The organism is Sphingorhabdus sp. Alg239-R122 (genome assembly GCF_900537065.1).
Taxonomy (GTDB): Bacteria; Pseudomonadota; Alphaproteobacteria; order Sphingomonadales; family Sphingomonadaceae; genus Alg239-R122.
In genome coordinates this window covers 66,849-122,991 of the sequence record NZ_UNRC01000006.1, presented here as the reverse complement: position 1 = coordinate 122,991, position 56,143 = coordinate 66,849, and the positions used below count along the sequence as shown (strand labels likewise).

Here is a 56,143-nt window from a genome sequence, read left to right as displayed (position 1 = left end):
AAGATGCGGCAAGGCGAAGTGGCCCCGCCCAAGGCCCATGCCGCAGCGCCCGCACCACCGCCCTCGCTCAAACCAATCCCGATGGAACTGGGCGATAGCCTGCGTGACATAGGTGATCCCGAACTGCTCGCCGTACTGGAATCGCTGGCACGCGGTATTGCCGATGAGGATGAGGACAGAAATAAGGATAGCGGACTGCCCAGGGTAAAATAGCGGGCAAAATGCCGTTTGAAGAAAAATGCTGGAAACGCAGGAAATGTGCGGATAAGGCAGGGACAGACAAGACAACAGATGAAGAGGACGATTATCCCCATGCGTAAATTATTTTCCATGTTCGGCGCGGCATTCGCGCTTACGCTCGCAAGCTGCAGTGGTGGCGGCGAAGAAGGCACTGCGGGCCTGTCAGGCGAAGTGATTGAAAATGTCGCCCCACCTGAAGGCCAGGAGTGGAACCAGGTGGTTACCAAAACCGAACAGGGCGGCTATCTGATGGGTAATCCAGACGCACCGATCAAACTGGTTGAATTCGCATCGCTCACCTGCCCGGCCTGCGGCGCTTTCGCCGAACAGGGTTATCCGCCGCTGCGCGACAATTACATCCCCTCTGGCCGTGTCAGCCTGGAATTCCGTAATTTCGTACGTGATCCAATCGACCTTAGCGCCACTATGCTAACGCAGTGCGGCACGGACAGCGCATTCTTCCCGCTTACCGAAGCAGTGTTTGCGGGTCAGCAGGAAATGCTCGGAAAAATGCAGAGCGAAGGCGCAAGGCTGCAGGCAGCGATCGACCTGCCTGAGGAGCAGCGCTATGCTGCACTCGCGGATACAGTCGGCCTGGTCGACCTGTTCGCAGCGCGCGGCATTTCGCGTGACCAGGCGACATCATGCCTCTCGGACCCTGCCAAGGCAAAACAGCTCGCCGAAAGCGTACAGAAAGCCGTCGAAGACTATAACGTATCCGGCACACCGACATTCCTGCTCAATGGCCAGACCATCAGCTATGGCGGCTGGACCTCGCTGGAAAATCAGTTGCAGGACCTGGGCGCGCGGTAAAGCGTAGCCAGGCAGGCCCGGGGGAGGCAATTTCACAATGCAGATAAAGCGGCTTAAACTTTCGGGTTTTAAGAGCTTTGTCGACCCCACTGACCTGCGTATTGAAAAAGGACTGACCGGTATTGTCGGCCCCAATGGCTGCGGCAAGTCCAATCTGCTCGAAGCCATTCGCTGGGTGATGGGGGAAAATTCCCCCAAATCCATGCGCGGCGGCGGCATGGAAGATGTGATCTTTGCGGGCACGGCCACGCGCGCTGAACGCAGCTTTGCCGAAGTGTCATTGCTCGCTGAAACCGAAAAGGGTGAGCATATTGCCACCATTGCCGGGGCAAATGACGCGGCGGATGATGATGAACTGGAAGTCATCCGCCGTATCGAACGCGGCGCGGGCAGTGCCTACCGTGTCAATGGCCGCGATGTGCGTGCCAAGGATATTGCGCTGATCTTTGCCGATGCCGCCACTGGCGCACATTCTCCCGCATTGGTGAGCCAGGGCAAGATCGCTGCCGTCATCGCCGCCAAGCCTACGGAACGCCGGCAGATGCTGGAAGAAGCGGCGGGTATTGCCGGATTGCACGTGCGGCGCAAGGATGCCGAACAGAAACTGCGCGCCGCCGAAAAAAACCTGGAACGCCTCGACACCATATTGGCCGATATGGACGCGCGATCCGCGCACCTCAGGCGGCAGGCCAAGGCAGCGGAGCGTTACAAAAAACTAAGCGCGCAGATCGGCATTACCGAAGCGCGGCTCGTTTATGCCCGCTGGCGTGATGCAGCTGCTGCTGCGAAAGCGGCAAAACAGGAAGCCGAAGAGGCGGAGGCACGCGTGACCAGCGCGCGCGCTGCACAGCAGGACGCACAGCAGGCGCAGGCCAGCGCCGCACAGAAGCTCGCTGATGCGCGCAGCGTGCTGCAGGAAAAACGCGACAATGTGAACTCGCTCAGCCATCAGATTGAGGCACTACAGGGGCAGCTTGATAATATCCATCAGCGGATCACGGACCTTGACCGGCAGTCTGCACGGCTCACCGATGACAGCGCGCGCGAAGATCAGCTCACCCATGACGCTGCCGCAGCCCTCACCCGGTTGGAACAGGAACAGGCACGCGTGGCCGCCGATACTGAAAAGCTGGAAAGCGAGCGCCCGGCACAGGAACGTGCCTATGACAATGCCGAACGTGCGGCGCGGGCCAACGAGGTGGAGCTTGCCAAGGCCGTGGCCGAACAGGCGCGCGTACAAGCCGAAATCCGTGTCGCCGATGCAGCGCTGTCGGCAGCGCAAACGCGTACCGACCGACTGACATCTGATCTGGAACGCACGCAGGCGCAATTACGCGAACAGGCCGCACCCGATGTTCTGGAAAAACAATGGACAGATGCCGAAGCGCGCAAGACAGGTGCGGAAAAACAGCTCACCGAAGCGCGTGGAACACTGGAAAAACTGGAAGCCGGGCGCATCGCCTCCACTAAGGCACGGGCGGTCGGGGAAGCCGATCTGTCGTCCGCAAAAGCCGATTCCGCTGCGCTCGAACGTGAACTTGCCGCACTTACCCGCGAGCTGGCGCAGCAGCAGGGTAGCGGCAAGGCGCTGGATGATGTCAGCGCGAACAAAGGTTATGAGACCGCACTCGCCGCCGCACTGGGCGATGACCTAAGTGCCGCAGTGGGCAAAGCCGATGGCGATGGCCGTTTCTGGACTGGCACCGCCATGGACGGGGATAGCAGCGGCAACCGCATAGATGCATCGCGGCTGGCGGACCATGTTTCAGCGCCCGAAGCACTGTCGTCGCGGCTCCGCCATATCTGGGTCATGGAAAAAGATGATGGCGCACCGCTCCGGCTGGGCGAGCGTTTGGTTACACTGTCTGGGCGGCTGCGCCGCTGGGACGGATTTGTGTCGCATGGCGATGGCGCTGCCACCGCTGAAAGGCTGGCCCGGCGTACCCGGCTGGAAGAATTGCAGAAGCTTGTACCTGCTGCTCTCACAGCCACCGAAGCGGCAGAGACTGTGCTCACAGCGCATGTTGAAAAGCTGAACGCCATACAGAATGATATCCGTTCGGCCCGCACCGCCATTGATACCGCCAGTGCCGAAGAGCGCGAAGCCCTGCGCGCTTTGGACCAGTGCGAATATGCACGCCGCCGCGCACGCGAACGGCGTGATGAACTGGAAACGCAGATCAAAGCTGTCGCAGGCGATCGGGAAGAAGCACAGGCTGAGCTGGATGCCGCACGCAAGACCCGCGCGGCGCTGCCCGATGGAGCAAAGCAGCAGGCGGAAACCGAGAAATTACAGGCGCAAAATGATGCCGCACGCAGCGCAATGCAAAGCGCGCAGGCCGCGGTGTCCGCACTCGATCAATCGCTGTCACAGGCACGTGAGCGCGGCGCTGTCATCAGCGCCGAAATCAAGGGTTGGCAGGCGCGCTCTTCCGAAGCGGCCACGCGGATGGCCGATATGGCGAAACGCATCGAAGAACTGGCCGAAGAGCGCGCAGTGCTGGCCGCCAGGCCAGAATCGCTGAAGGAGCAGGTCACAGCTAAAACCACACGCCACAGCGAGGAAGCCGCTAGCCTGGAAACGCTGGAAAATGCGGCGCGCGAGGCCGAGACCGAACTGCGCGCCCATGAAACCAGTCTGGCAACCACTGCCGAAGCATTGAGCAGCGCGCGAGAGGAGCGGGCTGGCGCCGTCGCCCGCGCTGAAAATCAGGATCTGCGCCGTGTGGAAATGGCCCGGATTTCGGGCGAGCGGTTTGAATGCCCGCCGCCCATGCTGCCCGAAAAAATGGAATTTGATGCCGACGCTATCCGTGACGCCGCCGCCGAAAGCACCGAGCATGAAAGGCTGAATACCGCCCGCGAGCGTATCGGCCCGGTCAATCTGGTAGCGGCGGATGAGTTGGAAGAAACGCAGGCGGAAATTGACAAGGGGCATGCAGAACATGCCGAACTGACCGAAGCCATCAACCGGTTACGCGGATCAATCGGCAGTCTGAACCGTGAAGGTCGCACACGGTTATTGGATGCGTTCGAAACCGTCGACCAGCATTTCCGCAAGCTGTTTGCCGAGCTGTTCAACGGCGGCAAGGCGCATCTGGAACTGGTCGACAGTGATGATCCGCTTCAGGCAGGTCTCGAAATCATGGCGCAGCCCCCGGGCAAGCGACTGTCTTCGCTCACTCTGTTATCGGGCGGTGAACAGGCGCTGACCGCCGTGGCGCTTATCTTTGCACTGTTCCTGACCAATCCCGCGCCGATCTGCGTTCTCGACGAGGTCGATGCGCCGCTTGATGATGCCAATATCGAACGGTTCTGCGATCTGCTCGACACGATGACACGTGAGACCAACACCCGCTACCTGATTGTCACCCACAATGCCGTGACCATGAGCCGCATGCACCGCCTGTTCGGTGTCACCATGATCGAACAGGGCATTTCACGGCTGGTATCAGTTGACCTGGGCGGCGCAGAAGAATTGCTGGCGGCGGAATAGGCCAGCAAAAACAGGAGGTAACCCCGTGCCAATTGAACCTGAAGGTGAAAAGCATGATGACCTGACGCGGTTCATCGAAGAAAATGAACGCCAACTGGACCATGAATCACTAGAGCTCGGCACCTCATTGCGACACCGTCTTGTTTTCTGGGCTATAAGATGGGCGCTGGCTTTTGCGGTTATCGGTCTTGCTACCCATTATTCCGGCAAGTTTCAGTGGCTATGGCCTGTCGCTGCCATCATCGCAGCAATATCCTTGCTGTTTCTCATCATCACGAATTATGTAGTTCAAAAGAAGATCAAGCGTGCGCAGCGAAGCCTGCAGGACCTCGCCGAACAGGATTTTGAGGATTAAACCCGCGTGATCCAGCTAATTCCCCAGCACCAGCCTTGGCCCCGATCCTTTCAGGCCCGCCCTGTCATCCGGATTATACAGTGCGCAGGTTTTCAAGCTCAGGCAACCGCAGCCGATACAGCCATCCAGCCGGTCGCGGGTGCGTTCCAGTTGTGCGATCTTTTCATCAATGCTTTTGCGCATCGCTCGGCTGATTTTGCGCCAGTCGGCAGCGGTCGGGTTGCGTCCCTGCGGCAATTTCGACAGCTCCGCCTCAATCTGGCCAATGGTCAGCCCCAGCTGCTGCGCGATCAGCACAAACGACAGCCGCCGGATATCACTGCGTAGAAAACGGCGCTGCCCGCCGCCAGTGCGCAGCGGCTCCACCAGCCCTTTTTCCTCGTAAAACCGAATAGCCGAAACGGATAGTCCCGTACGAGCCGCTAACTCACCAATCTGCAATAATTTGTGCTGCGCCATATCGCCTTCTTCGCCTGCCTGTACATATCATGAAATAATATCTTGACCTCAATTTAACTTGAGGTTGTAGAAATAGCAAACACGCTGATTCGTACCAGATCAAAGTACAATCAAAGCATTGATTTTAATATTTAACATTCAAAGGAACCGTAAAATGAGTACAACATCTGCCCGCATCGAACATGCCAACCTGACCGTCGCTGACCCACAGGCCTCCGCGCAGCTTATGCAGGGCCTGTTTGGCTGGCATATCCGGTGGGAGGGGCCATCCATGCTGGGCGGGTATACCATCCATGTGGGCAGCGATGATGATTATCTTGCGCTCTATGCCAGTGATGAGGTGAAAGCGGCGCAGCCAAAATTCACCAAGGGCGTGCCGCTCAACCATATCGGCATTGTCGTGGATGACCTGGATGCAGTGGAAGCGAAGGTGGTTGCTGCCGGACTGGAACCTTTCAGTCATGATGATTACGAACCGGGCCGCCGTTTTTATTTCTTCGATGCGAACGGCATAGAATTTGAGGTGGTGAGCTATAATTGATCAAGCTTGGCCATGTGTGTGGACGCCAAAGCCTATTTCTTGACGCGCCAGTCACGTGCATAGGTCGATTCTTCGCCATATTTCCGCTTCGCCGCAGCGGCCTGTTCATCAAGCTCGGCCTGTGTTGATGCACGCGCCATGCCCTGTTTAAGCAGCGTGTCACGGCGGATGGGAACAATTTGCGCAATGGGCGTACCGGCGGGCAGCATATAATCCCCCGGATCGCCGGTCCATGCAAAAGGCAGGTTGATGGTTGTATCAAACCGGTCACAGTCAACAAAGCCGCTAAAACAGCCGAACGGCAAGTCCGGGCGGCTGAATGGCTGGGTCAGCAGGACCGAATAACCCTGCGGTACCCGGATCCGCCACGGATTGATGAATTTAAGCGGCATCGTGCTCTGAAAAGGCGGCTCGGGCGCGCCGATCTGACCGGGATGATGCTGTTCAACAGGCTGGAATGGTGCATCCGGTGCCCAGCCCATCTGTACCGACACGCGGTCTTCGGGAATGTGGAACTGCACATCAAGCGGCAACGGGATCATGAAACCGAGCGAAAAAGCATCGGTCATGGGCAGGCAGGCCTTTGCAGTCAGCCCCGGCAGGCCATGCGCGTCTTTCATATCCATTTCACGCTCCAGCCGTTTGAACCAGTCGGGCGCGAAGCGTATGGCACGTTCCGGCGCGGGAATACGGCCCGCCAGCGCAGGATCGCAGAGGAATTCTATATCGGCAGCGGTGGCCGCATCATCTGCGGCACCGGGCTCTTTCTCCTGCGCATCCGCACCGTCATCCTGATCAAAGCTGAAATTGATCCTGAAATCACTCATGCCGCTCTCCCCCTCAAGTGCTTAGCCAGCAAGGCCCACGGTGGCGCAGGCCAGAAACATCAACAGCCCTGCGTCCCGGTTGCTGCGAAATTTGGCAAGTGCATCGCCGCCATCGCCGATTTTCAGTGTTGCCACCTGCCACAGTAAATGCAGCGCCATCGGCAGCAGCGCGGCCAGCGCCAGCCATTGCGGCCGCACTTGCCAAAAAGCAGCGGCCCATAATGCGATGGCGATAAAGTAAAATGCCGCGACACCCGGCTTGATATTCCCGCCCAATGCCCGCGCGCTGGAACGGATGCCGACCAGCGCATCATCCTCCACATCCTGCACAGCATAGATAGTGTCATAACCGATGACCCAGAAGATACTGCCCGCATAGAGCAGCAGCGCGGGCAGTGACAGATCGCCTTCACCCGCGGCCCATGCCACCAATGCACCCCAGCTGAACACCAGCCCTAGCCATGCCTGCGGCCACCATGTGATGCGTTTCATGAACGGATAGGCGGCCACCAGCGCAAGGCTGCTCAGCGCCACGCCCGCCGCCAGCCAGTTCAGCTGCAGCAGGACGACAAGACCAATGAGGCACAGGCTGAAAAGCCATATCCACGCGGCCTTTAGCGACACTGCCCCGCTTGCCAGCGGACGGTCACGCGTGCGTTCGACCTGTGCATCCAGGTCACGGTCGATAATATCGTTATAAACGCACCCCGCAGCGCGCATGGCAATCGCGCCTGCCAAAAACCAGAGCAGCAGATCCCAGCGCCGGATAACCTCCCCCGACAGCCCCGATCCCCAGGCGCAAGGCCAAAATAGCAGCCACCAGCCGATCGGCCGGTCAAACCGCGCCAGCAGCGCATAGGGCCGCACTCTTGCCGGTAGCAAGCCCATCAGGCCGCCTATCTGTGTATCGGGTACGCTTGCCTCGCTCATGCAAGCGCTGTAGCGATTAGATACGCAATTGTCTAAACATGCTGCGGCAAAAATTCACGAAAGGCCGAACATGCCCGCCACCCCTGCCTATCCGCCACATAGCGCGCCGCGCCTGTTTGTCGATGAGGTGCTGTCCGACGGCATAGAGCTTCGTCTTGGCGGACCACAGGCACATTATCTTGCTAATGTCATGCGGGCAAAGCCTGGGGATGCGATTGTCCTGTTCGATAACCGCACAGGTGAATATCTGGGCCAAGTGACACATGCCGCAAAACGCGCCGTCACTGTCTTACTCACGCAAAAGCTGCGCGAACGTGAAATCGTACCGGATCTATGGCTATGTGCCGCACCCATCAAGCGTGCGCGCTTTGATTGGATGGCGGAAAAGGCATGTGAGCTGGGTGTACGCCGGTTTGTGCCGGTGCGGACACAGCGCACGGTGGTGGACAAGATAAAGCCCGACCGCCTGCGCGCGCATATGATAGAAGCGGCAGAACAGTGCGAACGTTCCAGCCTGCCTGAACTGGGCGATCTCACAAAGCTGGCCGACCTGCTGGCAGAATGGCCGGAAGGCCGCCATATATTCTTTGCCGATGAACGCATTCATGCCAGCGGGGAAGGTTCGTTTCGCAAGGCATTGGTGGCGCATGATGGCCCGGCCGCGATATTAATCGGCCCTGAAGGCGGATTCAACGATGAAGAAGGCAATATGATCCGCGCCCACCCAAGTGCAGTGCCTGTTTCACTAGGTCCGCGCATATTACGCGCCGATACGGCAGCAGCTGCCGCAGTCAGCCTGTGGATGGCGGGCCGGGGTGACTGGAATTAACCATGAAAGGCGGTCACACGTTAACCAGAATTTTTCCAGCTTTCCTGCGGCTTGTAAAATAATATAACAGCGCAATACCGTCCCGAAAATTAACTTTAGCTTAGGGCTCTTTTGTTAGGGCGAAACGAGCAAAAAGTTAACGGGATAACAAGTGGTCACGCACGATACGCACTTACATGTTGTAAAAACGTGGTTTTTATTGGTCCTGCTGGTCCTGATGGCCGGCATGCCGCAATCCGTGCATGCGCAAACCACAACGGCGGACTGGACCAATCTGGGGTTGGGCAATTTCCAGGCCGTGCCCGATGGCGATACACTCACCGCCGGGGGTCGCACTATCACAGTCAACCAGACGAGTTCCACCGATGGCGGTACGTTTACACCCACATATTCGACCGGCTTTCTGTCCTATTATACTGGTAATATCAGTACGCAGACCGGGCCGCTGCTTTATAACTTTGATAATAGCGCCTATGATGCGGATGATAAGATCACCACAACCTACACGTTTGACGCCAATGTCACTGGCCTCACATTCCGCCTGCTGGATGTTGACCGGAATGTAAACGCTGCGCAGGATGCAGTCGAAGTCTATTATGACACAGGCAGCGGCGTATTCCAGAACGCGGCAAATACCGCCGCTTTCTATACCACGGGCACTACCAATTCGCGGGTCAGCAACGGGTATATGACCGGCTTTCTGGGCAACAGCTCTTCCAGTCTGTCCAGCACTGCGGGTGACGTCACCATCAATTTCGGTGCCACCGCGATCAAACGCGTGCGTATCGTCTATTTTTCCGGCCAGTCTCAGACGGGCGACCCCAGTGGTCCGAACCAGTATATCGGCCTGTCCGATTTCCAGTATGATACGCCTCCCAATGCCGACTTGTCACTTTCCAAGACAGTGAGCAATGCTACCCCCGCCAATGGAACGGCGGTCAGCTACACACTGTCTGTAAGCAATTCGGGTGCTTCCACTGGAACTGCCAATGGTGTGGAAGTAACTGACATATTGCCTGCAGGCTTCACCTTCGCCAGCGCCAGTGGTACGGGAAGCTATAATGATGTTACCGGTATATGGAATGTCGGGACAGTGCCGATAGGCGCCACCCGGTCAATCACCATTTCCGGCACTGTCGACGCAACATCGGGCGCGACAGTGACCAACACCGCCGAGATTACCGCGAGTTCGATTGTCGATATCGATTCCACCGTAAATAATGGTGTGGCAAGCGAAGATGATTATGCCTCTGTAAGCTTTACCGTGAGTGGCACGCGTGTCGCCGGCACACCGCCCACGCTTAGCTGCCCGGCAAGCAATACTCTGACCGACTGGAACGCCCGGACATGGGTATCGGGTACAACCAATAACAGCTATACCGTGCCCAATATCGGTAGCATCAACTATGCACTGACAACCGACGGCGCTTTTGCCAATGGTGCGCCTGCAATCACTTCTGACAACACAGGTGGTTTCGGCGCCACACAGGCCGGGCTGTACCAGTTTCTGGAATTTACCAACCGTTCGCAGACAGCAACAACAGTGATTACACTGCCAACAGCCGTCCCGGCACTGCAATTTGTCGTGCTTGATGTGGATTTTGGCAATAATGACTTTGCGGACAAAGTGACCATTACCGGCAGCTATAATGGCACGGCAGTGATGCCCACCTTGACCAACGGCATTGCCAATTATGTCGTTGGCAACACCGCCATTGGTGATGCTGGCGCGGCGGGCAACTCTGCAGACGGCAATGTCTGGGTCACATTCACCTCACCTGTCGATACGGTAACATTCGTCTATGGCAACCACACCACGGCGCCCGCCGACCCGGACGGCCAGGCAGCTACGCTGTTCGATTTCAATTATTGCAACCCTGAAACCACGCTGTCCGTGACCAAGTTAAGCTCTGTCGTCAGCGACCCCGCTAATGGTACCACCGATCCCAAGGCGATACCGGGCGCAGTCATCAATTACTGCATCCTGATCAACAATTCAGGTTCGGCGACGGCGGAAAATATTTCCGCTGTCGATAACCTGCCGGCCAATATCACTTATAATCCAGGGTCACTGCGCACCGGAACAGGCTGCAACGCGACGCCTGATACCGAAGATGACGATGCGACAGGTGCGGATGAAAGCGATCCATTCGGGGCCTCGATCAGCGGCACAACTATCGGCATGTCCGCCACCAACCTGGGCCCTGCCTCCACATTTGCCCTGACATTCCAGGCGACTGTCGACTGATCTAATCCCGTGCTGACGTCATAAACCTTCGGCGCTGACAGTCTTTTTACCGTTCTGGCTTTTTTACTGGTCTGGGTTTTTTACCGGCCTGGTTTTTTTTGCTGGCGTTGAAGGGCCTTGCTTTCTAAACCAGAGCGCATGAGCACGAAATCAGTTTCAGATCGCAATGATCCTGTCATCGAAAGCTTTGACCAGCTTTTACACCCCATGCAGTCCGGCGAAAAGCCGAAACATACATGGCGGATCGGGACCGAGCATGAAAAATTCGTCTATTGCACAGGCGACCATCACGCCCCCAGCTATACCGAAAAAGGCGGTATTCGCGACCTGCTCCACGCGCTCACCGAATTTGGTTGGGAACCGGTCGAGGAGAAATCCGAAGATGGCACAAGTAATGTCATTGCGCTGAAAGGCGCGGACGGAAATGTCAGCCTGGAACCTGCTGGACAGCTTGAACTCTCCGGCGCGCCGCTTTGCAATCTGCATCAGACCTGCGCCGAAACCGGCCGTCATCTGACCCAGGTAAAGGCGATTGGCGCAAAAACCGGCAAAGGCTTTCTGGGCCTCGGCATGTGGCCAGATAAAGCGCGCAGCGACCTGCCCGTCATGCCCAAGGGGCGCTATAAGATCATGATGAACCACATGCCGAAGGTCGGCAATCTGGGTCTCGACATGATGCTGCGCACCTGCACGATACAGGTCAATCTCGACTACAGCTCTGAGGCCGATATGGCACAGAAATTCCGCGTGGGGCTGGCACTACAGCCACTCGCCACCGCACTGTTCGCCAATTCGCCTTTCACCGAGGGCAAGCCCAATGGCTATTTAAGCTATCGCAGCCATATCTGGTCCGACACTGACGCAGCGCGCACCGGTATGTTACCGTTCGTGTTTGAGGATGGTTTCGGCTATCAACGCTATGCCGAATATATGCTCGATGTGCCGATGTACTTTGTCTACCGCGATGGCCAGTATCTGGATGCAGCTGGACTAAGCTTCCGGGATTTCCTGAAAGGTGAGCTCTCCATCCTGCCGGGCGAAAAACCCACAATGGACGATTGGAATGATCACCTGTCCACCGCCTTTCCCGAAGTGCGCCTGAAAAGCTTCCTGGAAATGCGCGGCGCGGATGGCGGGCCGTGGAACCGGATCTGCGCGCTGCCCGCTTTCTGGGTCGGACTGCTCTATGACCAGAGCGCACTGGACGCCGCATGGGACCTTGTCAAAGACTGGACGCTGGATGAACGGCAGGCGCTGCGTGACAATGTTCCGAAAATGGGCTTTGAAGCGCCTATTGCGGGTGGTGGCAAGCTGCTTGATATAGCGCGTGAAGTGCTTGATATCGCGTCGGCAGGCCTGACCGCACGCGGCGAGCTGAACAGTAGCGGCGATAATGAAAGTGGCTTCCTCGACCCGCTGCGCGAAATTGTCAGCAGCGGCAAGACCCCCGCCGAACACCTGCTGGAGCGCTATCACGGGGCATGGAACGGCGATGTCAGCCGGATTTATGATGAAATGAGTTTCTAGCCTTATAGCTTCTGGCACCAGATATAGTCATAAATACGTCACATATACGCAACACCATGTGGAGATATCGCAGAGAGCCAGCGCTCTTGCGTTGACGTGAGGTATGATATCGGCTTTGAACGCGCCAGCGAATAATCGATTCTTTAAAATATACATCGTCACGCTTCCACCGCCTTTTCAGGAGTTATTTCCGATGACTAAATCCCCGACAACCAGTATTTCACGCGCAGCCCTGGCCATCAGCCTTGCAAGCGCTTTTACCGCAACCCCCGTACTTGCACAGGACGCACAGGAAACCGCCGAGGCCGAAAGTGGCCTTGGCACAATCGTCGTGACCGCACAGCGGCGCGAGGAGAACCTGCAGGAAGTGCCCGTATCAGTTGCCACGCTGGGCGGTGATACGCTTGAAGCCGTAACCTCGACTGGCGCAGATGTGCGCGCACTGGCGGGCCGTGTGCCCAGCCTGAACGTCGAAAGCTCCTTCGGCCGTACATTCCCGCGGTTTTATATTCGCGGTCTGGGCAATAGCGATTTTGACCTGAACGCATCGCAGCCGGTAAGCGTCGTCTATGACGATGTTGTACTGGAAAACCCGATCCTCAAAGGCTTTCCGGTATTCGACCTTGACCGCATTGAAGTATTGCGTGGGCCGCAGGGCACACTGTTTGGCCGCAATACACCGGCTGGCATTGTCAAATTCGACACTACGAAACCGGGCGAAACGGCCGGCTTTGCCCGGGCCAGCTATGGCACATATGGCACGTCACAGGTCGAGCTGGGCGTTGGCGCGGCAGATGATAACGGCTTTTCCGTCCGCTTGTCCGGCCTGTACCAGCACCGTGACAACTGGATCGACAATCTGGATGCGCCGGGCGATGACAATCAGGGTGGCTATGACGACATTGCCGCAAGGTTGCAGCTACAATATGAATCAGGCGGTTTTACTGGACGCGTGGTTGGCCAGGTCCGCATCTATGATGGCAGCGCCGTTATCTTCCGTGCGAACACTTTTCAGACAGGCAACAATGACCTGAACGGCGCAGCCGGCCCCGGCACACCGTTCAAGCGCGATGAAGTGCGCGCTGACGGCCTGAATTTTCAAAAGCTCAACGTCTATAATGCCGGCCTGAACCTTGAATATGATTTCGGTGCAGCCACGCTCTATTCGATTACATCCTATTGGACAGGCGATCTCAGGAGCCGCGGCGATATTGATGGCGGTTTCGGTAATCAGTTTGCCCCTGATCAGGGTCCCGGCTTTATCCCTTTTTCTGCGCAGACACAGGATAATGTACCTTCACTCAGCCAGTTCACACAGGAAATCCGCGTCGCCTCTAACAATATCGGCGGCTTCGGTTATCAGGCTGGCTTTTTCTATTTTGACGAAGACCTGGAAATTGAAACGCTGGACTTTGGCACACCGACAGACGTGACCCCGGCTGCCATTGCCGTGCAGGATCAGCAGAGTGAAGCATTCGGTATTTTCGCATCGGTCAATTATGAATTTGAGGGTGGCCTGAAATTGCAAGCCGGCGCGCGTTATAATGATGACAAGCGCGACTTTACCGCGGCACGTCCGGTCGACAACCGCCCCGGCTTTCTTGGCTTTGGCGGCCCGGTTGCGCCAATCAGCACGAGCGTTAAGGACGATGTAATCACATGGGATGTCAGTCTTGGTTATCCCGTCAGCGATGACATCAACCTATTCGCGCGCGTTGCACGCGGTTACCGCGCACCATCCATTCAGGGGCGCCTGGCCTTTGGGCGCGACATCTCCGTCGCTAATTCAGAAAAAACCATGTCGTACGAAGCGGGTTTCAAAACCCAGCTGGCGGACAACCGTGTGCGCTTCAATCTGACCGGTTATCATTTCAGTACATCTGATCTGCAGCTGACTGCCGTAGGCGGAACAGCCAACTTTGCAACACTGATTAACGCAGCAAAAGTGGATGGTTACGGTGTTGAAGCGGAATTTGAAGCGGCACCGATTGATAACCTGCAACTTTCGTTGAGCGTCGGCTATAACGACACCGAAATCAACGATCCGAACCTGTTCACACAAGGCTGTGGTTCTGCCTGTACCGTGCTCGACCCGCAGCGCGCAGGCAGCCCGGGCATTTTCTCAATTGACGGCAATCAGCTGCCACAGTCCCCTAAATGGACCGTCAGCGGTTCGCTAGGCTATGGCGTTCCGGTGGGCAATGGTGAAATCTATGCCTTTACCGACTGGTATTACCGCTCTCGCATCCAGTTCTTCCTCTATAACTCGGTTGAATTCAGCGATGACAAACTGCTCGAAGGTGGCCTGCGTCTTGGCTATCGCACCGATGATGAGAAACTGGACATTGCCGCATTTGTCCGTAATATTACAAATGATAAAAGCGCAGTTGGCGGCATTGACTTCAACAACCTGACAGGTTTTGTCAACGAACCACGCATTTACGGTGTATCGATTGGCACGCGTTTTTAAAAAGTTCACGCTTGGGGAGTGAGAAACCCGGCAGTTCCATATGGAACTGCCGGGTTTTTATTGTTTGGCCTAAATGCTGAATATAGCAGATTCTATCTTATCGACCGTCTTTCTTCGCCACCGGCGGATTGTCACCCAGATCTTCAAACCATGCTTCAACAGGGCCGCTGAGTTTCAACGTCAATGGGTTACCCTTGCGGTCCATTGTCCGGCCCGCCTGAACGCGGATCCAGCCTTCGGAAATGCAATATTCCTCAACATTATTCTTTTCCACACCCTTGAAGCGGATGCCGATACCGCGCGACAGCAAGTCGCCGCCAAAATGCGGGCTGCGTGGGCTGATAGCCAGGCGGTCGGGCGGTGTATCCTGTTTCGTTTCGGTCATTATGTCTTCAAACTCCAAATATGATTTCGCCCTATTTGCCGCGGATGACGATAAAATCAAGGGGCGATGGCATTTGCCCAGTTATTCACTCCTGTCATCAACTGCCGGGGATATCGGGATCAATCATCCATTTTGCGACAAAAGCCGCGCACAACGCCCCCGCCAGCTGCGCGGCAATGAACATGGGCACATCGGCAGGCGCAATCCCGGCAAAACTGTCGGACAGGCTGCGCGCCACAGCTATAGCCGGATTGGCAAAGCTGGTAGAACTGGTGAACCAGTATCCCGCCGTAATGTAGAGGCCAACCGCAGGGGCGACCCATTCGCTGCGGAAACGCACACAACCCAATATAGTGAGAATCAAGCCGAATGTGGCCACAAACTCCCCGGCCCACTGGCCAACACCGGTGCGCGTTTTGGTGGAAAACTGCACAATGTCGAGATCAAACATCAGGTGTGCGGCGAAAATACCCAATATCCCTCCCGCCAGCTGTGACAGCACATATAGCAACCCTTCATGCGCGGGCAGTTCACGTCGCAACCATGCCACCATGGTAACCGCGGGGTTGAAATGCGCGCCGGAAATCGGGGCCAAAATGGTGATAAGCACGAATAGTATCGCCCCGGTGGCCAGTGTGTTGCCCAATAACGCAATGGCGACATTTCCCCCCGCCAGGTTTTCCGCCATAATGCCGGAACCGACCACGGCCGCGAAAAGGAAAAAACTCCCCAGAGCCTCAGCGGCCAGGCATCTGGCAAGGCCGCGCCTCATATGCCTGGATGACGAAACTGCATCGTTTGTCAGTTGTTCGCTCATACTGTCCCCTAATATACGTCGCAATAGACCTGCGTAATCAGACCGCGGCGGATGAACTGCTGGAAATAGGCAGCGGCATCATTCGCATTGCCAATGGCACCGGCCCGGCCAATTTCGTCCACATCGCCGCTCGCATCGACAAGTCTTTTAACCGCATTGGGATCGGTTGTTAATACCCGTCCGCGCCGGTCAGTCGAAGCGGAATTAATGCCCACAACCTGTCCATTCCGGTTGAAAGTGGGGCCGCCGCTAATCCCGCCCAGTGGATTGTTGTTCCGCGGGATGCGTGCAATTTCTGCCCATGCATATATCGGCTCGAACCGCCGGCTCGACAGCCCCCGCTGTGCCTGAGCCGCGCCGATGAAGCGCGATTGCACGACCACCGGCCGGCCGCCCGGATAACCCATATGATAGCCGCGATCGCCGCTGCGCGGGCGCGTGGTGGTAAGCGCGAAGGACGCGTTGCTCACCGGGCCATCACGGATGATTGAAGCGTCACTTTCGCGGCTTTCCAGGACGCGGGCAGCCAGCATTACCCGGCCATTTTTCAAAATCCCGATACGGTCACAGCCATGGGTGACATGCTCTGCGGTCAGCCACACTCCATCCGTATCCACGGAAAAAGCCGTGCCCTGGCTGTCACGCATGGGGCCCTGGTCCTGGATAATGTAACGCTCGGCACTACGCGGCATAGGCCGCCTTGGCCCCCGATCGTCCTCCGTCCATTCTTCGCCATCATATTGTTCGACATCAATACCCGGACCCTGCAGATCCTCTGCATCCAGCCACATCAGAAGTAGAATCAGCCCTAAAAAGAGGGGCAGGCAGCCCTTGCGCATTATCCCGAAACCGCCGCCGCATTGAGCGCGGCCACCGCGAATTTGCTCATCGCCAGAAATATGGCCGCTGCGCGCTCGTCATTTTCAATGCGCTTGGGCAGGTCTTTCAGCATGAAATCCAGCACGCGAAAGGCAATGAGCTGCAAAACCAGGATGACACTGCCCCAGATCAATATATCCCAGACATTGAGTGATGCGCGCAGGCAGAATGCGAGCGGCACTGCCAGCCCGATGGCAGCTCCGCCAAAGGAAATTGCCGCTGCCTCATTGCCCTCACGGATCAATGCAAGTTCACGGTGCGGTGTGATCCAGATATATAGCAGCAAAGCGCCCGCCCATACGGCGGTGGCACTGCCGAGGTGCAGCAAAAGTACAGGAAGCCCGGCTATAAGGCTCTGGATAATCGGTGTGGGATCGCTCATAGGCACTGCAATGGCGCGAAAAAGAGGCGAAATCAAGAAAAGCCGCTTAATTTTGCGATAACCATTTTCATTGCGGTTTTCCTTGAAAATAATCTGCAGAAAGACGATATATTGACTATCCGGCATTTATTCCAGAGTTTCAGCCGGGCAAAGGAGTTTGAATATTATGGCAAATTGGCCAGATCCCCGTTCCACTGATGCCCCGCGCACCAGCTTTGGCACGCAGGCGGGCACTGTTGATACAGCGGCCTATGACGCAGGCCTGCGTTCATACATGCTGTCCATCTATAACTATATGGCAAGCGGCGTACTGCTGACCGGTATTGTTGCCATGCTGTTTGCCAGTTCCGGCATGGCTGCGCAGGTATTTGGCGGCGGCGGTTTTCTGCCCTGGATCATCATCCTGTCGCCTCTGGCCATTGTTTTCGCGATGAGCTTTGGCGCACAGAAAATGTCCACATTCACACTGCAAGCGCTTTTCTGGGGCTTCGCGGTCCTGATGGGGCTTAGCCTGTCGACGATTTTCCTGCGCTATACAGGGTCTTCGATCGCGCAGACATTTTTTGCGACATCCGCTGCTTTTGCAGGGCTTAGCCTATGGGGCTACACCACCAAGAAAGACCTGTCCGGTTGGGGCAGCTTCCTGATTATGGGCGTGATCGGCCTGATTGTGGCCATGCTCATCAACATCTGGCTGCAGTCTCCAGCCATGCATTATGTGGTAAGCGCGATTGGCGTATTCATTTTCGCAGGCCTCACCGCCTATGATACACAGCGCCTCAAATCCATGTACAGCCATGTGGCGGGCACGGACATGATGGGCAAATATATCATCATGGGCGCGCTCAGCCTCTATCTGGACTTCATCAATATGTTCCAGTTCCTGCTCAGCTTCCTGGGCAGCAGCGAATAATATTTGCTTTATAGAAGATGTGGAAGGCCCAGCGGGAAACCGCCGGGCCTTTTGCTTTATTGCCCCCGTTAACCAGTATATGATTCAACCCGTCGTCCGCCGCGCACAGCACAGGCAATTTTTCGACAAACATGTTTTGCCTTTTCCGTTCATCGCGCTATCAGCATGGTTAATGTATAGGGTATATGCACAAGCAAATAATGGGGTTGGATTAGGATGTCGTTGAAAATTTTCGCTCGTTTTTCTGTTTTGGGCCTGCTGGCTGCATTGGCCGCATGCGCAAAACCTGCGCCGCCCCCAGTTGTTGTAGCCCCGCCTCCACCGCCGCCGCCGGTCGTTATTCCAGCCATGCCGACGCCCCCGCTTTATGCAACCACAAATATGGCAATTCCGCCCGTTGGTGTGGATGGCCGCCGTATAACGGTAAATACAGGCATAGGCGAACTGGAAACATTGTGGCATCTGCGCTCCGCGCTGAACGTGGCCGCGCTCAACTGTGTCGAGCCGAGACATTACCAGCTGGCCTCCGACTATAACACCTTTTTGAAAACACATAAGTCACAACTGAGCAAAGCGAACCGGGCCATAGAGAGCAAGTTCCGCCGCGAGAATGGATCCAATTATCGCCGCGTGCGCGACACGCACAGCACGCGGGTCTATAATTTTTTCTCGTTGCCGCCTGTGAAATCGGAATTTTGTAATGTGTCGATTGGCGTAGCGCGGCAACTGACACTGACGCCAAAAGACCAGCTGACAGGCTATGCCTATATCGGACTGACTGAAATAGAAGACGTGTTCAACCGCTTTTTTGCAGCCTATGACCAGTATAAGCGCGATCTGGCTGTGTGGAACCAGGCCTATGGACCCCGGCAGCCTACCAGCTCTTTTGCATCTGGCACGCAGGGATCACTTTATAATGGCACGACTTCAGTGCCCGCGGGTAATGCCGGAGTTATCAGTGGGCCGATCATTCCGCAGGGCGGCGAAGTGACAACAACCACCCTGCCTCCATCGGGTGTCAGCACGGCGCCCAGCTATGGCTATGTTCCCTCTGAAAAGCCGGAAGGATATGATTCCAATATGACGGTACAGCCGGTTCCAGGTGCCCCGGCGCCTGCGCGCGCCAACACCGCATCCACCATACCGGGATATACACCGTCCACGCCTGCATATGACCCGAACCTGACGGTACAGCCGATACCGGGCGTTGAAACTGCCAAGCCCGCCACAGCCGAGGAAAATGCCTCAGGGGAAAGCAGTGATGGCACGGAAACACCCTCACGCTAACCCCGCATCGCTGAAACGCATCATTTCACGACAAAAAACTGGCCAAGGCGGCATGGCGCGCCTAAATGCGTGGGATGCATTTTCTTGATCAGGCAAAAATATATCTGAAATCCGGTACCGGCGGCAATGGCGCGGTGAGTTTTCGCCGTGAAAAATATGTCCAATATGGCGGTCCCGATGGCGGCAATGGCGGCAAGGGCGGCGATATTGTGTTTGAAGCCGTTGAAGGGCTGAACACACTCATCGACTTTCGCTATGCCCAGCATTTTAAGGCGCCCCGCGGCACGGGCGGCATGGGTCGCAACCGCACGGGCGCGGGTGGCGATGAACTCGTCGTCAAAGTGCCGGTGGGCACACAAGTGCTAAGCGAGGATAAAGAAGAGATACTGGCCGACTTCACCCATACGGGACAGCGCGTCTCCATGCTGATCGGCGGTGACGGCGGACGGGGCAATATGAGCTATAAAAGCTCAACCAACCGTGCACCGCGCCAACATCAACCCGGCTTTCCCGGTGCGGAAATGTGGGTGTGGCTACGGCTTAAACTGATGGCAGATGTCGGCCTTGTTGGGCTTCCCAATGCGGGAAAGTCGACTTTTATCAATCGTATCACCAATACCAAGGCAAAGGTGGGTGATTATCCGTTCACGACATTGCGCCCGCAACTCGGTGTGGTCAGTCACAAAAAACGTGAATTTGTGATTGCCGATATACCGGGATTGATTGAAGGCGCGGCCGATGGTGTTGGCATTGGCGACCGTTTTCTAGGCCATATTGAGCGTTGCCGCGCACTAATCCATCTGGTCGATGCAAATGGTGATGATCCGGCAAAGGCGCTACAGACCGTACAGGGCGAGCTTAAAAATTACGGCGAAGGCTTGGCCGAAAAGCCGCAGCTAATTGCGCTTAATAAAATTGACCTGGTTGATGATGAACTGGCCGATATGTTGATTGGCGAGCTTAAGGCGGCGGGTGCAAATCGGATTTTTCCGATATCCGGCGCGACCGGTGCAGGGCTTGAGGCATTGATGGACGCATTTATGGATCACCTGCCTGATATGACCGCGACAGAGCAGCCTTCCGGTGTAAACCCCGATGCCGATGAAGACGAAGCCGAATGGAGACCCATTTGAGCAACGTCTTTGCCCCTTCCCATTGCCCACGCCTTGTCGTTAAAATTGGATCGGCCCTGCTGGTCGATACGGATGGGAATGCGCGGCGGGAATGGATGCGGACAGTGGCGGGTGACATGGCAGAGCGGATACTGGCCGGCCAGCAGGTAATGATCGTTTCATCTGGTGCAATCGCACTTGGCGCGCGTAAACTGAGTTTGAAAAATGGCGGACGCGAAAATCTGTGTGATGCGCAGTCGGCGGCGGCGGTCGGGCAGATTGCCTTGTCCGCACTTTGGGCCGAACTGCTTGCCGAAAAAGGCTTGGTCGCCGCGCAGATGCTAGTGACTCTCGACGCACTGGAAGACCGGCGACGTTATCTCAACTTCACCGCCACGCTGGACAGTCTGCTGGCCAAAGGTGCGATCCCTGTCATCAACGAAAATGACAGCCTGGCGACGGACGAAATCCGTTTTGGTGACAATGACCGGCTGGCGGCGCGTATCGGACAGGCAGCTGGCGCGGATGGCCTGATCCTGCTTTCCGATGTGGACGGACTATACGACAAGGATCCAGCCAGGCATGACACTGCCCGAATTATCCGCGAAGTGCGCGAAATGGATGAAACTATTTTGGCAATGGCCGATGACACGTCTAGTATTGGCACGGGCACATCCGGTGTCGGTACAGGCGGCATGTCTTCCAAACTTCTGGCCGCGAAAATTTCCGATATGGCAGGTATGAACATGGCGATTATCTCTGGCCTGCATGAGCATCCGCTACGCCGTGCCCAGGAAGGCCATGGAACCATATTCCACGCGCAGCGCGGCGAAAACCGCCATAAGGGGTGGATCGGCGGCCTGCAGAAAATACGGGGAAAACTGCACATTGATGAGGGTGCGGCCGCGGCTATAGTGGAGGGTTCGAGCCTGCTTCCGGCGGGCATCGTCAAGATAGAGGGGCCGTTTTCCCGCGGCGATGCGGTCGATATCATCGATGTGAATGGTAGTGCCATAGCCCGCGGACTGGCGGAATATGATGCGCTGGACAGCGCACGTATCATTGGTCGCCACAGCAGCGAAATCGAAGCAATATTGGGCTATAGCCCGCGCAGTGCGGTCGTGCACCGTGACCGGATGGTGATATTGTGAATAACGCTGTCCGCACCATCGCACTGACCGGCGGGACCGGGTTTGTCGGCAAGAATGTGATCGACATGGCGCGCGCGCAGAAAATACCCGTGCGCGCCCTTACCCGCCGCCCGCAAAAACCCGTTTACGGCGTCACCTGGGTCGAAGGATCGCTGTCGGACGGCGAAGCCCTTAAGGAACTATGCGATGGCGCGGGCACGGTCATACATGTTGCCGGTGTGGTCAACGCACCTGATAAAAAAGGGTTTGAAGACGGCAATGTCGCCGGCACGCTTGCGATGGTTGACGCTGCCAAGGCCATGGGCCTGCCGCGTTTTGTCCATGTGTCTTCGCTGGCCGCGCGCGAGCCGGACCTCTCCATCTATGGATGGTCCAAGGCCAAGGCAGAGAAGATCGTCGCCGCCAGCGGGCTCGACTGGACCATCGTACGTCCGCCCGCTATATATGGCCCTGGCGATGGTGAAATGCTCGACCTGTTCAAAATGGCGCAGCGCGGGTTCGTATTATTGCCGCCAGAAGGCCGTCTGTCGCTTATCCATGCCACTGACCTAGCCCGGCTGCTGATTGAGCTCAGACCGTCATCCGAAGATGTTACCTCACAGATATTCGAAGCCGATGATGGCGCGAAAGGCGGCTGGACACACAAAGCGTTCGCCCGCGCCATAGGCACAGCTTTGGGCCGCGGCATCCGCCCCTTATCCCTGCCTCCCGCACTGCTGCGCCTTGGTGCAGGTGTCGACCGGCTGGTGCGCAATACCAATGCGAAGCTGACCCCAGACCGGGTTAGCTATATGTGCCATGACGACTGGACAGTGGATGCAAGCAGTCGGCCGCCACGGTCATTATGGATGCCGAAAATAGAAACCCGTGACGGCCTCAGGCAAACCGCGCTCTGGTATAAAAAAGCTGGCTGGCTCTAAGGTCAGTGACTAGATAAGAGGCCCGAAAAACTGCTCTATCACATAGAGTATAAATGTTAGGGTCAATCCGGTCAGAAACGCGCGATAGGCAATGCCAAGGTAGAAATATTTCTTTTCGGCCAGCACGCTGCCCATCTGATAGATATCATGCAGCATTGCCCGAAACGTGCCTTCAGTGGAACTGATCTGTTCCAGCACATTTTCGGTAAAGGCATCTTCATCCATGCCTGAAAAAACCCCGAAGAATAATGGATTGGGGCGTGCTCCGGGTTTCGGCCCGCTGGATGGCATGACAGCCATTGCCGCGAGCCCTGCTGACAGGAAGGAAGATATGGCCAGCACCAGCATGGGCAAGGATGCGTTGCCACCTCCGCTTTGCGCAATGGCGATGGTGAATACCACGAATGTCGCCCCGATCAGCATGGATGCTTTTTGATCGGCCATGATACTGAGTTGCACATGGTGCTGCTGTACAGTCCGTAATAGCTGAATCGATTGCATTGGCCATTCTGTGGCAGGTTCAGCAAGTTTGTCCTTTTCCGCAACAGGCATAAGATTTCTCCCTTTTTCGCGCCGATAACAGCGCTTCACCTTGCCGCGACCCGTATTTTTGCATAAGCCTGTCATAGATAAGACAGAGGGGCAAGTTTTGTGCGCGGATTTCGCCCAATTCCCGCCGCAATCCGCTGTCACAGGGGCATGAAACCAGTAACAGGATATTTTTATGAGCAACCGCGAAGCCACACAGGCGAAAATCCATGAACTCATCACCCCGTTTAACGTCAAAGACGCGCAGCTCAGTGATGACGCGACCTTTATGGGTGATCTGGAATGGGACAGCCTGACAGTGATGGATTTCGTCGCCGCTATCGAGGATGAATTCGATATCATCATCACCATGAACATGCAGGCGGAGATTGAAACCGTCGGCCAGCTGGTGGATGCTGTCGAAAAGCTGCAGGATAGCTAAAAGCCGGATCCAACCCTATCGCATCATCAGAGCAAGGCCAGCAATCATGACCGATCTCCTTTCCAAGTTTGACCCCCTTATCAATGAACGTGAAACCCTGCTGTCCACTGGCGTGCGCGACCCGTTCGCGCTGGTGATGGAACAGGTGAAGTCGCCTACCGTGGCAATCTGCAATGGCAAGGAAACCATCCTGCTCGGTACCTATAACTATATGGGCATGACGTTTGACGATGATGTACTGGCGGCAGGGCATGAAGCACTGGACAATTTCGGTGCGGGCACGACCGGCAGCCGCGTTCTGAACGGCACCTATCAGGGGCATAAGGAAGTCGAACAGGCGCTCAAGGATTTTTACGCCATGGACCATGCTATGGTCTTTTCCACCGGGTACCAGGCAAATCTGGGCGTGATCGCCACACTTGCGGGCAAGGATGACTATGTCATTCTGGACATTGACAGTCATGCCAGCATTTATGACGGCTGCGCGATGGGCAATGCGCAGATTGTCGCATTCCGTCACAATGATATCGAAGCACTGGAAAAACGGCTGAAACGCCTGCCCGAAGAAGCCGGCAAGCTGGTGGTACTCGAAGGCGTTTATTCTATGCTGGGCGATGTCGCACCGCTGAAAGAAATGGTCGCCATCTGCAAGAAATATGGTGCCATGGTGCTGGTCGATGAAGCGCACTCCATGGGCTTTATCGGCGAAAACGGCCGCGGCGTATGCGAAGAGCAGGGCGTGATTGACGATGTCGACTTTATCATCGGCACATTCAGTAAAAGCGTTGGCACAGTTGGCGGTTTCTGCGTCTCAAACCACCCGAAGTTCGATATTATGCGGCTGGTGTGCCGCCCCTATGTATTCACGGCATCTCTGCCCCCCGCTGTGGTGGCAACCTCTGCCGCCTCAATCCGCAAGCTGATGCACAGCGGCAATAAACGCGCCCATCTGTGGGAAAACAGCAAACGGCTGCATCTGGGGTTACGTGAAATAGGCTACACGCTCGGCACGCCCGAGGCGCAGAGCGGCATTATCGCTGTCATGGTCGAGGATATGATGCAGGGCGCATTGCTGTGGCAAGCGCTGTTGGAAAACGGGCTTTATGTCAATCTTGCGCGGCCGCCCGCAACACCGCAGGGCATGACGCTGCTGCGTTGTTCACTCTGTGCAGAACATACCAGCGAGCAGGTGGGTGAAATCCTGGAAATTTTTGAAAAATCAGGAAAACAGGTCGGCGCTATCTGATAGCGCTGCTATTTTCGCTCCCGGTGCTCTGTCCCCTCACCGGCTGTGACAAATACCGCCGTCGCCTCCCTCTCCACATCCGCCGTGTGCCAGATGCCGCAGTCATTAATGGCATACTCGCCTGCTTCCAGTGCCGTGCGTTTTTCCGACCCATCCGGCATTTCCTGCACCAGCACCATGCGGCCTTCAGTACACAGGACCACTTCATTGCCTTTAGGGTGCATTTCCCACACGTCCCAGCTTTCAGTGAACCTGTACATGGATACCAACCGTCCTTCGTGTCCATCCTCACCATGCCTCTCCACATAGCCAGCATACCAAGACATATCACCGGTCATTTCCGGCTGTACGATAGCGGTCGCGCCAAGGCCCAGATGAATGGGATTTTTCTGTAATTTTTCAGGCATAATAAGCTCCTCATAGAACTGTATTATGCCCTTATTTAATCGCCCCGCGCAAGATAAGCCGTGGGAGCATCACGATGGCTCCCAATATCGGCCAGCGGCGTTGCCAGTCCTTCACCTCTATATCGGTGCCGGCATGACGGTTGATTTTCCAGGCGATATAATCAATCCCCCCGGCGTAAGTCCCCGTCGCCTTGGCCAGCCGCGCCAGGGTCAGCAGCTTGCCGCGCCGCCTGAGCCCCGGCCAGCGCCTGCGCTCCGCCATGATTGCAGCCCGTTGCCCCGGCAGCAGCGTAACATTATCCCCATCACGCGTGTTCCTGATGGACGTAAGCGGCAGGGCGGCATGTCCGAATTCGCTGTAACGCTGCGGCGAAAATTCCACGACCGAGGCGGAACGGTCCGACCGCTCGGCACGCAGCTCCGCACTGTAAGTCAGGGCAAAACCCTTTTCCCACAAATCCAGCATCGACATCTGTTCGACACTTGTATGCGCCAGTGCAGCGTTGAGCAGCGTGGGCGTCGCACCTGATATGGCCAAAACTGCCTGTTCCGCTGCAATGGCATCACTTTGCCATACCAGCCGCGACGGTTGGGCAAAGCGTGCCCATACGCTCACCGCGCTTGCTTCCTGGCGGTTGAGTCGGTGAAAATCAGCCTCACTCAGCACCGCATACTTGGCCACCAGGCCGTTATGCTGTGCCGGAAACACATTGGGCGGCAGCAACCTGTTGGCTCGCGCTTTCCAGCTATCTGGAAAAGCTGCATCATAATCGGAGACAATCAGGTAGAAATCGAGCATCTGCCCTTCCAACTGCTGACTACGCAGGCAGGAGCCGTAAAACAGCACCGACCTTGCCGCATCGCCATAATCCGCGGCAATGGCAGCCGCAAAGTCCGAAATACGCGGATCTACCGCTTCGACCAGCTCGGCCTTGATGAGTCTGAGAAGTGCTGTATCTGGCATGATGGACCTAAATCAGCAAAGCGGGCCTATCGTCCGCACGAGAACCTTCAGGCCGCGATTTTCAGGAATGGGACTGGCTCGGTTGAGCGCAATATGATGGGCGCATCTTCATTCGCTTCAAACAGCTCACCGTCCAAGATGACGTTGCTATGGTCGCCGTCAATGCGGATTTCATCGCCCTGTTCTATATGCACACCGTGCACTTTCTTCTGCCCCATACGCCCGAATAGGATTGCGAAAATCATTCGCATGACAACACCGGGATTCTGGTCAACCGCAAAAAATTTAAGCCGGTCCCTGCTGCTGTACCAACTACCCGATTTGCCCGCGAGCAACAGTTTTTCAAGCGTGGTAACGATCAGCAGCGCATAATTTCCCTGCACCTCTCCATTACGGATAAGTGATATGCGCAGCGGCTGTGAACGCCGTGGCAGGAATTCGAAAGGCGCTTTAAACAGCAATGAAATAAACCCGGCAATTCCGGCCAGAACATGGCTGAGTCCATTGGGCAGCCCCAGCGGATAGATTTTATGGCGGCAGTAAAGAATAAATTCGGCAAGGCCCGCACCGCCCAGAAACATGCCCAGAACCGGTTTTTCACTGCTGCCACCCGAAAGTGCAATCATCTGCCGCACGACAATATGCGACTCCAGCTCATCATTGCGGGCAATTTCCACAATTTCCTTAAGCGCCGAAAGCGCGGAACCTTTCGCGCCAAGGTCAAGTGCAATCAGATTTGTCTTACCGTTGGGAAGCACTGCGACAGGCGGCGGGTTATCGCCAAAATGGCCGCCCTGGTACAGTTCGGTCAACGCCGCCTGTACAGTACCGTCGCCGCCATTAATGACCAGAACCTTAGGTTTGACGCGCGCTATCGTTTTCAGCGCGCACGCAATCTGGTCGGCCTGTTCAACCTCATAGTGGAATATATCGGCCTGCTCCGCACAAAAGCTCCGCACTTCCGGCAATAGTGATTTATTGCCGGTAGAGCGGGGATTAGAAAGGAGTGCCACTAAAGCCATAAACTATCCGATCGGCTTAATGCTAAGGCCGCGGCGGTAGTTGAGCACAACGTTGGCACGCGCCACGCCATTGCCCACGCGAATGGCCGATTTCTTGATCGAAGGTTTCAGGTTGGTCAGCGAAATGTTGGGGTTACCGGTAAATCCGCCGCCATCGTTCCAGCCCGACTTGCCATTGCCGTCCATGTCATGACGGACCGCAATGCCATAGGTGCCTGCTTTAGGAAGCGGCATGCAAAAGCGCATTTTACCGCCATTGGCGCGCACGGGCACGTCGATGCGGTTTATCCATGCGCCTTTTTTCAGCCATTTTGCGCTGGTGCCTTCATAGGCCTGAACGCGGATGCGGCCCGTGGTTTTTTTGAACCCGCGCACTTCAACCAGCACAGCAGGGCCTGCACCGCTGACGCATTTGCTCATATCATTGCTGATTTTCTGGCGTTGTGCGCCTGCAGGGGTCGCCACCAGGGCCAAAGCCATGGCTGCGCTACCGCCGAACAGTGCGACATTTGAAAATTTGAACATGACGTTTCGTCTCCAACTGGTTATAGCCGGTTATGTCGAAACATATGGGACCGGCATGTAACGCCCCCGTTTGATTCTTTATATGGGTGAAATTTGCGGCCAAAATAGGGTGACAGGGCGACAATAAGTTGAAATTCCTCACTTCCATCGACCTTTATATCGCCAAGCGCGTTGCCATTCCGCTGATTGCTACGCTGATTATCTCGGCTATGCTGCTGGTGCTTGAAAAAATGCTGCGGCTGTTCGACTTTGTGGCCGCTGAAGGCGGTCCTGTCAGCGTGGTGTGGCGGATGCTGGCAAACCTTATTCCTGAATATCTTTCACTCGGCATTCCTATCGGCCTTTTACTCGGAATATTACTTGCTTTTCGGGGACTTGCGCTTTCTTCCGAGCTGGACGTATTTCGCGCAGTCGGTCTGGGGTATGGCCGCCTGCTCCGCGTCCCTTACATGTTTGCGATCGCCTTGATGCTGGTCAATCTGGCGTTGGTTGGTTTTATCCAGCCGCAGGCCCGCTATGCCTATGAGGAACTCGGCTTTGAGCTGCGCTCCGGTGCACTGGGGGCCTCCATCAAAGTGGGCGAGTTTACGAAATTTGGCGAAAAAATGACGCTTCGTATTGAGGAGAGCCAGAATCAGGGCCGTGACCTGAGCGGGCTGTTTGTGCATGCCGAAAGCAAGAATGGCACGGAGATTTCGGTGACCGCCAGCAAAGGCCGTTTTATGGCCACGGATGATCCCGATACCATTATCCTACGGCTGACAGACGGGGTGCTCACCCATGATGCCCCTGATTATGAAAGCCCCCGCGTATTGAGTTTTAGCAGCCATGACCTGCCAATCGACCTACCCAAGATCGAAGCGTTTCGCAGCCGTGGCGGCAAAGACCGTGAATATACCCTGCCCGAACTGGTACGCATCGGCTCCAGCCCCGATATTTCGGAGCAGCAACGCAACGAAACCCGGTCCAATTTCCATTACCGTATAGTCGAAGTGGTGATGATGTTGCTCATGCCGATGCTCGCGCTGGCACTCGCCATTCCGCCCAAGCGCTCCACATCCGCGCTAGGCGTATTCCTGTCGATCATATTGATTGTGACTTATCACAAGATAAACCAGTATGGCGAAGATGTCGGGGCGCTCGGCATTGTCGATCCGCTTATCGCGCTGTGGGTGCCGTTCTTCCTGTTCGCCACGCTTATCATCTGGATGTATTATCAAGTCGCCCATGTGCCTGGCGGACAGCCCATTGGCAGCCTGGAAAGAATATTTGCGAAATCCGGGGTATGGCTCAAGGGCCTGCTCAGTTTCGGCAGAAAACGGAGCCATCATGACAGTTAAAAACCTCACTCAAAAAGGTTTTGCCGCGTGAAGCTGGAATTTTTTCCCTCACCGACAACGGCCATCTATATGGCCCGTATGTTCCTGATCCGTATATTGGCGGTCCTGGCGATCTTTGTCATAGTCCTGCAGACACTCGACCTATTGGGCGAAAGCGGCAAGATACTTGCCGTTGCCGGGAACAGCGAAGCGGATCTGTGGCAATATATATCGCTACGCGCACCGCAAATCATTGAGTTTATTCTGCCATTTTCGGTGCTGCTTGCCACAATTATTACACTGGCGTCACTAAACCAGAACAGTGAAGTAATCGCGATGAAGGCAGCAGGGTTATCCGCGCATCAGGTGCTGGCCCCGCTATTATTTGCCAGCCTGCTTGTCGCAGGCATCACATTTGCCTTTAACGACCGTATTGTCGCCCCCGCGACATCCACGCTTTCGCTGTGGCAAAAGGCGGAGTACGGCCCTGTACCGGATGACCCATCAACCCGGACCAATATCTGGGCGCGCGACGGCAACAACCTTGTCCATGCCGGATTTGTCAGCGGCAATGGCAACAGCACACGGCTGGACAATGTGGAGATTTATGAGCGCGCAGGTGATGGCGCGTTGGTGCAAACCATCAGCGCGGCGCAGGCAGTTTATTCGGGCAATGGCTGGAAGTTGAAGGATGCCGTCGCATTCGATGTGACAAGCAGCGAAGAAACTAAGCTGGGTGATTATACCGTCAACAGCGGCATGACACCGGACCAGTTCACATTAGGCAACGTCAATGCCGATGGTCTTTCTTTCATGAAACTGAAATCGGCCATTGATGAACTCAAGGCAGCGGGCAAACCGACACAGTCGCTTGAAACCAATTTGTGGCACAAGATTTCAGGTCCCCTATCGGCAATATTAATGCCTCTACTGGGCGCAGTGGCCGCATTTGGTCTGGCCCGTTCAGGTCAGCTTTTCCTGCGCGCCGTTATCGGTATGGCGCTGGGCTTTGCCTTTTTCGTGGCCGATAATTTCTCACTCGCCATGGGTAATCTGGGTGCCTATCCGCCTCTGGTCGCCGCTTGGGCACCCTTCGTGCTGTTCTTCTTGGTCGGGGAATCTGTCCTTATCCGGACCGAGGAATAGAAAACAATATCCTGACCCATGGGCCAAAAGCTAGGGCGCTTACTTAACCAGTTTTCCCTTAAACGTACTGCGCACCAGCTGTACCACCAGTCCTGTCAGGCTTGTGTAATTGGCTTTGTAATAAGGCGATTCCACCGGTAATTCTTCGGCCAGGCGGCGATGCGCCTCACCCAGATTATGGTAGGGCACGCCCGGCAACAGGTGGTGCAGCGCATGATAACGCAGGCCTACAGGTGCCCAGAGCGCAGGCAGCATTGCAGGCGGCGGAACATTGACACTGTCGAGATACTGTGCGGTCACGCTCATCACCTCGCCCTCATTGGCCCATAGATGAGCCACGAGCGTACGAACCTGATTAATCACGACGGAACCGCCGCTGATAACCAGGAAGATGATGAAAGCCTTGAGGGGGATGATTCCGGTTGCTGTGCCACCAAGCAATGCTATTGCCCACAGGCTCGCGCCCGTTTCCTGCCACATCCAGTTGCGCCGCGCCTTGCCCTCAGGCATTTTGCGGCGAAATTCGGGATTGATGACAAGACCGGAATAGCGCTCAACCACCAGCTTTCTGAGCGGCGGTATTACCAGTGACAGAGGCCCCAATATTCCGTAACGCAGCAGCAATGCGAGCGGTGCAAGCGCAGCCACCGCCACAAATAGCGGCACGGTGTAGGGCTTCATCAACGCGAGCGGCAGATATTCCGGATCCTGCACCGTACCATAACGTGTCTTGGCATGGTGCAGGTTATGCACGCCCTCATACATGAAAGACGGGACCATGAGCGGTATGCCTGCCAGCAGGTTCCAGCCAAGCCGGAAACCAAGTACGGAACCATCCTTCAAATGGGTGAGCTCATGAATAAAGCTGCCCGCCCGGTAGAGTGCCAGCATGGAAACAATACCGGCCGCAATCATCCATCCTGTAGATGTAGCAGCTATAGCCGCGAACAAAGCGCCATAGCCGACAATCACGGATGCCATGAAATCACCCCAATATATGGCGGGGTTGGGCGCATTCAGGTCGCGTGTAAGAGTCGCCGCTGTACGGATAATTTCCCTGTCATCCGTAATGGGCGCGCGCATTTGTGAAGCAGCACTATCCTGCGCAGCTGGGGTGAAATTTTCGGCTTTGAGAGCTTTGTTATTCATATACATATATCCAATTTATGGCTGACTTAGACCAGAACATGATGGCGAGATAATGGCAGCATATTGGGCCGTTCGCGACGGATTTCACTGATCTAGATCATATTATGGCCATGTGAGAGATCACCGGTTTCTTGACATTATTGTCGCACCCGCGCCACAAGGCGGCATGACAAGTAAGACAGATATCACGGTAACTCCCGTTGACGGCAAAGCTGACCTTGAAGCCTTTATAAACCTGCCATGGGAAATCTATGCCGATGACCCGAATTGGGTACCGCCATTGAAAGATGAAATCCGCGCATTACTTACGCCCGGCAAAAACCCTTTTTTTGAACATGCGCGGGTACAGCCCATGCTGGCACGGCGTGGCAGCATGGTCGTGGGGCGGATCAGCGCGCATATCGACCTGCTCGCGCTGAAACAGCCCCCCGAACAAGGCATGGGGCCTGGCACCGGCAATTGGGGCATGCTGGAAGCGTTTGACAAAGATGCAGCCGCTGCGCTCATCGATGCGGCGGAACAATGGCTCCGCGCACAGGATATGCACCGCGCGCTTGGCCCACTAAGCCTGTCGATATGGGATGAACCCGGCCAGCTTATCAGCGGTCATGATCATCCACCTACCGTCATGATGGGGCATCAGCGTCCGGAATATCAGCAGTGGATTGAAAATGCCGGCTATAATCCGGTGAAGCAGGTCATGACATGGGAAGTTGATATTCTCGATGGCTTTGGCAAGCTGGTGAACCGCATTGTCGCTTCGGGAGAGAAAAACGATCGCATCCGTATCCGACGCGTAAACAAGAGCCGCTTTGCCGAGGAAGCCGCCCTTATCATGGGAATCCTGAACGATGCGTGGTCACAAAACTGGGGCTTTGTCCCGCTGACTGACAGCGAAATTGCCTATGTCGGTAAAAAATTGAAGCCGATTGTGCTGGAGGATCTGATCCGCATCGCCGAATATGATGGCAAACCGGTTGCCTTCATGATTACGCTGCCAAATATCAACGAGAAGCTGGTGGATTATAATGGCACATTATGGCCGTTCAACTGGGCCAAGCTGCTCTGGTGGCTGCGCAAACCCAACACGAATACGATGCGTGTGCCACTGATGGGTGTGGTGCAGGAATTACAGGGCTCACGTCTCGCCAGTCAGCTCGCTTTCATGATGATCGAATTTATCCGCCGTGATGCCGTCGAAAAATATGGCGCGCAACGCGGCGAGATTGGCTGGATATTAGAGGATAACCAGGGCATGAATTCCATTGGCGAAGTCATTGGCGGCAGGGTAAACAAAGCCTACCAGATATACGATAAGATACTTTGAGCCGGTATATGCCGGTATATGTAAAAGCATAACCGCTATGCGAATATCCTGTCAACGCACGCGGTTTTCGCACCGTCTTTCGCGCACCATTAACGCAGCCTGCTCTAAAATAATCTCACCTGTTCCATACGTCCACAAATCATTATGCTTTCCTTTTTCAATGCGATAGGCGCATTTGGGTTGCCGCGCTGCATCGAACAATATCTGCCCCATTTGTACCGGGATAAGGCCATCACGCTCACCATGAATCCACGCGAGGGGCATATCAATTTTACCGATGCGCGACAGATTTTCATACCGGTCTTTCACCAGCAGGCGGGACGGGAAAAGCGGCATTTGCCGCGCAGCCATATCAGCCATGGAAGTATAGGGCGCTTCAAGTATCAGTCCGGCGGCGTTCGTATTCGCGGCAAGATATGCGGCCGGGCCTGTCCCAACCGACTGGCCCGCGATAACAATATCTTTCCCACGAAAGCCCTGTTTACGCAGCCAGCCATAATTGGCCCGGGCGGCCTGGTAAAACATCTGTTCACCGGCCTTTCCCGCATTGCCGCCATAACCGGGATAGCCAACCGCCAACAGGCCTGCCCCAGATGCTGCAAGTGTGCGATACATGTCCGCCCGCCCGGCCAACGCTCCGCCATTACCGTGAAAATGCAAAATGACAGGCTGTGTTTGATCGACAGGCGGATGCCACCATGAAACCAGCTTATTCTCACCGGACATGATGTTCACCACAGAAAAACCGTCAAGCTCCACCTGTTCAGGCGAAACGCGCTGCGTATCGGGCAGGTACATGAAACTGCGCTGGAATATATAAATCAACGCCAGTGCGATCAGGTATAATCCCACGGCAAAAAGCAGGAACCGAATGGCAATCGCCATCATGGCTGCATATCGGTGACGCCAAGCTCAATCCAGGCGGGTGTATGATCGCTCGCCTTTTCACGCCCGCGATGTTCTTTATCAACGCCCACATTGTTCAGGCGATCTGCCGCAAGCGGGTTGAGCAGCAGGTGATCGATTCGGAACCCAGCATCGCGCTCCCACCCCTTGGTTCGGTAATCCCAATAGGTCCAGACCCCGCCATCTGGATGCCAACTGCCAATGGCATCAGTCCATCCGTCACCCAGCATGCGGCGATAGGCATCGCGGCTTTCGGGCTGCATCAGCGCATCAGATGCCATGGCAGCAGGCAGGAAAACATCATTATCGCGCGGGATGACATTATAGTCACCCGCCAGTACTGCAGGAATTTCAAGCGCCCATAATTCGGCCGCACGCGCACGTAACCGTTTCATCCAGCGCAGTTTATAATCGAATTTAGGGCCTGGCAGCGGATTACCGTTGGGCAGATAGATACTTGCTATACGCACGCCATTAACGTCCGCTTCCAGATAGCGGCTATGGTCATCTTCCGGCTCACCGTCTAGCCCGCGTTTCGTTTCCTGAGGCGTACTACCCTTGGCGAGAATCGCCACACCATTGAACGATTTTTGCCCATGCCAGATCGCACCATAGCCGATTTTTTCAAACTCAGCGGCCGGAAAGCCTTCGTCCATCGTCTTGATTTCCTGAAGGCAGGCGACATCAGGCTGGGTTTCCTCCAACCATTCGAGCAAACGGGGAAGACGGGCTTTTATGCCGTTTATATTGTAAGTCGCGATACGCATGGAAACTGCTTATCGCATTCATTTGGGCAGCGAAAGAATTAAACCGAAAAACTCGATCCGCAACCGCATCCAGATGCGGCATTGGGGTTGGTTACCTGAAAAGCCGAACCGCCCAGTGATTCGACAAAGTCCACCGCAGAACCGCGCACAAGATCCAGACTGACAGAATCCACCACCAGCTTCACGCCAGATTCTTCGGCCATCACATCATCTGCTTCAATGCTTTCGGCAAGGCCGAAACGGTATTGAAAACCGGAACAACCCCCGCCTTCCACGGACAGGCGCAGCATCGCGGGCTTGCCTTGTTTTGCGGCAATTGCGGCCACACGCTTTGCCGCGTTTGGCGTCAGGATGATATCGGCAATTTCACTCATAGAACCAAAATAGGGTGAACTGAACCGTATCTCAAGCCATCAATTCGGAAATAAATGTCACCCATGCGACCAATTGTCGGGATCTTCGTTATCCCCTGGCGAAAGGCCAAGCTCTTCTCCCTGCGTGGAGCAGCCGAGCCCAAGCACAGTGCGGTTGGCATAGGCAAAGTAGGCCGCCACCTGGTTGACTTCCAGTATTTCACCATCCTCAAGACCATGAGCACGTAAGATCGCAATGTCATTTTCAGTAATCGCGGCAGGCGCACCTGTCAGCTTTGCTGCGTAGGACAAGGCCGCATGTTCTTTTTGTGTAAAAGCATCTGTCAATTTCTGCGGATCGTCCGCCACTGCCAGCAACGCCGCCTCCAGCTTCGTATAGCGCTCCTCATCACGTACCAGCCGTTTAAGGCCGGCCAGATGATGATCCACGCAATATTGGCAGTTGTTAATCGCACTCACCAACACTCCGATGCTCTCAAGCATCCATTTGGGCAGTGCGTTACCGCGGTGGTGCAACACCACCTTATACAGCGCCATATGGCCTTCCAGCGTATGTGGCCGCAGACTATGTGCCATTAATATATTGTCAACGCGCCCATCCGGCCCGGCAATCTTGGCATATAATGCGTCCAGATCTCCTTGTGCGGCCTCCCGGTCAATTGTCTTTATATATGCCATGCCTGCTTTATTTGGCTTTGCCGGATGCGGACTTTTTCTTGGCTTTCTTTTTGCGCGGTGTTTTAGGCGGAGCAGGCATGACTTCGAACGCCATGGCCCCGTCTTTCATATGCACATTAACCTCGCCGCCATCCTTGAGCTTGCCAAATAACAGCTCTTCGGCAAGCGGTTGTTTGATCTTCTCCTGTATCAAGCGTCCCATCGGGCGGGCACCAAACAATCGGTCATAGCCGCGGACAGCAAGCCAGTCGCGCGCATCCTGGTCAAGCCGGATATGCACGTTCTGATCCGCAAGCTGCAATTCCAGTTGCAGAATAAATTTGTCAACCACCCGCGCCACGACTCCGGGCGTAAGATACGTGAATGGAACCACGGCATCCAGACGGTTGCGGAATTCCGGCGTGAACATTTTCTTCACGGCTTCATCACCCGCATCTTCTTTGGTTGCATCACCGAAGCCCATGCCTTCTTTCGCCATTTCGCTGGCCCCGGCATTGGTGGTCATAATGAGCACAACATTGCGGAAGTCGACCGTCTTGCCGTGATGGTCGGTAAGTTTGCCATTGTCCATTACCTGCAACAATATGTTGAACAGGTCGGGGTGCGCTTTCTCAATCTCGTCGAGCAGCAGCACGCAGTGCGGCTGCTGATCAATAGCGTCAGTCAAAAGGCCGCCCTGATCATAGCCGACATACCCCGGAGGCGCGCCTATGAGGCGTGATACGCTGTGCCGCTCCATATATTCCGACATGTCAAACCGCTGCAGCGGTATGCCCATGATGCTGGCAAGCTGGCGTGCAACTTCGGTCTTGCCGACGCCGGTCGGACCGCTGAACAGGTAATTGCCAATCGGTTTATCGGGATCGCGTAGACCTGCACGGCTGAGTTTGATCGCGCTGGAAAGCACATCAATCGCCTGATCCTGTCCGAACACCACCTGTTTCAGGTCACGTTTCAGATGCTGCAATACCGCGCGGTCGTCCTTCGAGACCGATTTGGGCGGAATACGCGCCATGGTGGCGATGACTGCTTCGATTTCTTTGGCAGTGATCGTTTTGCGGCGGCGCGATTTAGGCACCAGCATCTGCATCGCGCCCACCTCATCAATCACGTCAATCGCCTTGTCGGGCAATTTGCGGTCATTGATGTAACGCGCCGACAGCTCGACCGCTGTCTTGATCGCATCGGGCGTGTATTTGACTTTGTGATGGTCTTCAAAAGCCGATCGCAGCCCACGCAAAATCTTGATTGCATCGTCAATCGTGGGCTCGTTCACGTCGATTTTTTGGAACCGGCGCAGCAAAGCGCGGTCCTTTTCAAAATGGTTACGAAATTCCTTGTACGTGGTTGAACCGATACAGCGAATCGAGCCGCCGGAAAGCGCAGGCTTCAGCAGGTTGGAGGCATCCATTGCTCCGCCGCTGGTTGCACCTGCGCCAATCACCGTGTGAATCTCATCGATAAACAAAATAGCATGCGGCATTTTCTCAAGCTCAGCCACCACCGCTTTCAGTCGCTCTTCAAAATCGCCGCGATAACGTGTCCCGGCAAGCAGCGCGCCCATGTCGAGTGAGTAAATCACCGCTTTATCCAGTACATCCGGCACGTCGCCTTCGATGATCTTACGCGCCAATCCTTCGGCAATCGCGGTTTTACCAACCCCTGGCTCACCCACATAAAGCGGGTTGTTTTTCGAACGGCGGCACAGGATCTGGACGGTGCGGTCAACTTCAGGGCCACGCCCGATCAGCGGGTCGATTTTGCCCGCCTTGGCTTTCTCGTTCAGGTTGACGGTATACTGGTCAAGCGCGCTTTCTTTCTTCTGTTTGCCTTCGCCTTTTTCATCCTGCGTTTCTTCCGCGCCTTCTGGAGGCTTGGTTTCTGAAGGATTGCCGCCTTTGCCGATACCATGGCTGATATAGCTGACAGCATCGAGCCGGCTCATGTCCTGTTGTTGCAGAAAATAGACAGCGTAGCTTTCCCGCTCTGAAAACAGCGCCACAAGCACATTGGCACCGGTCACGACATCCTTGCCCGATGATTGGACATGCAGGATCGCACGCTGCACCACGCGCTGGAAACCAGATGTGGGCGCAGGGTCGGTCTGCTCTTCGACTTTGAGCGAATCCAGTTCATTGTCGAGATAATGGGTGACAGTGCCCGCAAGCTCGCCAAGGTCTGCGCCACACGCCTTCATCACCTGCGCCGCATCATCATCGGTGATGAGAGCAAGCAGCAAATGCTCCAGCGTGGCATATTCATGGGAACGATCGGCTGCATTGGTCAGCGCCTGATGCAGCGTTTTTTCCAGTGATTCCGCAAATGACGGCATATTTTACATCTCCGCAACGCCACTTTGGACGCTGCCCTTCTTATGTACGTCCCGGAAAGAGCCGGGTCTCATCAACTGCTTCCATCATGCGTTCCGTTCCTCTCACGCATTTACAGTCTCATTCATATAGGAAGCTGTGCAGCAATGTGAATATGCGCTGCCTCCGCTTCCTGTAGCGCTTAGGACTTGCGAAACAGCGCATCGGCATTGGCACGGTGTGCACCCGCCGCCTGTTTGCGTGCCTCCACGCGCACAATTTCCGCCTTCAGCAGCGCAACACGTACATCCAGCTCCTCCTGTGACAGCGGATCCAGATCCTCTGCCCCCAGCATATGCGCCGCATCCATGGATTTGCGCGGTAAATCATCGTCCAAATCCATATCCCTGCTCCTTTCCTTCAGGCTTCGACCTGTACGGATAATGTTGACCACAGGCCCCGCGCTGTCAATAAGGGGCTCCGATTTATGTGGAAACTATCTAAAAAGGGCGGAAAAGCTTGGTTCGGGAGGATATATGACACAGGAAATTCCAGAGACAATGACGGCCATTGCCATCAGCCAGCCAGGCGGGCCCGAAGTGCTGGTGGCAGGTGAACACCCTGTGCCGCGGCCAGAAGCGGGCGAATTGCTGATCAAAGTTGCAGCAGCCGGCGTCAACCGCCCTGATATTGTGCAGCGCATGGGGCTATATCCTGCACCTGCGGGCGCATCCCCGCTACCCGGGCTTGAAATCGCCGGTAAAGTCATGGCTGCAGGGTCGGACGCAGATATGCATATGATGGGCAAAAATATCTGCGCGCTCGTAAATGGCGGCGGATATGCCGAATATTGCATTGCCCAAGCCAGCCACTGCCTGCCAGTTCCTGAAGACCTGCCACTTAGCGAAGCTGCGGCCCTCCCCGAAACACTGCTCACCGTGTGGCATAACCTGTTCGAACGTGCCTATACCTGTGACGGGGAAACCGTGCTGGTCCATGGCGGCACCAGCGGCATCGGCACCATGGCGATCATGCTGGGCGAGCTGTTCGGCCTGACGGTCATTGTCACCTGCGGGTCGGATGAAAAATGTGCGCAGGTACTTGGCCTGGGCGCAGCGCATGCGATTAACTACAAGGATCAGGATTTTGTCGAGGCCGTACAAAAAATCACTGATGGCAAGGGCGTGCAGGCCGTGCTCGACATGGTTGCGGGCGATTATGTACCGCGCAACCTGAACTGCCTGGCCGAGGATGGCCGCCATGTCACCATTGCCGTGCAAGGCGGGTTGATGACACAGATAAACATGGCGCAAGTGATGAGCCGCCGCCTCACCCTCACCGGATCAACCCTGCGTCCGCGCAGCAATGTATTCAAGGGGCTGCTCGCCGACGAAATCCACCGCAATGTGTGGGATTTCGTCGAAAAAGGCACATTGCGCCCTGTGATGGACAAGAGCTTTCCCCTTACAGGTGCTTCCGCCGCGCACGCACATATGGAAAGCGGCGGTCATTTCGGAAAAATCGTGCTCGAAGTTTAGCTGCCATCCCTGCTGTCCAGTGGCAATCCATTTGCCCACTTGCAGGCTCCTGCGGTTTCGCCTACATGGAAGGCAATCATCAGGCCATCCCGCGAGGGGTGGCCCTTATTTTATGGAGATTTGTGCATGGCCCAAGATGGTCGTACCCCCCTCATGCCGCACGCGACGGCTTCCTGGCTTGTGGACAATACCGGCCTGACATTTGAACAGATTGCCGAATTCTGCGGGTTGCACATATTGGAAGTGCAGGCCATGGCCGATGATCTGGCCAGCACCAAATATACCGGCCGCGACCCCGTGCGTGCAGGCGAACTGACCATGGAAGAAATCGAAAAAGGCCAGAAAGATGCGGAATATTCGCTGATCATGTCGAAAGGCCCGGAACAGGTGCGCCGCACCAAAGGTCCGCGCTACACGCCCGTTTCCAAGCGTCAGGACAAACCTGACGGCATTGCATGGCTGCTGCGCAACCACCCGGAAATTTCCGATGGCCAGATCGGCAAACTGATTGGCACTACGCGCAATACGATCAACGCAATCCGAGAGCGCAGCCACTGGAACATCACCAACATCCAGCCCAAGGATCCGGTAACACTTGGCCTTTGCTCACAACGCGAGCTTGACGCTATCGTGGCAAAAGCCGCGAAGAAAGCTGGTATTGAGGATGAAGTGCCCGAAGACACCAAGCTGGGCGGCGACCGCGAAGCACTGATCGAAGAACTGCGCGCGGAACGCGAAAAAGCTGCACAGGAGGCCGAACTGGCGGCATTGCAAGCGGAAAAGGAAGCTGCCGAAGAAGCCAAGGCGGCCCAGGAAGCCAATCTGTTCAGTGACGCTGATGGCGATGATGCGCCAGTGGAAGTTACCGCGACTGACGAAAGCGAATAGGTTTCCGCACACTTGTTACGTGGCGCCGCCCTGTAACCACGGGTGCGGCGCCTTTTTTAATCGAACGATTAAATCACTTCACCTTGATGCAGCAATATTCTACGCTGGCATTATGACATCAGACACAAACGCCCAAACACCGCCCGCGCACGACGCATCGCTGACTGATCTGGAATATCTGGATCAGCACGGGCTGGATGCAAAAGAGTTCAAGGGCCTGACTTATCCCATTGGTGACCACGCACCTGAATATGGCGAACTCTTCCCGCTCGCAGCAGGCATTGGCTGGACACGCCTGCCCGTTCCCGGGTTGCTCAATCATATCAATATCTGGCTGCTGGATGATGAGGATGAACAGGGCGAAGGTGTCGCGATCGTCGATACCGGACTTAATATGGGCGAAAGCCTGAAGGCATGGGAAAAACTGTTTTCGGGTGATCTGGATGGCCGCCGAATCACCCGTGTTATTGTCACGCATTTCCACCCTGACCATGTCGGCGGCGCCGGATGGCTGTGCGAGAAACATGGCGTGCGGCTCTGGATGAACCGCACCGAATGGCTGATGGCACGCATGCTGACCACGGATGTGCGCGACGAACCACCACGCGAGGCGCTGGACCAGATGCGTTTTGCCGGATGGGATGAGGAGCGGATCGAGAACCTGCGTAAACGCGGCTGGGGTAATTTTGCCAAGGCCGTCGCACCGATCCCGATCAGCCATGTGCGGCTTGATGAAGGCGCAGTCATCCAGGTTGGCAAGCGCAATTGGCGGATCCTGACTGGCGGCGGGCATACACCCGAACATGCCTGCCTGGTGGATGAAGACAATGGTGTGATTATCGCAGGCGACCAGATATTGCCGCGCATCACCTCAAACGTATCGGTGATGACGAGTGAACCAACAGCTGATCCGCTGGGCGAATGGCTCCGCAGCATCGCTAAATTCCGCCGTGTGCTTTCAAAAGACGTGCTGGTGCTGCCTGCCCATGGCTATCCTTTTACCGGCGCGCATAACCGGTTGGATGCGCTCGCGGCGGGGCATCATGACAGGCTGGATGCACTGGAAAAAGCGCTGGCAGACAAACCTATGCGCGCAGTGGATACGTTCGCGCTGCTGTTTGCGCGCAAAATTGATGACAGCGTATATGGCCTGGCAACCGGCGAAGCGATGGCGCACCTCAGGCACCTGGAACATACCGGCCGCGCACAGCTGGATGTAAAAGATGGTGTCGGCTGGTTCAGCAAGACCGCCTAAGCCCTTGCTCCGCACAGGAAACCAATTTACACCTTTGTAAATTGAAATTTGTACAGGCGCAGCACCCCACATGACCGATTCCCCGATCTGGAATACCCATTACAACCATCCATGCACATGGGATCAGTCATTCGACCCCATGTCACTGCCGGATATGTTTTTTGACAGCGCCCGCCGTTTGAACGGCATGCCGCTGCTCGATTTTATGGGCCGCAAATATAGCTATACATCAGTTGCGGCGACTGCGGAGCAGGTTGCCAAAGGTTTGCAAGATATGGGGATTGAACGCGGCACACGGGTCGGGCTGTTCCTCCCCAATGTCCCGCAATATGTCGCCGCCTATTATGGCGCGATGGCTGCGGGTGCGACAATCGTCAATTTCTCTCCGCTCTATACGCCTGACGAACTGGCGCATCAGGTTGAGGACAGCGGCACCACAATATTGATTACCCTGTCGGCCAAGGCGCTATTGCCTCGCGCGCTGGAAGTGCTCGAAAACAGCTCGCTTGAACGCGTGATTGTCGGCACCGTGGCCGAGGCTCTGCCGATGGGAAAATCCATCCTCTACCGCCTGTTCAAACGCGGTGAAGAAGCCGCTATTCCAACTGATAGCCGCGTGTCATTATTTGCAGAGCTGATTGATAATGACGGCGATTACGATGCAGTGGATATTGACCCCGTCAATGACCCTGCCGTCCTGCAATATACCGGCGGAACAACCGGTACGCCCAAGGGTGCGATCCTCACCCATCAAAACCTCACCGCCAATGCCCGGCAGGTCAATGCCATTGATCCGCATCATGAGACGGATGAAGACCGGATATTGGGCGTGCTTCCCTTTTTCCATGTCTTCGCCAATACCTGTGTGCTTAACCGCACGGTGATGAATGGCGGTGAAATTGTCATGCTGCCGCGCTTTGACGCTGTACAGGCACTCAAAGCCATAAACCGGACCAAGGTCACTGCCCTGCCCGGCGTGCCGACCATGTATCAGGCGCTGCTCGACTGCCCTGAAATTGACAAAACCGATTTCAGTTCGCTGCGGGTCTGCATATCGGGCGGCGCTCCGCTTTCGGGCGAACTCAAAACCAAGTTTGAGGAACGCACCGATGCACGGTTGGTCGAAGGCTATGGGCTTACGGAAAGCAGCGGCGTTGTTTCGGTCAATCCTTATGAAGGGCTGAGCAAGACCGGCACAATTGGCCATCCGCTACCTGGCACCGAAGTGCGTTTTGTAGACAAGGAAGACCCTTCAAAACAGGTGGCAAAAGGCGAACCGGGCGAGCTTATATTTTCCGGACCGCAGGTCATGAAAGGCTATTGGAACCGGCCCGATGCCGATGAGGATGTATTCCTGGGCAAATTCCTGCGCACCGGCGATGTCGCGGTAATTGACGAAGAAGGCTATGTGAAAATTGTCGACCGCATCAAGGATATGATCTCTGTCGGCGGGTTCAAGGTGTTCCCGAGCCAGATCGAAGAAGTCGCCGATCACCATGAACAGGTCAAGGAAGTGCTCGTCATCGGTGTACCTGACGAATATCGCGGCGAAATGCCCAAGGCTTTCGTCACGCTGGAGGACGGCGCGGATATTGATGGCAGCGCGCTGAAAGACTGGCTCAATGCCAAGCTGGGCAAACATGAGCGCGTTACCGGTGTGGTGGTGCGCGAAGAGCTGCCCAAAACGATGATCGGCAAGCTCGACCGCAAGGCGCTCAGGGCCGAAGAAAACGTGACCTAAGGCCAATGGACCTGTTCGTTCTTGTCATTATTTTCGGCGCAGCCACGCAATTGCCTGAGCTGAAATCCATTCATTTTGCTGGTATTGCTGCCATTGCCATGCTGATGACACTGCTGGGCAGCGGTTATATGGCCGAGGCGATATGGGGAGGCTTCTCATCAGGCGGTACAGGCTTTGATGTTGCCGCGCTGCTCAAAATCTATGTGACGTTATTCGCGGTATATGGCGGCGTTTTCATCGCTGGATTTGGGTTTGGCCGTTTTCTGGAAGCACGGCGCCATAAACGTTAAGGCGCGCAGCATTCCTTGCGAGGCGGTTTAGCGGTCTTTACCTGTTCGGCATCTATCCGGTCGCCATAATGAGTGGCTTCGCCTGAACTCAGGAACGCTTCCCACACAACACCGTCGGGATCGCTGGTCCAGTTTTTCTCTGACTGCGCATAGCAGCATGTCACCTCACCTTCATCAAGCACAGGCTGCCCCGCCTCTTTCAACCGTCCATATACATCAGCAAGCTCTTCCGCATTTTCCGACTGGATACCAATATGCTCAACACCGCGCTCCGTACCGCAATGGCTCGACATCGCAAAATTGACACGCGGATCATCCAGCATCCATTTAGCGTAATCATTTTTGATCATGGTTGGCTCCTGGCCAAATAGCTTGCTATAAAAAGCCACAGACTTTTCGATGTTTTTTACAGATAAATGGATGTGTATACGTTTCATGAGTGTGCTCCTTCGGTGGTGACAGAGTCAGGGGTACAGGCAGAATCCTGACAGCAATTTAGCATCAGATAATTCAGCAACTCGTTCATACGGGCGAATTCGGCGCGGTAGATCAGTTGCCGGGATTGTCGTTCCTGACTGATAAGTCCTGAACGCGTTAAATGCGCCAAGTGAAACGATAGCGAGCTTGCCGGAACTTTCAGACGATCTGCTATTGCACCCGCATACGACCCATCGGGCCCGGCCTGAACCAATAACCGAAAAATTTTTAACCTGTGCTCCTGCGCCAATGATGACAGTGCACTCACAGCTCCAGTTTCATTCATACCCGACTCCATAATTTCTATATTTCCAATATTATCGAAATGAAGGACGGAGTCAATTTATATTTCGATAATATTGGAAATGTTACCGGAAGCCGGTCTTTAGAAGTTTTTTGACAGAAACGGTGCAGCGATTTCCGGCGTCACGCGTACGGGCCGCTGTGATTGCCGATCAATCATCGCCCACCATGTCAGCGCCTGCACTTTGATTTTGCCACCATCACCGACAAATTCGACATTACGAGCAAAACGCGCACCTTTGGGTTCACCAGGTATCCATGTACGGCCCGTGACCTGCTCTCCCTCGGCAATATTGCCTTTATAATCAATTTCATGCCGGATCACGACCCAGATATAGGCATCCACATGCGCCGGATCCGCCGCCGCCTGCCAGTGTGCAGTCGCCATATCCTGAATCCACTGCACCCACACCGCGTTATTCACATGGCCAAGCTCATCGATATGGGCCGGTGTGGCGGTAAAGGGTTTTTCAAAAGCCTGTGTCACGAAAGTATCAACCTTCCATCATTATCGCGTAATATCAGGATGCCGGCGCGTTTCAACATGGCTTCGATCACCGCACCCGGATCATCCTGGGATGTGTCGAGAAGCGTGCGGATATCGGCTGAAAATGCTGTGTTCCCGGCAATCCTGTCGAGAGCGGCAAGCCATTCCCTGCGCGTCACTATGCCATCTTTTCTGTTCGCGGCAACAAGGCTGTTCCAGAAGGTGAAAAAGTCACCTCCCTTTTTCTGCGCAGCTGCTTCAGCTATCATCCCGAATATTGCACCGCATGCATAAAATGCACGAAATTCATTGCGCTTGTCAGCCTCACCCAAAGGCTTGTTCCTGGTAAACTTAACACAGTCATCCAGCTCGCGCTGCAATTCACCGCGTACGTCGAAATCCGGGTTGATGCTTGCCACCGCACGGATAGCCATCAGGTCAGCGCCGCCTTCGGTCATCCACATGTCCGCGCGTTTTTGATAGCCGACTGTCTGGCCCAGCCAGAAATGAGCAGATTCATGCGCGATAAACCACCTGGCATTATCCAGTGCCTTGTCGCTATTGTCGGACAGGGCACTGCCTTCCATGACCATCGCCACCATATTCGGCAATACGCTGCCGCCCAGGCTGGACAGGCCCGGTGTGGCTCCTTTCCAGCTTACCATAATAGTGGGCTTGCCATCCTTTTTGGCGCTGCCCAACCGCTCTGTGTAAAACTCCAGTGTTGCCGGGATATATCTGAGCAGTTCTGCCGATAGCCAGTCCGGCAAATCGGGATCAATCAACGTAGCCAGATATTCCGTTTCCAGAATATCGGCATTCCCGAATACGGCATAGCCTGCACGGCCATTGGTAACAGCCATATGGTGCCTGGCACCATCAAACAGCACCTTCCCGCGGCGATCGCGCAATATGACCTGTGCATTTTGCGCCTTTTGTATATCCACACCGTTTTCGGCGGACCAGGGCATGGCGTCGAATTGTCCCGTAAAGAGCGCAACCGCACCCGTGCTAAAGGCAAGTGCCGGGTCATATCCCGCGAGTATATCATCTGCATAAGGTGTAAAGCGCACCTGCACGGTTCGGGGAACATGTCCCTTGTCCGCGATCAATAGGTCGCGCCCATCAAACCGCGCCAGTGTTACACCTGGCGTTTCTACCAACCAGCTATCCAGTCGCCAGCTGCGTCCTGTCTTGCGTGCGGGATTGGAACGGATCAGCGCCCAGCCAGGACTGGACCGTGCAAAGCGATAAGTCGCGGTCCATTCATTACCGTCGCGGACTACCTCAACGCGTACTTCCTGCGCTGATGCCGCACTGCTCTGAAAGAAAACAGCGACAATGACACACAGACATATCGCTATTTTCTGCATCAATCCTCCGCCATGCCCATCTGCCAGAGCAGGAACGCGAACTCTTCCGCCGTTTCACGCAGGCTGTCAAAACGTCCCGACTTGCCGCCATGGCCTGCGCCCATATTGGTTTTAAGGAGCAGCACATTGTCATCTGTCTTGGTTGCGCGCAGGCGCGCCGCCCATTTGGCGGGCTCCCAATAGGTGACGCGCGGGTCATTCAGGCCGCCGGTGATAAGCAGCGGCGGATAATCCTGCGCGCTGACATTGTCATAGGGCGAATAGCTCTGCAGCAGCAGGAACGCGTCCTTGTCGGCAATCGGATTGCCCCATTCGGGCCATTCACCCGGTGTCAGTGGCAGGCTTTCGTCAAGCATGGTGCTCAGCACATCGACAAACGGCACATGCGCCGCCACCGCGCCCCAGATTTCGGGGTCGCTATTGACGATTGCGCCCATTAGCTCACCGCCCGCGCTGCCGCCCGATGCCGTGACCTTGCCAAGCGATGTATAGTTATTCGCGGCAAGCCCGCGCGCCACATCAACAAAGTCATTAAAGGTATTGGTACGCTTCTTCAGTTTACCGTCAAGATACCATTGCCGGCCCAAATCATCACCGCCGCGGACATGTGCAATGGCATAGATAAACCCGCGATCCACCAGCGACAGCCGCGTGGTCGAAAAAATGGGCGGTATGGCATAGCCATAGGCACCATATGCATAGAGATGCAGCGGCGCACTGCCATCACGCGGCGTATCCTTGTGATAAACAAGCGATGCGGGCACCATCACCCCATCGCGCGCCTTGATCGTCACACGTTCGGTGCGGTACTGGCTCGCGTCATAACCAGACGGAATTTCCTGTACTTTCAGTGTTTCCAGCGATTTTTCCGCAACATCATAGTCATAGACCGTGTCTGGCGTGACCATCGATTCATAGGAAATACGCAGTTTTTTGGTGTCATATTCCGGGTTATTCGACAGACCTGCATTATAGCTGGCTTCGGGAAATGCGACCATCTCCACCCGCGCAGTATCGTCATAATAGCGCACCTGAATCTGGTCGAGGCCATTTTCGCGCCCTTCCACGACATAGAAATCCCTATAGGCCTCCACATCAGTCATGTAGAACGCGTCGCTGCCCGCAATTAAAGTCGTCCACTCGCCTGGCACGTCCATGCTGGCGGTGGCGAGGCGGAAATTGATATGGTTGTCATTGGTGTGGATATAGAGCGTGCCGTCATGTTCATCGACCGAATATTCCACGCCTTTCTTGCGCGGCTTGACAAGGATTTGTTCGCCCGCCGGATTGGCGGCATCCACCAGCCGCACTTCGCTGGTTTCATTGTCGCCTGTAGCAATTACCAGATATTTTTCCGATGACGTCAAACCAACGCCGACACGGTATCCCTCGTCTTCTTCTTTATATAGCTCAATATCGCTTTCAAACGGCGTACCAATAACGTGCAGCCGCGCATTGTCAGTACGCCAGTTTTCATTGGCAAGGCCATAAACCAGCGACTTGGAATCGCTCGACCAGACCAGGCTGGACAGCGTGCCGGGGATCGTATCTTCCAGCAAATCACCGGTTTCCAGGTTTTTAATCCGCGCATCAAAGCGTTCGGAACCGCTGTCATCAAGCGAATAAGCCAGCAGCTTGCCATTCGGACTGACCGAAAAACTGCCAAGCCGGAAATATTCCCTGCCCTTGGCCAGTTCTGTCTCATCAAGGATAAGGACTTTGTCACCGCCCGTAACAGGTTTGCGGTACCATTTCTTATACTGTGCGCCCTTGTCATACTCGACCCAGTACAGCCAATCGCCATCCTTTTGCGGGACAGAACTGTCATCTTCCTTGATCCGCCCCTTCATCTCCTCGAACAGCGTTTCGACAAGGTCTTCCTGCCCTTTCATCTGCGCATCGAAATAGGTGTTTTCGGCTTTGAGGTAATCGAGCACATCTTCATCATCCACTTTGGGATAGCTTTGATCCTTCAGCCAGAAATAGGGATCCTCCACCGTGATGCCGTGCCGTTCATAACTATACGGGCGCTGTTCCGCGACCGGCGGTGTGATCTGTTTTGCAGTCATATTTTCCTCGGCTGAAATGGTTTGGGGGGTAAGCAAAAGGGCCGCCGCAGCGCTCAGGGCGATGAAAGAGATTTTCATATGACAGGCTCCTCATATCCGGCAGTTCAGAATTTTGCCCCGCGGCATTATCGCGGTGGCAAAATCCCACGATACAACCTATGTAGAGGACAGCAGCTTAATTCAAGATATTTGAAAGGTCCGCCATGTTGATGTCCACTTATGAAGCCCGTCTGTCCGCGCTCCGCGACAAGCTGAAAACCGAAGGTCTGGACGGGTTTATCATCCCTATCAGTGACGAGCATATGAGTGAATATGTCGGCAGTTACGCCCAGCGACTCGAATGGCTGACAGGATTCAAGGGCAGCGCGGGCAGCGCAGTCGTTATGCTCGACAAAGCCGCCATCTTTACCGATGGGCGCTATACCATTCAGGTACGCGATCAGGTGGACGGGCAATTTTATGACTATATCGGCACTTATGACCAGTCGATGCTCGACTGGCTGAAGGAAAATACCGGGCAGGGTCAAAAAATCGGCTATGATGCATGGCTGCACACTGACGACTGGGCAAAAGACCTGGCGCGCAAGCTCAAATTCAAGGGCGCAGAAGCCGTCGCTACGGGCAGCAACCCGATAGATGCCATCTGGGGCGATCAGCCTGCCCACTCACCAGAGCAGCTCACTGTTCATCCATTGGAATATGCTGGCAAGTCCGCCGAGGACAAGCGTGACGAGGTTGCAGGCTGGCTGAAGTCCGAAGGGCTGGATGCAACCGTGGTCAATGCGCTTGATTCGGTGGCGTGGCTGTTCAACATACGCGGTAAGGATATCACTCACACACCGGTTTCGCTTGCCCATGCGATTGTACATAGTGACGGACATGCCGACCTGTTTGTGTCACCAGAAAAACTGACCGATGATGTACGCGCCCATCTGGGCAATCAGGTGAGCCTGCACGAATATGATGCTTTTGAAGCAGAACTGGAAATGCTGAAAGGCAAGAAGGTTGGCGTTGATCCCGAACGTGCCGCTGCCGCGATATTCGAACGGTTGCGTGCAGTAGAAGCGAAAATCACCCGTCGCCGCGACCCCACTGTGCTCGCCAAAGCGATCAAGAATGAGGCCGAAACCTCCGGTCACCGTGCTGCTCAGGCGCGCGATGGCGCCGCACTTTCACGGTTCCTGCACTGGTTTTCTGTTGCAGCGCCCGGGGGCAGCCATGACGAGCTGTCTGTCGCCGCCAAGCTGCAGGAATTTCGTGAAGAAAGTCCGGCGCTCAAGGATCTGAGTTTTGACACCATATCGGGCGCTTCGTCCAATGGTGCGCTGTGCCACTACAAGGTGTCAGAGGAAACCAACAAGCCGATCACCATGAATTCCATGTATCTGGTCGACAGCGGCGGACAATATCTGGACGGCACCACCGATGTTACGCGCACCATGATTGTCGGCGAACCAACGGGCGAGATGCGGCGGCGTTTCACACAGGTGCTCAAGGGTCATATCGCGCTTGACCGTGCCGTTTTCCCGAAAGGCACTACAGGCGGGCAGCTCGACGCGTTGGCCCGGCAGTATCTATGGGCGGACGGCGTCGATTATGCGCATGGCACCGGACACGGTGTCGGCAGCTATCTGGCCGTGCATGAAGGCCCGCAGCGTATCGCCAGCTTTGGCGGCATGAGCGAGCCACTGCGCCCAGGCATGATCTGTTCCAATGAACCTGGATATTACAAGGCAAATGAATATGGCATCCGCATCGAAAATCTGGTGCTGGTCGAAAGTCGTTCAATAGAGGGGGCAGAGCAAGAGATGATGGGTTTTGAAACGCTCACATTCGCGCCGATTGACCGTAATTTGGTTGATGCATCCATGCTGTCAGACACAGAACTGGCATGGCTGAACGATTATCACGCCAAGGTCATGAAAATCGTGGGGCCACGGCTTGAGGGTGATGCACGGGAATGGCTCGAAGCCGCCTGCGCACCTGTCACGCAGCCCGAATAGCTTCATGATAAATAGTCCGGATCGCAGCGACTTTGCGATATTTGCGCCCAAGCGTGTGCGCTACCACGAAGTTGATATACAAAATGTGGTCTTTAACGGCCATTACCTCACTTTCGCCGATATTGCGGTAACCGAATATTTTCGCGAACTGGGCGGCGATGGCGGCTGGGAAAGCGTGAACTTTTTCGGACCGGACGGAGATGTCATGGTACGGCATAGCGCGCTTGATTTCCGCGGTTCCGCCAAGGCGGACGACGTGATTGACATGGGCGTACGCGTTGCGGAAATCGGCAATAGCAGCTTTGTGTTTCAGATAGCCATGTTTCGCGGCGACGAGCTGCTGTGCGTCGTTACGTCAACCTATGTCCATTTCCTGAAAGAATCAGGCCGCCCTGCGCCTGTTCCAGACAGGTTTCGCGGTGCCATTGCCGGGTTTGAAAAGATAAAGCCGAATCAAGGCTAAGGACTATTCTTCCTCACCTGATTCATTTTGCACCACCTGGCCTCCGCTTTCACGCGCCTGCTGCTTGCGGCGGCGTAAATTGGCGCGCAGATTCTCTGCCAACCGCGCGGCACGTTCTTCTTTAGTGTCTTTTTTCGCCATAACGCGCACGAATTGCCGCAATTTGTCGCCTATTGCAAGCAGAGTGCATCATGTGCCTGCTATATGGCTTGACAAAAAGGCGGCACTTGACCATTAGGCGCCTCTGTCCAGCTGAACCACCGGCTGCACATTTCCTGCATATGCAGGCATAAAATGGTTGGCTGCTGTAGCTCAGTGGTAGAGCGCATCCTTGGTAAGGCTGAGGTCGAGAGTTCAATTCTCTCCAGCAGCACCATTTTTTCTTCAGTTTTTCCGTGTCCTGAGATTCTGACCAACGTGGCCGGATTAGTCGCGTGTTCTTAGCGGGTTATGGCAGCACAGTGGTTGCAGTGCGCACCAGAGACCCATTTGGCCTCGCAGAAACAGGCATGATCTCGCCATTATCTCTAGAGGCCGATTTAGCGTCCTCGGATGCAGATGCAGTTTTAATGTTTCAGCTGAACCCGAGTTGCTTTCGCTGCTCAACCCAGTCGAGCGGGATATTGCCGTTCCGCCGCAAATCTGCCACGCCTCTATACCCAGATGCTTGCGGATTTTTTCCATGTCTTCGACAAGATGCCAAGTCGTATTGGCGTCCAACGAGGCATGCGGCGTACTCTGGCCGCATCCTCTTTGATCGAAATGGATAATCCGGTAAATATCAGGGTCAAATAACTGTCGCGTTACCGGTGAATTCCCTGCCCCTGGGCCGCCATGCAGATAGACTACTGGCTTGCCGCTGGGGTTACCTGCTTGTTCAATAAATATCGTGTGGCCGTCACCTACATCCAGAAACTCTGTTTCATAGGGTTCGATGGGTGGGAATAGTTCGGTCATGTCAGTCCAATCTGCTGGCGCTTATCGATCAATCCAAGAGCGTGCCTAAACGCTCGCCATCCGTGCACCCGCCAACAACAAAGCTCCGCCAGCTACGCGATTGATCAGGCGGACGATCCATTCTTTGACAGCGCCGCTGGTCAACCGGTCACCGACATAAGCGTATAGGCTGTATGAGATCAGATCGAACGCGACTGTCGTCCCGCCCATGAGGAGCATTTGGGGAACGATTGGTCTTGAGACATCGAGAAACTGCGGAAGGATTGCTGCAAAATATAGCAATGCCTTTGGGCTCGCGAACTCGACAATGAAACCTTTTCCAAATAATGAAACCGCGGACTGAAGCTTGCCCGTGGGAAACTGAATGCCGCCGGTTTTGCTGAAGATTGCTGTCAGGCCGAGATAGATCAGGTAGGCAACCCCAATCCATTTGATGGCGTTGAAAACAAACGCCGACGCGATCAGCAGCGATGCAATGCCCATGGCGGACAAAATGAAATAGACCGCATTGGCCGCTGCTACGCCAAATACGCCGAAGGTTGCGCGTTTGTGGCCATTGCCCGCCCCTTGGGCTGCTATTGCGATTGCCGCAGGGCCCGGAACGAAAATCACGATGGCAGTGGTGACGAAGAAAATGAGGTAAACGCTCAGTTCCATAGAGAATTCCTATTGCAGAATATAATATTGCCATATAGCTATATTATCGAATAATATTCGGCATCAAGGATTTTTGGACTTATGGATATAAATACGAACGGCGTTCAGCAGAAACGGGTATCGGAGCTGGTTATCGACGATACAGACCGAAAATTATTAAGCGCGCTTAGCGAAGATTCATCGCAATCCTATTCTGACCTAGGTGCAAAGGTGCATCTTTCGGCACCAGCTGTGCACGAACGGGTGAAGAAAATGAAAGCCGCAGGCGTGATTATGAAGAATACCATTAGCCTGGACGGCGCAAAAATCGGGCGCCCGCTTCTCGCCTTTATTCATGTGAATTACACCGGAGCCAGGGCCCGGGAAAATTTTGCCAAACTACATGAGGACGCTGATGTTGAAGAGATTCACAGCGTAGCCGGAGATTCCTGCCTTTTGATAAAGGCGCGGTGTAAAAGCACAAATGCTCTCGACGAGCTTCTGGTCCGGATGCGGGAGTTTGGCGATGTCACTAATACTCGCAGCCATATTGTTCTGACGACGTTGCTCGAACGCGGACCGCAGGCTGGACTGGAATAGGTCAAGATATATGCAACAAATTCACTGCATACCTCCAGCAAGGCAAGTCCCCAAGATGGGATTAGGTGCATTTAACCACATGAACCACGCCATCTTTGTTGACTTTGTTTCCCTGCCTAAGGACTGAGGCTTTTTTTGAATATAGCGCAATATACTCTTTTTCCTACGGCGATCGGTGATTGTTGCATCGCTTGGCGTGGCGAGGTGGTCGTCGCAGCCTCTTTGCCTGAAAAGACACCTGCCGCGACGGCGGCCCGCGTTGTCAAACGAACTGGGGCGAGAAGAGCTAAACCGCCACCGGCCATTGATCGTGCCATTCAATCAATCATTGCGCTGCTTGAAGGTGAAAAAGTAGATTTGTCATTTGTCGCCTGCGACCTTGGTGAAGTCGATGCATTCGCAAAGAAGGTCTACGCTGTCACTTGCGCAATTCCGGCTGGGGAGACGCGCACATACGGCGATGTTGCATCGGAACTCGGGGACAAACTTTTTGCTCAAAGGGTTGGCCAGGCTCTCGGGCGCAATCCTATCCCGATCATCGTTCCTTGCCACCGCGTTGTTGGTGCAAATGGAAAACTTACCGGCTTTTCAGCGCCGGGCGGCGTAGAAACCAAACTTAAGATGCTCGAAATTGAAGGCGCCCAACTTGGTGGGCCTCCAGCTTTGTTTGATGATCTGCCACTAGCGGTTAAACCACAGAAGTGATCGCTTTCACCCTCAGTTTCGGACGTTGATGATTCCTTGTTGTGCGGCGGCTCCACTTGCGATAGGCCTGCTAAATGACTCTCGCTCGGCGCCTTGAAATCTACGTTGGCATTCCCTCATGGATAATAATGGCTGCGGCCATTATTCTGCATAAAGGGGACGAGGAGCCGCCAGTCTGGGGATTGGTTGCTTTTGGCGTTTTTACTTTGGTCTGGATCTTCCGCTTCCTCTCTGAAGAGAAGAGGTTCTTCCGAGATTGAGTGTTTGTATTATCCCAGATTGCCCGATTGCGCACCGTTACGCTACGTCCGCTTTCACCCCCAATCTCCGCCGCTGAGCGCTGGTCGAAACTTGGGCCGATAGCCGTCATTCCACTTTTTGGAAACGAGCAGTGAATAGTGGACTTTCCTACAACAGACCTGAACTGTTGATAGCTCTGAACTTCTAATTAGCTACCCCGCTGTTAAACAGCGAACTAGCAATCGTAGCCATGCTACGAAGTAAGTGCTTCTTTGAACCAAATTGAAGGCCTACTGTTTCGCCTAAAACAAGGCGCATCGATCGAGCTTAAACGATAGTTTTTAGTCAATTCTAGTGCTGCAACAAAAGCCAAACTCCGCAATATGGAACTGCGGAGTTTGGCTTCGCGGACGAATTGAATAACCGCTATTTTCCTGCAAGCTCTTTTACTAAGTGCGGTGCCGGGTATATCGTCTCCAGTGCCTCCTGTACTGCGGCCGTGGACACCGATACTGTACGGTTAAGATTAAGATCGTAACCATAATTCCCGCCGAGCGAGTGGATATTGCCATCAAACGCCGCGCCGATCACAGTGCCTTCCTTATCAATCACCGGCGAACCGGAATTGCCCCCAATAATATCGTTGGTCGATACGAAATCATATGTCGTGGCGGGATCAATCTTGTTCTTGTTCGCTGCAAACGCGGGTGCGAGGTCGAACGGTTCATTGCCGGTTGCGCGGTCAAACGTGCCGCCCATGGTGGTGGCAATCGGTACCTGCTGGCCGCGCTCCATCCAGCCCTTTACCTGGCCGTAGCTGATGCGCAGCGTAAAGGTCGCGTCGGGATAGAGTTTGTCGCCATAGGCAGCAAAACGCGCATCGGCGAGTTTGGCACCGGTAGTGGCGAGCGGGCCGCTATAATTTTCGTCGATCTGCTGCTTTAGTTCACGCTGCCTCCCTTCAAGCTTTCGTGCGAAAGCAATCATTGGATCGTCGGACGCTTCGATAGCTGCCATCCCGCCATCCCACAGCTTTTTGCGCATTTCGGAGTTGGCAAGGTCGCTTCCATTTACTAGCCGTTCGGCCAGTTGCTCGGGGCTTTCCTTGCCCAATATCAATTTCGTATCAGGATCATCCGCGCCCAGATATTCGCGGCCCTTCGATAAACTCCATCCGAATATCAGTTCATCAAGCCATGGATAGATTGGCCGCTCATCAAGCAACCGCTTTTCCGTAAGAGGAAGCGCGCTGTCGGTATAGCCGGGCAAACGCTCCGCATTGGGTTTTTCACGTTCGATGGCGGCCAGCACTAATGCCTGCGCATAGCCGTATAGATCGCCAGAAGGATCGGTAAAGCGAGAAGATAGATAATAGGAGCGATAGGCCTGCATTGCCTCATCCACGCTAGTCCATGGATCATCAATAGCGGCATTGCTCCTACTTTTCGCTTTCAGTTCGGTTTCGGCTTCGGCAAGTTTCGCGGTGAAGGCAGGATCGTTCAGCGCCCTGGTACGGCCAATATAGACTTTCAGCGAGTTTTCGATACCGCCAAGCAGGTCCAGCCCTTCACGTTCCTTTTCCGAGTTTTCCTCCATCGCACGGATAAGCCGTCCGCGCAGTTCGGACAGGGTGGTGAGCGTCACCGGCAGACGCACTTCGCGTTCAAAGGCAAGCTGGCTCTGCGTATAAAGCCGTGATGTCGAGCCGGGATTACCGACAACGAATGTAACTTCGCCTTCCTTTGGCGGACGCGGGTTCCATGTGAGGTGCGCGGGCGTCGCAACGGGCTTGCCATTTTCATAAGCGCGCAGGAACGAGGCATCGAGCGAATAGCGCGGGAAATTGAAGTTATCGGGATCGCCGCCAAATGTTGCCGCCCGGTCTTCGGGTGCCCAGACCAGCCGGACATCGGAATATTTGCGATAAATATAAAGCTTGTACTGGCCGCCGCCAAAAAGAGTGACGACTTGGCAGCGGGTAGTTTTCATATCGGTACAACCCGCACTTTCGAGTGCGGCAATTTTTGCGCTGCGCGCTTTGGTAAGCGCTTCGCCAGTGGCATCGCCAATGGCTGCTGTTATATCGTCTGTCACATCGACAATACTGGTGACAATCTCGGCCTGTTGACCAGCGCACTTCTTCTCTTGCTCACGGTTCGCCGCAATAAAGCCGCGCTTCAGAAAATCGTCCGCATCGGTCGAATTTTCATACAGGCAGCTTGCGATGCAGTGATGGTTGGTGAGAATGAGCCCTTGATGCGAAACGAAGCTGGCGGAGCAACCACCTGTCAAACGTACCGAAGCCGCCTGTACCCGGTCGAGCCATGCCTGGTCGGGTGCCCATCCGTATTTTTCGCGCATCTGTTCGGCTGGAAATGCATCCAGAGTCCACATGCCTTCATCGGCAAGAGCTGGTGAAGGCACCGCG

Annotated in this window: 57 protein-coding genes and 1 tRNA gene (2 of these 58 only partly in view); 30 read left to right on the top strand and 28 right to left on the bottom strand. The window is 55.2% G+C overall.

Annotated features, from left to right (window positions below; genetic code table 11):
- The 4 genes from G6Q15_RS08070 to G6Q15_RS08055 all read left to right on the top strand — a co-directional run.
- Positions 1-213 carry the 3' portion of a DUF721 domain-containing protein gene (locus tag G6Q15_RS08070; RefSeq protein WP_240330810.1) on the top strand. Its footprint begins 399 nt before the window's first position, so only the last 213 of its 612 coding nucleotides appear in the window; the start codon falls outside the window, past its left edge; its stop codon occupies positions 211-213.
- A gap of 99 nt (positions 214-312) precedes the next feature.
- Positions 313-1,053: a thioredoxin domain-containing protein gene (locus G6Q15_RS08065; RefSeq protein WP_164117542.1), complete on the top strand. Its 741-nt coding sequence runs from the start codon at positions 313-315 to the stop codon at positions 1,051-1,053.
- Positions 1,054-1,090: 37 nt separating this feature from the next.
- A complete protein-coding gene (smc, locus tag G6Q15_RS08060; protein ID WP_164117539.1) occupies positions 1,091-4,549 on the top strand; it encodes a chromosome segregation protein SMC in 3,459 nt (1,152 codons plus the stop codon).
- A gap of 25 nt (positions 4,550-4,574) precedes the next feature.
- On the top strand, positions 4,575-4,904 hold the full coding sequence (locus G6Q15_RS08055) for a hypothetical protein (protein WP_164117537.1): 330 nt from the start codon (positions 4,575-4,577) through the stop codon (positions 4,902-4,904).
- Positions 4,905-4,919: 15 nt separating this feature from the next.
- Here the strand turns inward: G6Q15_RS08055 and soxR are convergent, their stop codons facing one another.
- Entirely contained in the window at positions 4,920-5,363 is a 444-nt protein-coding gene (gene soxR / locus G6Q15_RS08050; protein WP_164117535.1) for a redox-sensitive transcriptional activator SoxR, read from the bottom strand.
- A 154-nt stretch (positions 5,364-5,517) separates the two neighbouring features.
- On the opposite strand from soxR, the gene G6Q15_RS08045 reads away from it, so the two are divergent.
- The gene (locus G6Q15_RS08045) at positions 5,518-5,904 is read left to right on the top strand and encodes a VOC family protein (RefSeq protein WP_164117533.1); all 387 of its coding nucleotides are present in this window, start codon (positions 5,518-5,520) and stop codon (positions 5,902-5,904) included.
- A 32-nt stretch (positions 5,905-5,936) separates the two neighbouring features.
- Here G6Q15_RS08045 and G6Q15_RS08040 read toward each other — a convergent pair whose 3' ends face one another.
- Together G6Q15_RS08040 and ubiA are read right to left on the bottom strand one after the other, a co-directional pair.
- Positions 5,937-6,731: a hypothetical protein gene (locus G6Q15_RS08040; protein WP_164117531.1), complete on the bottom strand. Its 795-nt coding sequence runs from the start codon at positions 6,729-6,731 to the stop codon at positions 5,937-5,939.
- Positions 6,732-6,752: 21 nt separating this feature from the next.
- Positions 6,753-7,661, bottom strand: a complete 909-nt coding sequence (gene ubiA, locus G6Q15_RS08035; protein WP_164117529.1) for a 4-hydroxybenzoate octaprenyltransferase — start codon at positions 7,659-7,661, stop codon at positions 6,753-6,755.
- Positions 7,662-7,731: 70 nt separating this feature from the next.
- On the opposite strand from ubiA, the gene G6Q15_RS08030 reads away from it, so the two are divergent.
- From G6Q15_RS08030 to G6Q15_RS08015, 4 genes are all read left to right on the top strand, one after another.
- Positions 7,732-8,490 carry a 16S rRNA (uracil(1498)-N(3))-methyltransferase gene (locus G6Q15_RS08030; protein WP_164117527.1) on the top strand — a complete coding sequence of 253 codons (759 nt, stop codon included), beginning with the start codon at positions 7,732-7,734 and terminating at the stop codon, positions 8,488-8,490.
- Between the two features lie 217 nt (positions 8,491-8,707).
- Complete coding sequence (locus tag G6Q15_RS08025; RefSeq protein WP_164117526.1) at positions 8,708-10,738, top strand: DUF11 domain-containing protein; 2,031 nt, start codon at positions 8,708-8,710, stop codon at positions 10,736-10,738.
- A gap of 138 nt (positions 10,739-10,876) precedes the next feature.
- Positions 10,877-12,265 (top strand): glutamate--cysteine ligase, encoded by a 1,389-nt coding sequence (locus G6Q15_RS08020; protein ID WP_164117524.1) that lies wholly within the window; start codon positions 10,877-10,879, stop codon positions 12,263-12,265.
- Positions 12,266-12,458: 193 nt separating this feature from the next.
- Entirely contained in the window at positions 12,459-14,735 is a 2,277-nt protein-coding gene (locus G6Q15_RS08015) for a TonB-dependent receptor (protein WP_164117522.1), read from the top strand.
- A 97-nt stretch (positions 14,736-14,832) separates the two neighbouring features.
- Here the strand turns inward: G6Q15_RS08015 and G6Q15_RS08010 are convergent, their stop codons facing one another.
- The 4 genes from G6Q15_RS08010 to G6Q15_RS07995 all read right to left on the bottom strand — a co-directional run bounded on the left by G6Q15_RS08010 (position 14,833) and on the right by G6Q15_RS07995 (position 17,198).
- On the bottom strand, positions 14,833-15,120 hold the full coding sequence (locus G6Q15_RS08010; protein ID WP_164117521.1) for a DUF3297 family protein: 288 nt from the start codon (positions 15,118-15,120) through the stop codon (positions 14,833-14,835).
- 97 nt (positions 15,121-15,217) lie between these two features.
- A complete protein-coding gene (locus G6Q15_RS08005; protein WP_164117640.1) occupies positions 15,218-15,892 on the bottom strand; it encodes an MIP/aquaporin family protein in 675 nt (224 codons plus the stop codon).
- Between the two features lie 53 nt (positions 15,893-15,945).
- Entirely contained in the window at positions 15,946-16,728 is a 783-nt protein-coding gene (locus G6Q15_RS08000) for a serine protease (protein WP_240330809.1), read from the bottom strand.
- Between the two features lie 47 nt (positions 16,729-16,775).
- Entirely contained in the window at positions 16,776-17,198 is a 423-nt protein-coding gene (locus G6Q15_RS07995; protein WP_164117518.1) for a DUF350 domain-containing protein, read from the bottom strand.
- A 166-nt stretch (positions 17,199-17,364) separates the two neighbouring features.
- On the opposite strand from G6Q15_RS07995, the gene G6Q15_RS07990 reads away from it, so the two are divergent.
- The 5 genes from G6Q15_RS07990 to G6Q15_RS07970 all read left to right on the top strand — a co-directional run bounded on the left by G6Q15_RS07990 (position 17,365) and on the right by G6Q15_RS07970 (position 22,581).
- Positions 17,365-18,111 (top strand): Bax inhibitor-1/YccA family protein, encoded by a 747-nt coding sequence (locus G6Q15_RS07990; RefSeq protein WP_164117515.1) that lies wholly within the window; start codon positions 17,365-17,367, stop codon positions 18,109-18,111.
- Positions 18,112-18,333: 222 nt separating this feature from the next.
- On the top strand, positions 18,334-19,398 hold the full coding sequence (locus tag G6Q15_RS07985) for a hypothetical protein (RefSeq protein WP_164117513.1): 1,065 nt from the start codon (positions 18,334-18,336) through the stop codon (positions 19,396-19,398).
- Between the two features lie 74 nt (positions 19,399-19,472).
- Positions 19,473-20,531: a GTPase ObgE gene (gene obgE, locus G6Q15_RS07980; RefSeq protein WP_164117512.1), complete on the top strand. Its 1,059-nt coding sequence runs from the start codon at positions 19,473-19,475 to the stop codon at positions 20,529-20,531.
- Positions 20,528-21,661: a glutamate 5-kinase gene (gene proB, locus G6Q15_RS07975; RefSeq protein WP_345940293.1), complete on the top strand. Its 1,134-nt coding sequence runs from the start codon at positions 20,528-20,530 to the stop codon at positions 21,659-21,661. Before obgE ends, proB begins: the two co-directional genes overlap by 4 nt.
- The gene (locus tag G6Q15_RS07970; protein ID WP_240330808.1) at positions 21,658-22,581 is read left to right on the top strand and encodes an NAD(P)-dependent oxidoreductase; all 924 of its coding nucleotides are present in this window, start codon (positions 21,658-21,660) and stop codon (positions 22,579-22,581) included. The genes proB and G6Q15_RS07970 overlap by 4 nt, the downstream gene beginning before the upstream one ends.
- 9 nt (positions 22,582-22,590) lie before the next feature.
- On the opposite strand, the gene G6Q15_RS07965 is transcribed toward G6Q15_RS07970, so the two are convergent.
- Positions 22,591-23,133, bottom strand: a complete 543-nt coding sequence (locus tag G6Q15_RS07965; RefSeq protein ID WP_164117508.1) for a Pycsar system effector family protein — start codon at positions 23,131-23,133, stop codon at positions 22,591-22,593.
- A gap of 172 nt (positions 23,134-23,305) precedes the next feature.
- Here G6Q15_RS07965 and G6Q15_RS07960 point away from each other — a divergent pair, with 172 nt between their 5' ends.
- Both G6Q15_RS07960 and G6Q15_RS07955 read left to right on the top strand, forming a co-directional pair.
- On the top strand, positions 23,306-23,551 hold the full coding sequence (locus G6Q15_RS07960; RefSeq protein WP_164117506.1) for an acyl carrier protein: 246 nt from the start codon (positions 23,306-23,308) through the stop codon (positions 23,549-23,551).
- Positions 23,552-23,597: 46 nt separating this feature from the next.
- Positions 23,598-24,797, top strand: coding sequence for an aminotransferase class I/II-fold pyridoxal phosphate-dependent enzyme (locus tag G6Q15_RS07955; protein ID WP_164117504.1), 1,200 nt, complete (start codon positions 23,598-23,600; stop codon positions 24,795-24,797).
- A gap of 8 nt (positions 24,798-24,805) precedes the next feature.
- On the opposite strand, the gene G6Q15_RS07950 is transcribed toward G6Q15_RS07955, so the two are convergent.
- Genes G6Q15_RS07950 through G6Q15_RS07935 form a run of 4 tightly spaced genes read right to left on the bottom strand, consistent with a single transcriptional unit; the run spans position 24,806 to position 27,715 of the window.
- Complete coding sequence (locus tag G6Q15_RS07950) at positions 24,806-25,204, bottom strand: cupin (protein ID WP_164117502.1); 399 nt, start codon at positions 25,202-25,204, stop codon at positions 24,806-24,808.
- A gap of 31 nt (positions 25,205-25,235) precedes the next feature.
- The gene (locus G6Q15_RS07945) at positions 25,236-26,168 is read right to left on the bottom strand and encodes a hypothetical protein (RefSeq protein WP_164117501.1); all 933 of its coding nucleotides are present in this window, start codon (positions 26,166-26,168) and stop codon (positions 25,236-25,238) included.
- A gap of 47 nt (positions 26,169-26,215) precedes the next feature.
- Entirely contained in the window at positions 26,216-27,190 is a 975-nt protein-coding gene (locus tag G6Q15_RS07940; RefSeq protein ID WP_164117499.1) for a diacylglycerol kinase family protein, read from the bottom strand.
- A gap of 3 nt (positions 27,191-27,193) precedes the next feature.
- Complete coding sequence (locus G6Q15_RS07935) at positions 27,194-27,715, bottom strand: DUF2141 domain-containing protein (protein WP_164117497.1); 522 nt, start codon at positions 27,713-27,715, stop codon at positions 27,194-27,196.
- Positions 27,716-27,843: 128 nt separating this feature from the next.
- Between G6Q15_RS07935 and lptF the strand changes: the two genes are divergently transcribed.
- Both lptF and lptG read left to right on the top strand, forming a co-directional pair.
- The gene (lptF, locus tag G6Q15_RS07930) at positions 27,844-29,055 is read left to right on the top strand and encodes an LPS export ABC transporter permease LptF (protein WP_164117495.1); all 1,212 of its coding nucleotides are present in this window, start codon (positions 27,844-27,846) and stop codon (positions 29,053-29,055) included.
- Positions 29,056-29,124: 69 nt separating this feature from the next.
- Positions 29,125-30,180, top strand: coding sequence for an LPS export ABC transporter permease LptG (gene lptG, locus G6Q15_RS07925; protein ID WP_205518125.1), 1,056 nt, complete (start codon positions 29,125-29,127; stop codon positions 30,178-30,180).
- 39 nt (positions 30,181-30,219) lie between these two features.
- On the opposite strand, the gene G6Q15_RS07920 is transcribed toward lptG, so the two are convergent.
- Entirely contained in the window at positions 30,220-31,329 is a 1,110-nt protein-coding gene (locus tag G6Q15_RS07920) for a fatty acid desaturase (protein WP_164117491.1), read from the bottom strand.
- A gap of 166 nt (positions 31,330-31,495) precedes the next feature.
- Between G6Q15_RS07920 and G6Q15_RS07915 the strand changes: the two genes are divergently transcribed.
- Positions 31,496-32,656: an N-acetyltransferase gene (locus G6Q15_RS07915; protein ID WP_164117489.1), complete on the top strand. Its 1,161-nt coding sequence runs from the start codon at positions 31,496-31,498 to the stop codon at positions 32,654-32,656.
- Positions 32,657-32,707: 51 nt separating this feature from the next.
- On the opposite strand, the gene G6Q15_RS07910 is transcribed toward G6Q15_RS07915, so the two are convergent.
- From G6Q15_RS07910 to G6Q15_RS07885, 6 genes are all read right to left on the bottom strand, one after another.
- A complete protein-coding gene (locus G6Q15_RS07910) occupies positions 32,708-33,544 on the bottom strand; it encodes an alpha/beta hydrolase (RefSeq protein WP_164117488.1) in 837 nt (278 codons plus the stop codon).
- Positions 33,541-34,329 (bottom strand): exodeoxyribonuclease III, encoded by a 789-nt coding sequence (gene xth, locus G6Q15_RS07905; protein ID WP_164117486.1) that lies wholly within the window; start codon positions 34,327-34,329, stop codon positions 33,541-33,543. The genes G6Q15_RS07910 and xth overlap by 4 nt, the downstream gene beginning before the upstream one ends.
- 38 nt (positions 34,330-34,367) lie before the next feature.
- On the bottom strand, positions 34,368-34,694 hold the full coding sequence (gene erpA / locus G6Q15_RS07900) for an iron-sulfur cluster insertion protein ErpA (RefSeq protein ID WP_164117637.1): 327 nt from the start codon (positions 34,692-34,694) through the stop codon (positions 34,368-34,370).
- A gap of 66 nt (positions 34,695-34,760) precedes the next feature.
- A complete protein-coding gene (locus G6Q15_RS07895) occupies positions 34,761-35,381 on the bottom strand; it encodes a peroxidase-related enzyme (protein WP_164117484.1) in 621 nt (206 codons plus the stop codon).
- 7 nt (positions 35,382-35,388) lie between these two features.
- A complete protein-coding gene (clpA, locus tag G6Q15_RS07890) occupies positions 35,389-37,713 on the bottom strand; it encodes an ATP-dependent Clp protease ATP-binding subunit ClpA (protein ID WP_164117482.1) in 2,325 nt (774 codons plus the stop codon).
- Positions 37,714-37,892: 179 nt separating this feature from the next.
- Positions 37,893-38,093, bottom strand: a complete 201-nt coding sequence (locus tag G6Q15_RS07885) for a DUF1192 domain-containing protein (RefSeq protein ID WP_164117480.1) — start codon at positions 38,091-38,093, stop codon at positions 37,893-37,895.
- A gap of 133 nt (positions 38,094-38,226) precedes the next feature.
- On the opposite strand from G6Q15_RS07885, the gene G6Q15_RS07880 reads away from it, so the two are divergent.
- The 5 genes from G6Q15_RS07880 to G6Q15_RS07860 all read left to right on the top strand — a co-directional run bounded on the left by G6Q15_RS07880 (position 38,227) and on the right by G6Q15_RS07860 (position 43,402).
- Positions 38,227-39,228 carry an NAD(P)H-quinone oxidoreductase gene (locus tag G6Q15_RS07880; RefSeq protein ID WP_164117479.1) on the top strand — a complete coding sequence of 334 codons (1,002 nt, stop codon included), beginning with the start codon at positions 38,227-38,229 and terminating at the stop codon, positions 39,226-39,228.
- Positions 39,229-39,354: 126 nt separating this feature from the next.
- A complete protein-coding gene (locus G6Q15_RS07875) occupies positions 39,355-40,116 on the top strand; it encodes a DUF1013 domain-containing protein (RefSeq protein ID WP_164117476.1) in 762 nt (253 codons plus the stop codon).
- Between the two features lie 112 nt (positions 40,117-40,228).
- Positions 40,229-41,371, top strand: coding sequence for an MBL fold metallo-hydrolase (locus G6Q15_RS07870; RefSeq protein ID WP_164117474.1), 1,143 nt, complete (start codon positions 40,229-40,231; stop codon positions 41,369-41,371).
- 70 nt (positions 41,372-41,441) lie between these two features.
- Positions 41,442-43,112, top strand: a complete 1,671-nt coding sequence (locus G6Q15_RS07865) for an AMP-binding protein (protein ID WP_164117473.1) — start codon at positions 41,442-41,444, stop codon at positions 43,110-43,112.
- Between the two features lie 5 nt (positions 43,113-43,117).
- Positions 43,118-43,402 (top strand): hypothetical protein, encoded by a 285-nt coding sequence (locus G6Q15_RS07860; protein WP_164117471.1) that lies wholly within the window; start codon positions 43,118-43,120, stop codon positions 43,400-43,402.
- On the opposite strand, the gene G6Q15_RS07855 is transcribed toward G6Q15_RS07860, so the two are convergent.
- The 5 genes from G6Q15_RS07855 to G6Q15_RS07835 form a co-directional block, all read right to left on the bottom strand.
- On the bottom strand, positions 43,399-43,839 hold the full coding sequence (locus G6Q15_RS07855) for an ArsI/CadI family heavy metal resistance metalloenzyme (RefSeq protein ID WP_164117469.1): 441 nt from the start codon (positions 43,837-43,839) through the stop codon (positions 43,399-43,401). The genes G6Q15_RS07860 and G6Q15_RS07855 overlap by 4 nt on opposite strands.
- Positions 43,836-44,165: a metalloregulator ArsR/SmtB family transcription factor gene (locus G6Q15_RS07850; protein WP_164117466.1), complete on the bottom strand. Its 330-nt coding sequence runs from the start codon at positions 44,163-44,165 to the stop codon at positions 43,836-43,838. The genes G6Q15_RS07855 and G6Q15_RS07850 overlap by 4 nt, the downstream gene beginning before the upstream one ends.
- Before the next feature lie 99 nt (positions 44,166-44,264).
- A complete protein-coding gene (locus G6Q15_RS07845) occupies positions 44,265-44,669 on the bottom strand; it encodes an acyl-CoA thioesterase (protein WP_164117465.1) in 405 nt (134 codons plus the stop codon).
- Positions 44,666-46,042, bottom strand: coding sequence for a M1 family aminopeptidase (locus G6Q15_RS07840; RefSeq protein WP_164117463.1), 1,377 nt, complete (start codon positions 46,040-46,042; stop codon positions 44,666-44,668). Before G6Q15_RS07840 ends, G6Q15_RS07845 begins: the two co-directional genes overlap by 4 nt.
- Positions 46,042-48,111: a S9 family peptidase gene (locus G6Q15_RS07835; protein ID WP_240330815.1), complete on the bottom strand. Its 2,070-nt coding sequence runs from the start codon at positions 48,109-48,111 to the stop codon at positions 46,042-46,044. Before G6Q15_RS07835 ends, G6Q15_RS07840 begins: the two co-directional genes overlap by 1 nt.
- Before the next feature lie 209 nt (positions 48,112-48,320).
- On the opposite strand from G6Q15_RS07835, the gene G6Q15_RS07830 reads away from it, so the two are divergent.
- Together G6Q15_RS07830 and G6Q15_RS07825 are read left to right on the top strand one after the other, a co-directional pair.
- Positions 48,321-50,114: an aminopeptidase P family protein gene (locus G6Q15_RS07830; RefSeq protein WP_164117458.1), complete on the top strand. Its 1,794-nt coding sequence runs from the start codon at positions 48,321-48,323 to the stop codon at positions 50,112-50,114.
- Between the two features lie 4 nt (positions 50,115-50,118).
- Entirely contained in the window at positions 50,119-50,577 is a 459-nt protein-coding gene (locus G6Q15_RS07825) for a thioesterase family protein (protein WP_164117456.1), read from the top strand.
- A 3-nt stretch (positions 50,578-50,580) separates the two neighbouring features.
- Here the strand turns inward: G6Q15_RS07825 and G6Q15_RS12185 are convergent, their stop codons facing one another.
- The gene (locus G6Q15_RS12185) at positions 50,581-50,718 is read right to left on the bottom strand and encodes a hypothetical protein (RefSeq protein ID WP_205518124.1); all 138 of its coding nucleotides are present in this window, start codon (positions 50,716-50,718) and stop codon (positions 50,581-50,583) included.
- A 160-nt stretch (positions 50,719-50,878) separates the two neighbouring features.
- Here G6Q15_RS12185 and G6Q15_RS07820 point away from each other — a divergent pair.
- A tRNA-Thr gene (locus tag G6Q15_RS07820) sits at positions 50,879-50,953 on the top strand.
- Between the two features lie 50 nt (positions 50,954-51,003).
- Here G6Q15_RS07820 and G6Q15_RS07815 read toward each other — a convergent pair.
- The gene (locus G6Q15_RS07815; protein WP_164117454.1) at positions 51,004-51,534 is read right to left on the bottom strand and encodes an alpha/beta fold hydrolase; all 531 of its coding nucleotides are present in this window, start codon (positions 51,532-51,534) and stop codon (positions 51,004-51,006) included.
- Between the two features lie 45 nt (positions 51,535-51,579).
- The gene (locus tag G6Q15_RS07810) at positions 51,580-52,191 is read right to left on the bottom strand and encodes a LysE family translocator (protein ID WP_164117452.1); all 612 of its coding nucleotides are present in this window, start codon (positions 52,189-52,191) and stop codon (positions 51,580-51,582) included.
- Positions 52,192-52,272: 81 nt separating this feature from the next.
- Here G6Q15_RS07810 and G6Q15_RS07805 point away from each other — a divergent pair, with 81 nt between their 5' ends.
- The 3 genes from G6Q15_RS07805 (at position 52,273) to G6Q15_RS12290 (ending at position 53,735) form a co-directional block, all read left to right on the top strand.
- On the top strand, positions 52,273-52,770 hold the full coding sequence (locus G6Q15_RS07805) for an Lrp/AsnC family transcriptional regulator (RefSeq protein WP_164117450.1): 498 nt from the start codon (positions 52,273-52,275) through the stop codon (positions 52,768-52,770).
- Between the two features lie 135 nt (positions 52,771-52,905).
- Positions 52,906-53,475, top strand: coding sequence for a methylated-DNA--[protein]-cysteine S-methyltransferase (locus G6Q15_RS12240; RefSeq protein ID WP_164117448.1), 570 nt, complete (start codon positions 52,906-52,908; stop codon positions 53,473-53,475).
- A gap of 128 nt (positions 53,476-53,603) precedes the next feature.
- Positions 53,604-53,735 carry a hypothetical protein gene (locus G6Q15_RS12290; RefSeq protein ID WP_275897593.1) on the top strand — a complete coding sequence of 44 codons (132 nt, stop codon included), beginning with the start codon at positions 53,604-53,606 and terminating at the stop codon, positions 53,733-53,735.
- Between the two features lie 406 nt (positions 53,736-54,141).
- On the opposite strand, the gene G6Q15_RS07795 is transcribed toward G6Q15_RS12290, so the two are convergent.
- Positions 54,142-56,143 carry the 3' portion of a S46 family peptidase gene (locus tag G6Q15_RS07795; RefSeq protein ID WP_164117446.1) on the bottom strand. Its footprint extends 50 nt past the window's final position, so only the last 2,002 of its 2,052 coding nucleotides appear in the window; its start codon lies beyond the right edge, outside the window; its stop codon occupies positions 54,142-54,144.

What these genes read in the sequence shown, in the direction of transcription:
- G6Q15_RS08065 (WP_164117542.1), top strand. Translation starts at nt 313, where the DNA reads ATGCGTAAATTATTTTCCATGTTCGGCGCGGCATTCGCGCTTACGCTC.
- smc (WP_164117539.1), top strand. Translation starts at nt 1,091, where the DNA reads ATGCAGATAAAGCGGCTTAAACTTTCGGGTTTTAAGAGCTTTGTCGAC.
- soxR (WP_164117535.1), bottom strand. Translation starts at nt 5,363, where the DNA reads ATGGCGCAGCACAAATTATTGCAGATTGGTGAGTTAGCGGCTCGTACG.
- G6Q15_RS08045 (WP_164117533.1), top strand. Translation starts at nt 5,518, where the DNA reads ATGAGTACAACATCTGCCCGCATCGAACATGCCAACCTGACCGTCGCT.
- G6Q15_RS08040 (WP_164117531.1), bottom strand. Translation starts at nt 6,731, where the DNA reads ATGAGTGATTTCAGGATCAATTTCAGCTTTGATCAGGATGACGGTGCG.
- ubiA (WP_164117529.1), bottom strand. Translation starts at nt 7,661, where the DNA reads ATGAGCGAGGCAAGCGTACCCGATACACAGATAGGCGGCCTGATGGGC.
- G6Q15_RS08030 (WP_164117527.1), top strand. Translation starts at nt 7,732, where the DNA reads ATGCCCGCCACCCCTGCCTATCCGCCACATAGCGCGCCGCGCCTGTTT.
- G6Q15_RS08025 (WP_164117526.1), top strand. Translation starts at nt 8,708, where the DNA reads ATGGCCGGCATGCCGCAATCCGTGCATGCGCAAACCACAACGGCGGAC.
- G6Q15_RS08020 (WP_164117524.1), top strand. Translation starts at nt 10,877, where the DNA reads ATGAGCACGAAATCAGTTTCAGATCGCAATGATCCTGTCATCGAAAGC.
- G6Q15_RS08015 (WP_164117522.1), top strand. Translation starts at nt 12,459, where the DNA reads ATGACTAAATCCCCGACAACCAGTATTTCACGCGCAGCCCTGGCCATC.
- G6Q15_RS08010 (WP_164117521.1), bottom strand. Translation starts at nt 15,120, where the DNA reads ATGACCGAAACGAAACAGGATACACCGCCCGACCGCCTGGCTATCAGC.
- G6Q15_RS08005 (WP_164117640.1), bottom strand. Translation starts at nt 15,892, where the DNA reads ATGAGGCGCGGCCTTGCCAGATGCCTGGCCGCTGAGGCTCTGGGGAGT.
- G6Q15_RS08000 (WP_240330809.1), bottom strand. Translation starts at nt 16,728, where the DNA reads ATGTGGCTGGATGCAGAGGATCTGCAGGGTCCGGGTATTGATGTCGAA.
- G6Q15_RS07995 (WP_164117518.1), bottom strand. Translation starts at nt 17,198, where the DNA reads ATGAGCGATCCCACACCGATTATCCAGAGCCTTATAGCCGGGCTTCCT.
- G6Q15_RS07990 (WP_164117515.1), top strand. Translation starts at nt 17,365, where the DNA reads ATGGCAAATTGGCCAGATCCCCGTTCCACTGATGCCCCGCGCACCAGC.
- obgE (WP_164117512.1), top strand. Translation starts at nt 19,473, where the DNA reads ATGCATTTTCTTGATCAGGCAAAAATATATCTGAAATCCGGTACCGGC.
- G6Q15_RS07965 (WP_164117508.1), bottom strand. Translation starts at nt 23,133, where the DNA reads ATGCCTGTTGCGGAAAAGGACAAACTTGCTGAACCTGCCACAGAATGG.
- G6Q15_RS07960 (WP_164117506.1), top strand. Translation starts at nt 23,306, where the DNA reads ATGAGCAACCGCGAAGCCACACAGGCGAAAATCCATGAACTCATCACC.
- G6Q15_RS07955 (WP_164117504.1), top strand. Translation starts at nt 23,598, where the DNA reads ATGACCGATCTCCTTTCCAAGTTTGACCCCCTTATCAATGAACGTGAA.
- G6Q15_RS07950 (WP_164117502.1), bottom strand. Translation starts at nt 25,204, where the DNA reads ATGCCTGAAAAATTACAGAAAAATCCCATTCATCTGGGCCTTGGCGCG.
- G6Q15_RS07945 (WP_164117501.1), bottom strand. Translation starts at nt 26,168, where the DNA reads ATGCCAGATACAGCACTTCTCAGACTCATCAAGGCCGAGCTGGTCGAA.
- G6Q15_RS07940 (WP_164117499.1), bottom strand. Translation starts at nt 27,190, where the DNA reads ATGGCTTTAGTGGCACTCCTTTCTAATCCCCGCTCTACCGGCAATAAA.
- G6Q15_RS07935 (WP_164117497.1), bottom strand. Translation starts at nt 27,715, where the DNA reads ATGTTCAAATTTTCAAATGTCGCACTGTTCGGCGGTAGCGCAGCCATG.
- lptG (WP_205518125.1), top strand. Translation starts at nt 29,125, where the DNA reads ATGGCCCGTATGTTCCTGATCCGTATATTGGCGGTCCTGGCGATCTTT.
- G6Q15_RS07920 (WP_164117491.1), bottom strand. Translation starts at nt 31,329, where the DNA reads ATGAATAACAAAGCTCTCAAAGCCGAAAATTTCACCCCAGCTGCGCAG.
- G6Q15_RS07915 (WP_164117489.1), top strand. Translation starts at nt 31,496, where the DNA reads ATGACAAGTAAGACAGATATCACGGTAACTCCCGTTGACGGCAAAGCT.
- G6Q15_RS07910 (WP_164117488.1), bottom strand. Translation starts at nt 33,544, where the DNA reads ATGATGGCGATTGCCATTCGGTTCCTGCTTTTTGCCGTGGGATTATAC.
- xth (WP_164117486.1), bottom strand. Translation starts at nt 34,329, where the DNA reads ATGCGTATCGCGACTTACAATATAAACGGCATAAAAGCCCGTCTTCCC.
- G6Q15_RS07895 (WP_164117484.1), bottom strand. Translation starts at nt 35,381, where the DNA reads ATGGCATATATAAAGACAATTGACCGGGAGGCCGCACAAGGAGATCTG.
- clpA (WP_164117482.1), bottom strand. Translation starts at nt 37,713, where the DNA reads ATGCCGTCATTTGCGGAATCACTGGAAAAAACGCTGCATCAGGCGCTG.
- G6Q15_RS07885 (WP_164117480.1), bottom strand. Translation starts at nt 38,093, where the DNA reads ATGGATTTGGACGATGATTTACCGCGCAAATCCATGGATGCGGCGCAT.
- G6Q15_RS07880 (WP_164117479.1), top strand. Translation starts at nt 38,227, where the DNA reads ATGACACAGGAAATTCCAGAGACAATGACGGCCATTGCCATCAGCCAG.
- G6Q15_RS07875 (WP_164117476.1), top strand. Translation starts at nt 39,355, where the DNA reads ATGGCCCAAGATGGTCGTACCCCCCTCATGCCGCACGCGACGGCTTCC.
- G6Q15_RS07870 (WP_164117474.1), top strand. Translation starts at nt 40,229, where the DNA reads ATGACATCAGACACAAACGCCCAAACACCGCCCGCGCACGACGCATCG.
- G6Q15_RS07865 (WP_164117473.1), top strand. Translation starts at nt 41,442, where the DNA reads ATGACCGATTCCCCGATCTGGAATACCCATTACAACCATCCATGCACA.
- G6Q15_RS07860 (WP_164117471.1), top strand. Translation starts at nt 43,118, where the DNA reads ATGGACCTGTTCGTTCTTGTCATTATTTTCGGCGCAGCCACGCAATTG.
- G6Q15_RS07855 (WP_164117469.1), bottom strand. Translation starts at nt 43,839, where the DNA reads ATGAAACGTATACACATCCATTTATCTGTAAAAAACATCGAAAAGTCT.
- G6Q15_RS07850 (WP_164117466.1), bottom strand. Translation starts at nt 44,165, where the DNA reads ATGAATGAAACTGGAGCTGTGAGTGCACTGTCATCATTGGCGCAGGAG.
- G6Q15_RS07840 (WP_164117463.1), bottom strand. Translation starts at nt 46,042, where the DNA reads ATGCAGAAAATAGCGATATGTCTGTGTGTCATTGTCGCTGTTTTCTTT.
- G6Q15_RS07835 (WP_240330815.1), bottom strand. Translation starts at nt 48,111, where the DNA reads ATGACTGCAAAACAGATCACACCGCCGGTCGCGGAACAGCGCCCGTAT.
- G6Q15_RS07830 (WP_164117458.1), top strand. Translation starts at nt 48,321, where the DNA reads ATGTCCACTTATGAAGCCCGTCTGTCCGCGCTCCGCGACAAGCTGAAA.
- G6Q15_RS07825 (WP_164117456.1), top strand. Translation starts at nt 50,119, where the DNA reads ATGATAAATAGTCCGGATCGCAGCGACTTTGCGATATTTGCGCCCAAG.
- G6Q15_RS12185 (WP_205518124.1), bottom strand. Translation starts at nt 50,718, where the DNA reads ATGGCGAAAAAAGACACTAAAGAAGAACGTGCCGCGCGGTTGGCAGAG.
- G6Q15_RS07815 (WP_164117454.1), bottom strand. Translation starts at nt 51,534, where the DNA reads ATGACCGAACTATTCCCACCCATCGAACCCTATGAAACAGAGTTTCTG.
- G6Q15_RS07810 (WP_164117452.1), bottom strand. Translation starts at nt 52,191, where the DNA reads ATGGAACTGAGCGTTTACCTCATTTTCTTCGTCACCACTGCCATCGTG.
- G6Q15_RS07805 (WP_164117450.1), top strand. Translation starts at nt 52,273, where the DNA reads ATGGATATAAATACGAACGGCGTTCAGCAGAAACGGGTATCGGAGCTG.
- G6Q15_RS12290 (WP_275897593.1), top strand. Translation starts at nt 53,604, where the DNA reads ATGGCTGCGGCCATTATTCTGCATAAAGGGGACGAGGAGCCGCCAGTC.